61 protein-coding genes and 1 tRNA gene (1 of these 62 cut by a window edge) are annotated in these 54,250 nt (G+C 71.8%); 30 read left to right on the forward strand and 32 right to left on the reverse strand.

The genetic code is table 11. The features are described 5' to 3' along the window. Positions 1–160: 160 nt before the first annotated feature. A complete protein-coding gene (locus tag ABZ721_RS29790) occupies positions 161–469 on the forward strand; it encodes a hypothetical protein (RefSeq protein WP_358791852.1) in 309 nt (102 codons plus the stop codon). A gap of 101 nt (positions 470–570) precedes the next feature. Further along, entirely contained in the window at positions 571–846 is a 276-nt protein-coding gene (locus ABZ721_RS29795; protein WP_358791927.1) for a hypothetical protein, read from the forward strand. Between the two features lie 4 nt (positions 847–850). Here the strand turns inward: ABZ721_RS29795 and ABZ721_RS29800 are convergent, their stop codons facing one another. After that, entirely contained in the window at positions 851–1,540 is a 690-nt protein-coding gene (locus tag ABZ721_RS29800; RefSeq protein ID WP_358791853.1) for a hypothetical protein, read from the reverse strand. A 64-nt stretch (positions 1,541–1,604) separates the two neighbouring features. On the opposite strand from ABZ721_RS29800, the gene ABZ721_RS29805 reads away from it, so the two are divergent. The 9 genes from ABZ721_RS29805 (at position 1,605) to ABZ721_RS29845 (ending at position 8,974) form a co-directional block, all read left to right on the forward strand. Further along, complete coding sequence (locus ABZ721_RS29805) at positions 1,605–2,282, forward strand: hypothetical protein (protein ID WP_358791854.1); 678 nt, start codon at positions 1,605–1,607, stop codon at positions 2,280–2,282. A 1-nt stretch (position 2,283) separates the two neighbouring features. Beyond that, on the forward strand, positions 2,284–3,402 hold the full coding sequence (locus ABZ721_RS29810; RefSeq protein ID WP_358791855.1) for a hypothetical protein: 1,119 nt from the start codon (positions 2,284–2,286) through the stop codon (positions 3,400–3,402). A 4-nt stretch (positions 3,403–3,406) separates the two neighbouring features. Further along, on the forward strand, positions 3,407–4,258 hold the full coding sequence (locus ABZ721_RS29815; protein ID WP_358791856.1) for a hypothetical protein: 852 nt from the start codon (positions 3,407–3,409) through the stop codon (positions 4,256–4,258). Next, positions 4,245–6,644, forward strand: coding sequence for a hypothetical protein (locus ABZ721_RS29820; RefSeq protein ID WP_358791857.1), 2,400 nt, complete (start codon positions 4,245–4,247; stop codon positions 6,642–6,644). The genes ABZ721_RS29815 and ABZ721_RS29820 overlap by 14 nt, the downstream gene beginning before the upstream one ends. Further along, a complete protein-coding gene (locus tag ABZ721_RS29825) occupies positions 6,644–7,258 on the forward strand; it encodes a hypothetical protein (protein ID WP_358791858.1) in 615 nt (204 codons plus the stop codon). The genes ABZ721_RS29820 and ABZ721_RS29825 overlap by 1 nt, the downstream gene beginning before the upstream one ends. A 54-nt stretch (positions 7,259–7,312) precedes the next feature. Continuing rightward, positions 7,313–7,534 carry a hypothetical protein gene (locus ABZ721_RS29830; RefSeq protein WP_358791859.1) on the forward strand — a complete coding sequence of 74 codons (222 nt, stop codon included), beginning with the start codon at positions 7,313–7,315 and terminating at the stop codon, positions 7,532–7,534. Positions 7,535–7,544: 10 nt separating this feature from the next. Further along, complete coding sequence (locus tag ABZ721_RS29835) at positions 7,545–8,414, forward strand: peptidoglycan-binding protein (RefSeq protein WP_358791860.1); 870 nt, start codon at positions 7,545–7,547, stop codon at positions 8,412–8,414. Between the two features lie 90 nt (positions 8,415–8,504). Beyond that, the gene (locus ABZ721_RS29840; protein ID WP_358791861.1) at positions 8,505–8,720 is read left to right on the forward strand and encodes a hypothetical protein; all 216 of its coding nucleotides are present in this window, start codon (positions 8,505–8,507) and stop codon (positions 8,718–8,720) included. Next, on the forward strand, positions 8,717–8,974 hold the full coding sequence (locus ABZ721_RS29845) for a hypothetical protein (RefSeq protein WP_358791862.1): 258 nt from the start codon (positions 8,717–8,719) through the stop codon (positions 8,972–8,974). The genes ABZ721_RS29840 and ABZ721_RS29845 overlap by 4 nt, the downstream gene beginning before the upstream one ends. Before the next feature lie 100 nt (positions 8,975–9,074). Here ABZ721_RS29845 and ABZ721_RS29850 read toward each other — a convergent pair whose 3' ends face one another. The 4 genes from ABZ721_RS29850 to dnaK are packed head-to-tail and all read right to left on the reverse strand — an operon-like array spanning position 9,075 to position 13,274. Further along, positions 9,075–9,527 carry a helix-turn-helix transcriptional regulator gene (locus ABZ721_RS29850; RefSeq protein WP_277439280.1) on the reverse strand — a complete coding sequence of 151 codons (453 nt, stop codon included), beginning with the start codon at positions 9,525–9,527 and terminating at the stop codon, positions 9,075–9,077. A 1-nt stretch (position 9,528) separates the two neighbouring features. Beyond that, positions 9,529–10,725 carry a molecular chaperone DnaJ gene (dnaJ, locus tag ABZ721_RS29855; protein WP_358791863.1) on the reverse strand — a complete coding sequence of 399 codons (1,197 nt, stop codon included), beginning with the start codon at positions 10,723–10,725 and terminating at the stop codon, positions 9,529–9,531. Between the two features lie 30 nt (positions 10,726–10,755). Continuing rightward, positions 10,756–11,421: a nucleotide exchange factor GrpE gene (gene grpE / locus ABZ721_RS29860; RefSeq protein ID WP_358791864.1), complete on the reverse strand. Its 666-nt coding sequence runs from the start codon at positions 11,419–11,421 to the stop codon at positions 10,756–10,758. Further along, positions 11,418–13,274, reverse strand: coding sequence for a molecular chaperone DnaK (gene dnaK / locus ABZ721_RS29865; protein WP_358791865.1), 1,857 nt, complete (start codon positions 13,272–13,274; stop codon positions 11,418–11,420). The genes grpE and dnaK overlap by 4 nt, the downstream gene beginning before the upstream one ends. A 343-nt stretch (positions 13,275–13,617) precedes the next feature. Between dnaK and ABZ721_RS29870 the strand changes: the two genes are divergently transcribed. Then, positions 13,618–15,903 (forward strand): (Fe-S)-binding protein, encoded by a 2,286-nt coding sequence (locus tag ABZ721_RS29870; protein WP_358791866.1) that lies wholly within the window; start codon positions 13,618–13,620, stop codon positions 15,901–15,903. 111 nt (positions 15,904–16,014) lie between these two features. On the opposite strand, the gene ABZ721_RS29875 is transcribed toward ABZ721_RS29870, so the two are convergent. Next, the gene (locus ABZ721_RS29875) at positions 16,015–16,788 is read right to left on the reverse strand and encodes a thioredoxin domain-containing protein (protein ID WP_358791867.1); all 774 of its coding nucleotides are present in this window, start codon (positions 16,786–16,788) and stop codon (positions 16,015–16,017) included. A gap of 264 nt (positions 16,789–17,052) precedes the next feature. On the opposite strand from ABZ721_RS29875, the gene ABZ721_RS29880 reads away from it, so the two are divergent. Then, positions 17,053–17,970 (forward strand): Yip1 family protein, encoded by a 918-nt coding sequence (locus tag ABZ721_RS29880; protein ID WP_358791868.1) that lies wholly within the window; start codon positions 17,053–17,055, stop codon positions 17,968–17,970. A 54-nt stretch (positions 17,971–18,024) separates the two neighbouring features. Here the strand turns inward: ABZ721_RS29880 and ABZ721_RS29885 are convergent, their stop codons facing one another. Together ABZ721_RS29885 and dcd are read right to left on the reverse strand one after the other, a co-directional pair. Continuing rightward, positions 18,025–18,522, reverse strand: coding sequence for a phosphoribosyltransferase (locus ABZ721_RS29885; protein WP_358791869.1), 498 nt, complete (start codon positions 18,520–18,522; stop codon positions 18,025–18,027). Position 18,523: 1 nt separating this feature from the next. Continuing rightward, entirely contained in the window at positions 18,524–19,099 is a 576-nt protein-coding gene (gene dcd / locus ABZ721_RS29890; RefSeq protein WP_358791870.1) for a dCTP deaminase, read from the reverse strand. Between the two features lie 463 nt (positions 19,100–19,562). Between dcd and ABZ721_RS29895 the strand changes: the two genes are divergently transcribed. The 3 genes from ABZ721_RS29895 (at position 19,563) to ABZ721_RS29905 (ending at position 21,238) form a co-directional block, all read left to right on the forward strand. Further along, positions 19,563–19,636, forward strand: a tRNA-Gly gene (locus ABZ721_RS29895). Positions 19,637–20,669: 1,033 nt separating this feature from the next. Next, on the forward strand, positions 20,670–20,996 hold the full coding sequence (locus ABZ721_RS29900; protein ID WP_358791871.1) for a MerR family transcriptional regulator: 327 nt from the start codon (positions 20,670–20,672) through the stop codon (positions 20,994–20,996). A 74-nt stretch (positions 20,997–21,070) separates the two neighbouring features. Beyond that, positions 21,071–21,238, forward strand: a complete 168-nt coding sequence (locus ABZ721_RS29905) for a hydrophobic protein (protein ID WP_269274751.1) — start codon at positions 21,071–21,073, stop codon at positions 21,236–21,238. Positions 21,239–21,526: 288 nt separating this feature from the next. Here ABZ721_RS29905 and ABZ721_RS29910 read toward each other — a convergent pair whose 3' ends face one another. The 5 genes from ABZ721_RS29910 to ABZ721_RS29930 form a co-directional block, all read right to left on the reverse strand. Next, positions 21,527–21,904, reverse strand: coding sequence for a hypothetical protein (locus ABZ721_RS29910; protein ID WP_358791872.1), 378 nt, complete (start codon positions 21,902–21,904; stop codon positions 21,527–21,529). Positions 21,905–21,944: 40 nt separating this feature from the next. Then, positions 21,945–22,322, reverse strand: a complete 378-nt coding sequence (locus tag ABZ721_RS29915) for a hypothetical protein (protein ID WP_358791873.1) — start codon at positions 22,320–22,322, stop codon at positions 21,945–21,947. A 288-nt stretch (positions 22,323–22,610) separates the two neighbouring features. After that, a complete protein-coding gene (locus ABZ721_RS29920; RefSeq protein WP_358791874.1) occupies positions 22,611–23,543 on the reverse strand; it encodes a MurR/RpiR family transcriptional regulator in 933 nt (310 codons plus the stop codon). 169 nt (positions 23,544–23,712) lie between these two features. After that, positions 23,713–25,761, reverse strand: coding sequence for a glycosyl hydrolase family 28-related protein (locus ABZ721_RS29925; protein WP_358791875.1), 2,049 nt, complete (start codon positions 25,759–25,761; stop codon positions 23,713–23,715). A 171-nt stretch (positions 25,762–25,932) separates the two neighbouring features. Further along, complete coding sequence (locus ABZ721_RS29930) at positions 25,933–26,934, reverse strand: WYL domain-containing protein (RefSeq protein WP_358791876.1); 1,002 nt, start codon at positions 26,932–26,934, stop codon at positions 25,933–25,935. Positions 26,935–26,973: 39 nt separating this feature from the next. Between ABZ721_RS29930 and ABZ721_RS29935 the strand changes: the two genes are divergently transcribed. Continuing rightward, complete coding sequence (locus ABZ721_RS29935) at positions 26,974–27,453, forward strand: hypothetical protein (protein ID WP_358791877.1); 480 nt, start codon at positions 26,974–26,976, stop codon at positions 27,451–27,453. Then, positions 27,450–27,902 (forward strand): hypothetical protein, encoded by a 453-nt coding sequence (locus tag ABZ721_RS29940; protein WP_358791878.1) that lies wholly within the window; start codon positions 27,450–27,452, stop codon positions 27,900–27,902. The genes ABZ721_RS29935 and ABZ721_RS29940 overlap by 4 nt, the downstream gene beginning before the upstream one ends. An 89-nt stretch (positions 27,903–27,991) precedes the next feature. Here ABZ721_RS29940 and ABZ721_RS29945 read toward each other — a convergent pair whose 3' ends face one another. From ABZ721_RS29945 to ABZ721_RS29970, 6 genes are all read right to left on the reverse strand, one after another. Continuing rightward, positions 27,992–28,402, reverse strand: coding sequence for a rodlin (locus ABZ721_RS29945; protein ID WP_358791879.1), 411 nt, complete (start codon positions 28,400–28,402; stop codon positions 27,992–27,994). A 115-nt stretch (positions 28,403–28,517) separates the two neighbouring features. Beyond that, a complete protein-coding gene (locus ABZ721_RS29950; RefSeq protein WP_358791880.1) occupies positions 28,518–28,859 on the reverse strand; it encodes a hypothetical protein in 342 nt (113 codons plus the stop codon). Positions 28,860–29,158: 299 nt separating this feature from the next. Further along, complete coding sequence (locus ABZ721_RS29955) at positions 29,159–30,007, reverse strand: chaplin (RefSeq protein ID WP_358791881.1); 849 nt, start codon at positions 30,005–30,007, stop codon at positions 29,159–29,161. 131 nt (positions 30,008–30,138) lie between these two features. Next, positions 30,139–30,372: a chaplin gene (locus ABZ721_RS29960; RefSeq protein WP_358791882.1), complete on the reverse strand. Its 234-nt coding sequence runs from the start codon at positions 30,370–30,372 to the stop codon at positions 30,139–30,141. A 289-nt stretch (positions 30,373–30,661) separates the two neighbouring features. Then, positions 30,662–31,072 (reverse strand): rodlin, encoded by a 411-nt coding sequence (locus ABZ721_RS29965; protein ID WP_358791883.1) that lies wholly within the window; start codon positions 31,070–31,072, stop codon positions 30,662–30,664. 123 nt (positions 31,073–31,195) lie between these two features. Next, a complete protein-coding gene (locus ABZ721_RS29970; RefSeq protein WP_358791884.1) occupies positions 31,196–31,441 on the reverse strand; it encodes a chaplin in 246 nt (81 codons plus the stop codon). Positions 31,442–31,718: 277 nt separating this feature from the next. Between ABZ721_RS29970 and ABZ721_RS29975 the strand changes: the two genes are divergently transcribed. From ABZ721_RS29975 to ABZ721_RS30010, 8 genes are all read left to right on the forward strand, one after another. Next, positions 31,719–32,903 carry a glycosyltransferase family 4 protein gene (locus ABZ721_RS29975; RefSeq protein WP_358791885.1) on the forward strand — a complete coding sequence of 395 codons (1,185 nt, stop codon included), beginning with the start codon at positions 31,719–31,721 and terminating at the stop codon, positions 32,901–32,903. Then, a complete protein-coding gene (locus ABZ721_RS29980; RefSeq protein WP_358791886.1) occupies positions 32,900–34,372 on the forward strand; it encodes a sugar transferase in 1,473 nt (490 codons plus the stop codon). The genes ABZ721_RS29975 and ABZ721_RS29980 overlap by 4 nt, the downstream gene beginning before the upstream one ends. Before the next feature lie 92 nt (positions 34,373–34,464). Further along, the gene (locus tag ABZ721_RS29985) at positions 34,465–35,763 is read left to right on the forward strand and encodes an O-antigen ligase family protein (RefSeq protein WP_358791928.1); all 1,299 of its coding nucleotides are present in this window, start codon (positions 34,465–34,467) and stop codon (positions 35,761–35,763) included. Further along, positions 35,760–37,529 carry a lipid II flippase MurJ gene (locus tag ABZ721_RS29990; RefSeq protein ID WP_358791887.1) on the forward strand — a complete coding sequence of 590 codons (1,770 nt, stop codon included), beginning with the start codon at positions 35,760–35,762 and terminating at the stop codon, positions 37,527–37,529. Before ABZ721_RS29985 ends, ABZ721_RS29990 begins: the two co-directional genes overlap by 4 nt. 88 nt (positions 37,530–37,617) lie before the next feature. Next, positions 37,618–38,307, forward strand: a complete 690-nt coding sequence (locus tag ABZ721_RS29995) for a polysaccharide deacetylase family protein (RefSeq protein ID WP_358791929.1) — start codon at positions 37,618–37,620, stop codon at positions 38,305–38,307. Further along, a complete protein-coding gene (locus ABZ721_RS30000) occupies positions 38,304–39,419 on the forward strand; it encodes a glycosyltransferase (protein WP_358791888.1) in 1,116 nt (371 codons plus the stop codon). The genes ABZ721_RS29995 and ABZ721_RS30000 overlap by 4 nt, the downstream gene beginning before the upstream one ends. A gap of 26 nt (positions 39,420–39,445) precedes the next feature. Beyond that, positions 39,446–40,108 carry a lipopolysaccharide biosynthesis protein gene (locus ABZ721_RS30005; RefSeq protein WP_358791889.1) on the forward strand — a complete coding sequence of 221 codons (663 nt, stop codon included), beginning with the start codon at positions 39,446–39,448 and terminating at the stop codon, positions 40,106–40,108. After that, positions 40,108–41,262, forward strand: a complete 1,155-nt coding sequence (locus ABZ721_RS30010; protein WP_358791890.1) for a GNAT family N-acetyltransferase — start codon at positions 40,108–40,110, stop codon at positions 41,260–41,262. The genes ABZ721_RS30005 and ABZ721_RS30010 overlap by 1 nt, the downstream gene beginning before the upstream one ends. A gap of 93 nt (positions 41,263–41,355) precedes the next feature. Here the strand turns inward: ABZ721_RS30010 and ABZ721_RS30015 are convergent, their stop codons facing one another. The 3 genes from ABZ721_RS30015 to ABZ721_RS30025 all read right to left on the reverse strand — a co-directional run bounded on the left by ABZ721_RS30015 (position 41,356) and on the right by ABZ721_RS30025 (position 44,302). After that, complete coding sequence (locus ABZ721_RS30015; RefSeq protein ID WP_358791891.1) at positions 41,356–42,168, reverse strand: hypothetical protein; 813 nt, start codon at positions 42,166–42,168, stop codon at positions 41,356–41,358. Between the two features lie 317 nt (positions 42,169–42,485). Continuing rightward, a complete protein-coding gene (locus tag ABZ721_RS30020) occupies positions 42,486–42,896 on the reverse strand; it encodes a rodlin (protein ID WP_358791892.1) in 411 nt (136 codons plus the stop codon). Positions 42,897–43,057: 161 nt separating this feature from the next. Next, the gene (locus ABZ721_RS30025) at positions 43,058–44,302 is read right to left on the reverse strand and encodes a glycosyl hydrolase (protein ID WP_358791930.1); all 1,245 of its coding nucleotides are present in this window, start codon (positions 44,300–44,302) and stop codon (positions 43,058–43,060) included. Between the two features lie 531 nt (positions 44,303–44,833). Between ABZ721_RS30025 and ABZ721_RS30030 the strand changes: the two genes are divergently transcribed. Next, on the forward strand, positions 44,834–45,319 hold the full coding sequence (locus ABZ721_RS30030) for a tyrosinase family oxidase copper chaperone (protein ID WP_358791893.1): 486 nt from the start codon (positions 44,834–44,836) through the stop codon (positions 45,317–45,319). A gap of 19 nt (positions 45,320–45,338) precedes the next feature. Beyond that, positions 45,339–46,208, forward strand: coding sequence for a tyrosinase family protein (locus tag ABZ721_RS30035; RefSeq protein WP_358791894.1), 870 nt, complete (start codon positions 45,339–45,341; stop codon positions 46,206–46,208). Between the two features lie 103 nt (positions 46,209–46,311). On the opposite strand, the gene ABZ721_RS30040 is transcribed toward ABZ721_RS30035, so the two are convergent. Then, positions 46,312–46,569 carry a chaplin gene (locus tag ABZ721_RS30040; RefSeq protein WP_358791895.1) on the reverse strand — a complete coding sequence of 86 codons (258 nt, stop codon included), beginning with the start codon at positions 46,567–46,569 and terminating at the stop codon, positions 46,312–46,314. A gap of 373 nt (positions 46,570–46,942) precedes the next feature. On the opposite strand from ABZ721_RS30040, the gene ABZ721_RS30045 reads away from it, so the two are divergent. Next, a complete protein-coding gene (locus tag ABZ721_RS30045; RefSeq protein ID WP_358791896.1) occupies positions 46,943–47,446 on the forward strand; it encodes a DUF5949 family protein in 504 nt (167 codons plus the stop codon). A 109-nt stretch (positions 47,447–47,555) separates the two neighbouring features. Here the strand turns inward: ABZ721_RS30045 and ABZ721_RS30050 are convergent, their stop codons facing one another. Together ABZ721_RS30050 and ABZ721_RS30055 are read right to left on the reverse strand one after the other, a co-directional pair. Then, on the reverse strand, positions 47,556–48,368 hold the full coding sequence (locus ABZ721_RS30050) for a SigB/SigF/SigG family RNA polymerase sigma factor (protein ID WP_358791897.1): 813 nt from the start codon (positions 48,366–48,368) through the stop codon (positions 47,556–47,558). 310 nt (positions 48,369–48,678) lie between these two features. Further along, positions 48,679–49,065 carry a DUF6344 domain-containing protein gene (locus ABZ721_RS30055; protein WP_358791898.1) on the reverse strand — a complete coding sequence of 129 codons (387 nt, stop codon included), beginning with the start codon at positions 49,063–49,065 and terminating at the stop codon, positions 48,679–48,681. A gap of 301 nt (positions 49,066–49,366) precedes the next feature. Here ABZ721_RS30055 and ABZ721_RS30060 point away from each other — a divergent pair, with 301 nt between their 5' ends. Next, positions 49,367–50,437, forward strand: a complete 1,071-nt coding sequence (locus tag ABZ721_RS30060; RefSeq protein ID WP_358791931.1) for a magnesium and cobalt transport protein CorA — start codon at positions 49,367–49,369, stop codon at positions 50,435–50,437. 33 nt (positions 50,438–50,470) lie between these two features. Here ABZ721_RS30060 and crcB (ABZ721_RS30065) read toward each other — a convergent pair whose 3' ends face one another. The 7 genes in view from crcB (ABZ721_RS30065) to ABZ721_RS30095 are tightly spaced (at most 40 nt apart) and all read right to left on the reverse strand, a layout consistent with a single transcriptional unit that may run on beyond the window. Continuing rightward, positions 50,471–50,845, reverse strand: coding sequence for a fluoride efflux transporter CrcB (gene crcB / locus ABZ721_RS30065; RefSeq protein WP_358791899.1), 375 nt, complete (start codon positions 50,843–50,845; stop codon positions 50,471–50,473). Then, on the reverse strand, positions 50,842–51,237 hold the full coding sequence (gene crcB, locus ABZ721_RS30070; RefSeq protein WP_358791900.1) for a fluoride efflux transporter CrcB: 396 nt from the start codon (positions 51,235–51,237) through the stop codon (positions 50,842–50,844). The genes crcB (ABZ721_RS30065) and crcB (ABZ721_RS30070) overlap by 4 nt, the downstream gene beginning before the upstream one ends. Before the next feature lie 40 nt (positions 51,238–51,277). Next, complete coding sequence (locus tag ABZ721_RS30075; RefSeq protein ID WP_358791901.1) at positions 51,278–52,069, reverse strand: hypothetical protein; 792 nt, start codon at positions 52,067–52,069, stop codon at positions 51,278–51,280. A 23-nt stretch (positions 52,070–52,092) separates the two neighbouring features. After that, positions 52,093–52,644 (reverse strand): hypothetical protein, encoded by a 552-nt coding sequence (locus ABZ721_RS30080; protein ID WP_358791902.1) that lies wholly within the window; start codon positions 52,642–52,644, stop codon positions 52,093–52,095. Between the two features lie 11 nt (positions 52,645–52,655). Continuing rightward, positions 52,656–53,291: a hypothetical protein gene (locus ABZ721_RS30085; protein WP_358791903.1), complete on the reverse strand. Its 636-nt coding sequence runs from the start codon at positions 53,289–53,291 to the stop codon at positions 52,656–52,658. A gap of 23 nt (positions 53,292–53,314) precedes the next feature. Beyond that, positions 53,315–53,872 (reverse strand): hypothetical protein, encoded by a 558-nt coding sequence (locus ABZ721_RS30090; protein WP_358791904.1) that lies wholly within the window; start codon positions 53,870–53,872, stop codon positions 53,315–53,317. Further along, on the reverse strand, positions 53,869–54,250 hold the final stretch of the coding sequence (locus ABZ721_RS30095; RefSeq protein ID WP_358791905.1) for an MlaD family protein. Its footprint extends 872 nt past the window's final position; the window shows 382 of its 1,254 coding nt (coding positions 873–1,254); its start codon lies off the right edge, out of view; the stop codon is at positions 53,869–53,871. Before ABZ721_RS30095 ends, ABZ721_RS30090 begins: the two co-directional genes overlap by 4 nt.

Here is a 54,250-nt window from a genome sequence, read left to right on the forward strand (position 1 = left end):
CGGCGCTCATCGAGCCGTAACGGCGTATCTATCCTCGGATGCGGCCTCGGGCTGCCCGGGCTGCTTTGCTGTGCGAAGGATGTGGCCCGCGGGCCGCTCCGGCGGCGCCGGGCCGACCGCGCCCCCGTTCCACAGCCCGACAGCCCGACTGGAGAGACACATGGCCGGTTTCAACGTCAACGCCGCCCGCGCCCAGCGCCTCGAAGCGCTCGGCCGCGCCTGGACCTTCGAACTCGACGGGGACGCCTTCGAGCTCCCCACCGAGCTGAACCGCACCACCGCCCGCAAGCTGCGCGACCTCGACGACAACGACATCGACGGCCTGCTCCAGCTCCTGCTCGGCAGCGCCCAGTTCGACCGCTTCAACCAGCACGAGGTCACGATGCAGGACATCGGCGCCATCCTGGAGGCGTACGGCCAGGAGACCGGGCTCGGCCTGGGGGAAGGCTCAGCCTCGGCGAGTTCGTAGACGAACACGCCGAGGCCCTCGAGGCGGACCTCCTCCGCCATTACGGCCTCGACCTCCTCGACTGGCACCGCGGCCGGCTCTCCAGCCGCCGCCTCTCCGTCCTGGTCGCCCACCTCCCCCGGGACAGCGCCACCCTCCGCGAACTCCACGGCGAAGCCGCCGACTGGTCGGTGACGGACTACCTCCTGGCCGCCGCGGTCGACCATCTCGCGGAGTCCAACTGGATGTTCGCCACGGTCAACCGCGACGAGGACTCCGACCCCCTGGAGTTCCCCACCCCGACCCCCCGCCCCGGCAGCACGGACGCCCCGCAGCCCGCGGCCCAGGATTCGCCGCCGCACCCGTCGGACACGGAACTCATCCGCTTCTTCTCATGACCCTTTACCGGGGCAGCTGGACCTGGTCCGTAGGGCCTTTCGCGGCCCAGCGGCGAAAGCCCAGCGTGATCGCCCGATAACTCCAGGACTCGCCGGAGAAGCACCACAGGTTCGACAACAGACCGCCGCGCCGGGCGGACCGGTCAGACCACTCGTAGCCCACGTCATCGACCTCGGCAAAGCACTGCCAGAACGTATTTCGCGGCGAACTCTCGGCAATCTTCCGGATCAGTTCCTTCGTTCCGAGCTCTGACATTCTGAACAGCACAAGCTGCGCATCAGGACCGCCGGGGAATTCGGTGCTCACGAAAGAGGCAGCAGATTCCATGTCGCTGCCCACCCAACCGACTTCCTGCTCGAGGTAATCCTCGATCCTACTGGAGGGGAGCCGCGGTCCCAGAATGTGTCGGCTATTGGGGAGGGTCGCCCACTCAGCGATCCACTCATCCACTGTTTCGAGGTGGACCGTCGGAGTCCGCAGAACTTCGGGAGCTCTGTCGGAGTAATAGATGACGTCAAGTCCCGCGCCCGGCGAGAACGCCTCCGAAATAACCGCGGCGCGCTTGACGAAGTAGCCGGTCGAGTATTTTCCCGCGAAGAATCCTGTTGCTGGAGCAACGAATATGACGCGCGCTCCGAGCCCGTCGGGCACGGACCGTCGGACCATTCTCCGCACACGCTTCACGTGATCCATGGCCGGATGCTATCGGTTCGCTCGCGCGCCCAGGAGCAGTTGGCAGCATTGGAGCGCCTTAAAGATGACACGAAACCTCCCAGAAGTAGATAGAGATCTCAAAACCGCAGAATCAGACATCAGCAGCCTGAGAAATTCCCTGTCCACGCTCACCACACGGGTCGACGGCCTGCATACGTCGGAAAAGAAAACGGTTTCCCACCTCAAGGAGAACAGCAAGGACATCGAGAAACTGAACGAGAAGGCCAAATGGATTCGCTACATGCTCGTCGGCACCGTCCTCACCGGGCAGTTTCTCAAGGTCGACCCGTCCATCGTCAAGATCGACGAGAAGGGTCTTTCCATTCTCGGTGCGGCAAGGCCCTGGCCCGCGAAGTTCACTGGCAAGGTGAAGAAGATCGAAGAATTCATGCGCACCGCGAAGGAGAAGAGAGACGCGGAGGACAAAAAACTGGCTGCCGCAGCCGCCAAGCGCAACCTGGACAATGCGTTCGAAGCAATCGCGAAGCATGATACCGAGATCAACGAACTGAAGCGCGTCCGGCAGGAGTCCGCCGAGTCCCTCAAGCGGGCCCAGCAGAACAAGAACAACCAGCTCACAGCTGGTTCCGACACGCAGCGGAGAAACGCCAAAGGCAGGGGCGCGGATACGGAGAATCCCAGCGCACGAGGCGTCGCCGGCGACGTGAAGATGTTGCGCGGTGCCATCGAAGAACTCATCAAGACCCTGGGGGGCGTCTGACATGACATTGATAGCGTCACTGAACGGCTCGACCTCCTCCTTCCGCCGCCTGGGATCCGCCGCCGGGCAGCTCTCGGCAGCGTTGAACCGCATCAAGTCCGCCGCCGGCCAGGCCGGCACCGGGATCAACCAGACGAAGACCGCGGCGAGCCAGGGCCTTCCCGTTCTCACGCGGATGAAGTCAGGGGCGGACGGGGTGAGCACGTCCCTCGGCAAGCTGCGGACCTCCGCCACCCAGGGCGGGTCCGGGCTCAATCAGCTCAAGTCCACCCTCGGTACCACCGATGCCTCGCTCACCAAGGCCAAGGGCGGAGCCGACAAGCTCAAGGCCTCGCTCGATCGGCTGAAGACCTCCGCCGGCGGGTCGCATGCCGCGCTCAAGGACGTGAAGTCGCAGGCCGACGCCGTCGAGAAGTCCGTCGGCAAGGCCGGCAAGGGCGCTGACGGGACCGGTAAGGCGATGGGTGGGCTCGGGAAGGGGCTCAAGGGGGCGAGCCTCGCGCAGAAGGGGCTCAACCTGACCATGATGGCGAGTCCGTTCGGGCTGGTCATGACGCTGCTGGCGCCGCTGATCACGCAGTTCGTCAACATGGACAAGGTCACCGCCCTGCTCAAGAAGGGCATGGCGCTCGCCTGGAAGGGCATCAAGTCCGGCGCGTCGAGCGCCAAGGACTTCCTGGTGCCGCTGATCAAGGGCCTGGCGAACGCGTACACGTTCCTGCCGCGGTCGCTGATCAGCATGTTGAACGGCATGATCGGCGCGCTCAACGGGATCAGCTTCACCGTTCCCGACTGGGTGCCGCACTACGGCGGCCGGCACTTCGGCGTGCACATCCCGTCGATCCCCCAGATCCCGCAGCTCGCCGAGGGCGGCGTCGTCCAGCCGCGCGTCGGCGGCCGGCTGGCGCTGCTCGGCGAGGCCGGCGAGGCCGAGGCCGTCATCCCGCTCAGCAAGCTGGAGCGGGTGCTGGGGCAGGGGTCGCCGGCCGGGGCGGCCGCGATGCACCGGCTCGCGCAGGCCGTGGAACGGCTGGCCGAACGGCCGGTCGAGGTCAAGGTCGACTCCCAGACCATCGCCCGCGCCGTCCTCGTCGGACAGCGCCAGCTCGCACGGAGGTGAGCGTATGAGCAGCAATCTATGGATCGGTTCCCCCGTGAGCGGCCTGCGTGAGATCACGCAGGCCGCTCGTTCGTGGGACCGCAGCGCGGACCTCGGGGTGACGGAGTTCCGGGCACTGGACGGCACGGTGACGCTCTCGCGCACCCGCTTCACCCCGCGCCGCACCAAGCTCTCGTGGGACTGGCTGCTGCCGGAGGACGCCCGGCACCTGGACCAGCTGGCCCGCCGGGTGACCAGTTTCGGCTCCTGGAGCAGCGGAAACGTGGAGCCGGGCCCGGTGGCGCTGATCGACCCGGCGGCGGCCAACCTGCTGGGCGCGCTGCAGGCGGCTGGCCGCAGCGGGCCCGCCGCATCCGAGATGCCCTGGTACGCGGCCAAGGGCGGGGTGGCGTTCACCCCGTTCATGGGCAACGGGTGGATCGCGGTCACCAAGGCCGTGGACGACACCGTCGGGTGGCGCCACGGGACCTGGCCCGGCTGGCCGGTGGCCGCCGGCATGCGGATCTCCTGGCAGTTGCCCGCCTGGTGGAACGAGGCGAAGTGCACCGCGCAGCTGGACTGGAAGGGCCCGTCGGGCGACTACCTGTCCAGCACGAAGGCGGCCGGCCGGAGCCTCAGCGCGGACGTCCCGGCCGGGGCGTGCTTCGTCACGCCGCTCGGAGTCCCCGGCGAGGTCAGCAACCTGCTGGGCATCGACGGCGCCTGCCTGGCCGTCGACGGGCCGGCGGTCGCCGGTGCGCCGGGGGACGGCTGCCCCGCGATGTGTGTCACCGCGTACTCCGACACCCCCGCGCCGCGCCTGCCCCACCGCAACATCTCGATCGACCTGGTGGAGGTGAACAGTGCGATCCGCTGATCCGAAGCTCGCCGCGGCCCTCGCCTCGGGAGAGCGGACACCCAGCCACAGCACCCGGCTCGGGGGCACGGTCCTCGGCGGCACCCTGGCCGTCGGCCGGCTCCAGGCCTGGTCCGTGGAACGCTCCTACAACACCGATCTGCCCGCCGCCATGCGCGCCTTCTCCGGCAGCTCCGCCGCCCAGCTGGAGCTGGACATCTCCGGTACGGAGGAGGAGTCCGCCCCGCGGCTCTACTCCCCCTGGGCGCCGCGCATCCCGGGAGACGCGGTCCGGCCGGGCCAGACCGTGGTGCACGCGGCCGGGCTCGACGGCCACGACCTGCCCGTCTTCCGCGGCACGGTCCGCTCCCGCAGCGCCGCCTCCGGCGGCGACACGGTGCACATCACCGCGCTCGACGGCGCGGAACGGCTGCGCGGCCCCGCGCAGTTCAACAACCCGTACTCCGGGTTCAGCTGGAAGCGGCCGATCGCTTCCGAGGTCTGGTGCGTGGACGAGTTGCTGCGCCAGGGCGGCCTGGCCAGCTGCCAGCCGCCGCGCGCGCCGGAGGCCGACGTCCTCGACTCGAACGGGCAGGGCGGCGACACCGACCTGTTCACCGTGCTGTACGCCTCCCTGCACGGCGGGGTGAACTCCGCCTTCGGCCAGCCGGAGACCGTGCCGGACCCCGGTCAGTACACGTGGGTCCGGGACGGCGCGCCCTACACCATGGCGCTGCGGCCCAGGAACCGCCGGCTGTCGATGTCGTGGACCCCGCGCAGCCGGCTGCTCACGCCGAGCACCGACCGCTGGCTGGTCGAGACCCATGTCAACAGCGGGAGCGGTCCGGGTGACACCGTCGAGCTGCGGCTGCGCCTCGACCGGCGCGGTGCCGGCTGGGGCTACCTCTCCTTCGTGGTCGACTTCGCGGAGGGCAAGGTCTACGCCCAGTCCGGCACCGAAGGCGGTGCCTCGTGGCGCTTCTCCTGGCGCTGGGACGTGCTCTCCCGGCTCAAGGGCGCCTGGCACTTCGGCATGGTGGTCACCCCGGCCGCCGCGGCGGGCGGCACGACGCCCTCCGTGCAACCGATGCTCGTCGGCCCGGACGGCGTCCGGCTGACCGGCGGCGTCGGCACGTTCGTCGACCCGTCGGCCGCGCAGCCGGACGCCGAGCTCAGCAGCGTCGAGCTGATCACCGACATGGCCACCGAGGCCGTCCAGCTCACCACGCGCGTCCCGGAGTCGTTCGCCTCCGCGGACTTCGCGCAGCACGGCGTGATCACGAGGTCCGTCGAGCTGGACGACCCCGTACTGCCGCTCCTCACCCTGCCCCGGGTGTCCGGCTCGCAGTGGGAGGCGATCAGCGAGATCGCCCGGGTCAGCATGTCCACCGCCGAGTTCGACGAGTACGGGGTCTTCCGCTGGCGGAACTACCTGCGGCTGTCGCGGCCGCCGACAACCCCGGACCTGACCGTCACCTCGCTGCGGGAGATCGCCGGCCTGACCGTCTCCGAGGAGATGGACGCCTGCCGCAACTACTGCGAGCAGCCCTACCAGGACCTGACGGGGCTGAAGTTCGACTTCAGCGACGAATTCAGCCCTGAGGGCGTGCTGCAGATCCCGCCCGGTCACTCGGTGGACGTCCCGTACCCCGTCCCCGAGGAGGGGTTCGAGGTCGGCCCTCCGGTGCCGTACGACGACGCGGCCCCGCTCACGGGCGGCAGCCGGGTCCGTTTCGGTGACGCCTACGTGAAGGACGTGTCCGGCGGTACGGCCGTCAAGGGCGCCGTGCTCGTCTCGGTCCGCCGGGTCGCCACGAACATGGTGCTGCGCTTCACCAACCGCGGCAGCAAGACGCTCTGGACGACCACCAAGGACGGCAAGCCGTCCATCGTGGTCGCCCCGCTCAAGGTGGACGGCGCTCCCGCCCAGTACAGCCGCGCCAGCTGGAACACCGACAGCCAGAAGTACTACGGCCTGCAGCAGTACGCCGCGTCGGGCGCCGAGTGGGTCCAGGACGGGGCCACCGCGCAGAAGCTGGCGAACACGCTCCGGGACGTGGGCAGCTTCCCGGTGCCGACGCTCTCCGAGGTCGAGGTGCTGTACGACCCGCGCGTACAGCTCGGGGACGTCGTCCGCGTCGTGGACGGCACGGGCGCCGAACTCGACACCCTCGCCTACGTGATCGGCATCCGCACGTCCGCCGCTCCCGGCACGCCCGTCCAGCAGACGCTCACCCTGCGCGGCACGTCGTACAACGGCACGCCCTACGACTTCTGGCTCGCCGCCGACCCGCCCACCGACCCGGACGCGAGCCGGCTGCGCACCTACGCCGAGGTCAAGAGCGCGCACGCGGCCCTGTCGGAACTGACCGGCACCTCCTACCGCGCCCTCAAGGAGTACCTCTGATGTACCTGACCCCGCTCTGCCAGCTCCCCTATCCCGCACCGTCCGACGCCGCCGACATCCCGGCGCACCTGCAGTCCCTGGCCACCGCGCTGGACGGCCGCACGGTGCTGCGCTTCACCGACGCCGCCGAGCGGACGGCGAAGGTGACCGCGCCGCAGGCCGGCATGGTCGCCTGGCTCACCACGCCCGCCCTGCTCACCGTCCACAACGGCACCGGCTGGGTGAACGTGCACGAGCCCGCCGACAGCGGCTGGCAGACGCTCACGCCGGGCACCGGCTTCGTGGCCGGGATCACCGGCCAGACCGGCTACCCCGCGCCGCAGTACCGGAAGATCGACAACCGGGTGTACCTGCGCGGCTGGCTCTCGCCCGCGACGGCCGGCGTCATCGCCCGCGCGTCGACCCTGCTGACCCTGCCGGCCGGCGCGCGGCCCGTCGCCATCGCGACCATCGCCGCCACCTGCTCGGACGTCGTCACCGCCAACTACAACCAGGAGGGCACCACCCGGCTGGAGATCACTCCCGCCGGGGTGGTCCGCAACCTCGGCCAGAACACCGTCGCCGGTTACACCTACGTCGGCTTTCCCGACGGCGCGTTCTTCTTCCTCGACTGAGTCCGAGGCGACTGAGTCAGAGGCCCCATCCCGCCGCCCCAAGGAGGCACCGCCATGTCCGATTCCGTCACGGAGACCCCCGCCACCCCCGTCACCCTCACCGACGACCAGCTGCGCACCCTCGCCGACTCCGTGGCCGCGCGGCTCTCCCGCTACCTGCTGCTGCGCGACCCCGTGCAGATCGGGGCGGGCGCGCCGGCCGGCACCGGTGAGGACGGCGCCGCCGTCCCCGTCGTCAGCGCCGAACCGTTCGGTTTCAGCCCGCCGGCCGCGTGAGGAGGCCCCGATGACCACCCATCCCCTGTCCGCCGACAGCTTCCTGCGCGCGCTGCGCGCCGAAGGCGTCCAGGTCACCGAACACAGCGGCTGGTCCACCCACAACCGCAACCACATCGGCGCCTGGGGCCCGGTCAACGGTGTGATGCTGCATCACACCGCGGGCACCGACAGCGTCGACTTCTGCCGCACGGGCTACCCGGAACTCCCGGGGCCCCTGTGCGTCGGAGTGATTTCCAAGGACGGCCGGGTCCACCTCGTCGGCTACGGCCGCACCAACCACGCGGGCCGCGGTTCGCAGGCCGCGTACGACGCGGTCGTCGCCGAGTCCGCGCAGCCCGCGCGACCGGGTCCTGACGCCGTCGACGGCAACGTCCACTTCTACGGCTTCGAGATCGAGAACCGCGGTGACGGCCGCGACCCGTACCCGGCCGCCCAACTGGACGCCGCCGAGCGGGTGTCGGCCGCGATCTGCCGCGCGCACGGCTGGCACGGGGGGAGCGTGATCGGCCACAAGGAGTGGACGCGGCGCAAGGACGACCCGTCGTTCTCCATGCCGGCCATGCGTGACCGCGTCACCGCACGGCTCGGCGCCCGGCCGGGCCCGGCTCCGCAGCCGACCCCGCAGCCGTCGTACGAGCCGTTCCCCGGCGCCGGGTTCTTCGCGCCGGGACGGCGCAGCCCGCTGGTCACGGCGCTCGGGCGGCGGCTGGTCGCCGAGGGGTGCGGCCGGTACGCCCAGGGGCCGGGCCCGGTGTGGACCGGGGCCGACCAGGAGTCGTACGCCGCCTGGCAGCGCAAGCTCGGCTACCGCGGGGGCGACGCCGACGGCATCCCCGGGCGCGCCAGCTGGGACCGGCTGCACGTCCCGCACACCTGAGGCACGTCCGAGGTACGCCGATGGCAGGTCCGAGGTACGCCGATGGCACGTCCGATGGCACGTCGATGACACCAGGAAAGGTGACAGCACATGAAGGACTCCCTGCGCAGACCGCTGCGCACCGCCGTACAGGCCGCGTTCGCGCTGCTCGCCGCGCTGCCGCTGCTCGCCGACGACCCGGGGGTCGCCGCCGTGCCGGCCCTCGCGGCAGCCGTCGCCGGGGCCGCCGCGCTCAGCCGGCTGATGTCGGTACCGGCCGTGGAGCGGCTGCTGCCGTCCTGGCTGCGGAGGGAGGGTGGGCGGTGACACGCGAACTGGAGAGCCTGGGCGTCGCCGTGGAACTGGAACGGCTCCGCCGGTCGGTGGACGTCGGGTTCGCCACCACCCGGGGTGACCTGGCGCTCCTGCTGCAACGCGCCGACCAGGCGGACAAGGCGCTGGACGAGCACGAGCAGCGGCTCGACCGGCTGGAGCGGTCCCGCTGGCCGCTGCCGTCGGTGGCGGCGCTGACCTCCTGCGCGGCGCTCGGCGTGGCGCTCTGGCAGGCGCGCGGCCTCTGACCGCCCGCCCCCGGCACCGGCACGCGAAGCAGCCCCGGCACGCGCGGAAGCCCGCCACCCCCCGAGGGTGCCGGGCTTCCGCGTACCTACGGAGTCGCGGTCAGTCGTTCCGCTTGGGGCGCCAGACGACCAGCGCGGTCGTCTGCCGCTCCTGGTACGGGACCAGGTCCCGGCGGTAGGAGGCGTGCACGGCGGCCTCGCGCTGCTGGATGGCGGCCGACATGCCTTCGGCGGCCGCCGCGAGCTCGGCGACGCGCGCCTGCAGCGCGGCCACCTGGTTCTCCAGCTCGATGATGCGCTTGATGCCGGCGAGGTTGATGCCCTCGTCCTGCGACAGCCGCTGCACCTCGCGCAGCTGCTCGATGTCGCGGGCCGAGTAGCGGCGGCCGCGGCCGGCCGTGCGGTCGGGGGAGACCAGGCCGAGACGGTCGTACTGGCGCAACGTCTGCGGATGCAGCCCGGAGAGCTGGGCCGCCACCGAGATGACGTAGACCGGTGACTCCTCCGTCAGCTGATACGGATGACGCATCCGACCGCCACGCATGCCGTCCATGTCAGGCTCCCTTCGCGGCCTTGAAGAGTTCTGCCCGCGGGTCGAACTCCGCGGTGGCCTCCCGGTAGGACTCCAGCGCGTCGAGCGCCTTGCCCTCGGTCTTCTCCGGTACCGCGACCTCCACGGTGACCAGCAGGTCACCCCGGCTGCCGTCCTTGCGGAGCGCTCCCTTGCCGCGGGCCCGCAGAGTACGCCCGTTCGGCGTGCCCGGGGGCAGCTTCAGGGTGACCGGCGGACCGCCGAGCGTCGGTACCTTGATCTCCCCGCCGAGCGCGGCCTCCGGGTAGGAGACCGGCACCGTCACGGTGAGGTTGTCCTCCTTGCGGCCGAACACCGGGTGCTTGGCGACATGGACGACGACGTACAGGTCGCCGGCCGGGCCGCCGCGCTCGCCCGGCGCGCCCTTGCCGCGCAGCCGGATCCGCTGGTTGTCGGTGACGCCCGCGGGGATCCTGACCTGCATGGTGCGGGAGCTGCGGGCACGCCCGCTGCCCTTGCAGACGTCGCAGGGGTCCTGGGCGATGAGCCCGCGGCCCTTGCAGTCCACGCACGGGTCGGTGAGCGAGAAACCGCCACCGCCGCCGCGCGACACCTGGCCGGTGCCGACGCAGGTCGGGCAGACCCGGGGGGTGCCGTTCTTGTCCCCGGTGCCGGAGCAGACCTTGCACGGCGCCTGGCTGGACATCCGGAGCGGGACCGTGGCCCCGTCCACCGCCTCGGTGAAGCTGAGCGTCACCTCGGACTCGATGTCCTGGCCGCGGCGCGGCTGGACCCGGGTGCCGGTGCCGCCGGCGCCCCGGTTGAACAGGCCGCCGAAGACGTCGCCGAGACCGCCGCCGAAGCCGCCGGCCTGGCCGGTCTGCTGGCCGCCCTGGGCGCCTCCGAAGAGGTCGCCCAGGTCGAAGCCGAAACCGCCCTGGCCGCCGGCACCGCCGGGACCGCTGCGCAGCCCGCCGTTGCCGAACAGCGCGCGGCCCTCGTCGTACTCCTTGCGGCGCTTGGCGTCGGACAGGACGTCGTTGGCCTCGGAGATCTCCTTGAAGCGCTCCTCGGCCTTGGCGTCGCCCTTGTTGGCGTCCGGGTGGAACTCGCGGGCGAGCTTCCGGTACGCCTTCTTGATCTCCGCCTCGGTCGCGTCCTTCGGGACGCCGAGGACCTTGTAGAGGTCCTTCTCGTACAAGTCCCTGCTGATGCTCATCCTCGCCGTCCCTCCTTCCCGTGTGTCGCGTCAGCCCTCTTCCGGGCCACCGCTCTCCTCGTCAGACGCCTCGTCCTCGCCCTTGCCCGCCGCGCCCGGCTGGGGCTCGGCGACGGCGACGCGGGCCGGGCGGATGGTCCGTTCACCGATCCGGTAGCCGGGCTGCAGGATCTGCACGCAGGTGGTCTGCGTGACATCCGGCGAGTAGCTGTGCATGAGGGCCTCGTGCACCAGCGGGTCGAAGGGCTCGCCCTCCTTGCCGAACTGCTGCAGGCCCAGCTTGGCCACCACGGTCTCCAGCGACTCGCCGACGGACTTGAAGCCGCCGACCAGTTCGCCATGATCCCGCGCGCGGCCGATGTCGTCGAGTACCGGGAGCAGTTCGGTCAGCAGGTTCGCGACAGCGACCTCCTTGACCGCGATGCGGTCCCGCTCCACCCGGCGGCGGTAGTTCTGGTACTCCGCCTGGAGCCGCTGGAGGTCCCCGGTGCGCTCGGTGAGCGCGGTGCGGGACTGGTCCAGCTGGGCCTTGAGGGCAGTGATCTGGTTCGCGTCCCCGGCCGGGGCCGCCGGCTCCGCCTCAGGGGCGGAACCGGCGGCCTTCGCCGCTTCGTCGTCGGGCGTGGCGCTCTCGGACTCCGCGGCATCGGAGGGGACGTCGGGCTCCTTGTCGAAGCCCTTCGACTCCTCCGTCACGCGGCACCGTCCTTCGGCTTGTCCTCGTCCACGATCTCGGCGTCGACGACGTCGTCGTCGGCGTGGGCCTGGCCGGCACCCGCGGCGTCCTCGGGACCGGCCGCGCCGGCGCCTTCGGCCTGGGCGTTGGCGTAGAGCGCCGTGCCGAGCTTCTGGCTGGTGGCGGCGACCTTCTCGGTGGCCTCGCGGATCGCGGCGACGTCCTCGCCCTTGAGCGCTTCCTTGAGGTCCGCGACGGTCGTCTCGACCTCTTCCTTCACGTCCGCCGGGAGCTTGTCCGTGTTGTCGGCGATGAACTTCTCCGTCTGGTAGACGAGCTGTTCTGCCTGGTTACGGGTCTCGGCGGCCTCGCGGCGCTTGTGGTCCTCCTCCGCGTACTGCTCGGACTCGCGCATCATGCGGTCGATGTCGTCCTTCGGCAGCGCGGAGCCGCCGGTGACGGTCATGCGCTGCTCCTTGCCGGTGCCGAGGTCCTTGGCGCCGACGTGCATGATGCCGTTCGCGTCGATGTCGAAGGTGACCTCGATCTGCGGCATCCCGCGCGGGGCGGGCGGCAGACCGGTCAGCTCGAACATCCCGAGCTTCTTGTTGTACGCGGCGATCTCGCGCTCGCCCTGGTAGACCTGGATCTGGACGGACGGCTGGTTGTCCTCGGCCGTCGTGAAGATCTCGGAGCGCTTGGTCGGGATCGTGGTGTTGCGCTCGATGAGCTTCGTCATGATGCCGCCCTTGGTCTCGATACCCAGGGACAGCGGGGTGACGTCGAGCAGCAGGACGTCCTTGACCTCGCCCTTCAGGACACCGGCCTGCAGTGCGGCGCCGATGGCGACGACCTCGTCCGGGTTGACGCCCTTGTTGGCGTCCTGGCCGCCGGTCAGCTCCTTGACGAGCTCGGCGACGGCGGGCATACGGGTCGAGCCGCCGACCAGAACGACGTGGTCGATCTCGGACAGCTGGATGCCGGCGTCCTTGATGACGTTGTTGAACGGGTTCTTGCAGCGGTCCAGCAGGTCCGAGGTGAGCTGCTGGAACTGGGCGCGGGTGAGCTTCTCGTCCAGGTGCAGCGGGCCCTCGGCGGACGCCGTGATGTAGGGCAGGTTGATCGAGGTCTCGGTGGACGAGGACAGCTCGATCTTCGCCTTCTCAGCGGCCTCGCGGAGGCGCTGGAGGGCCATCTTGTCCTTGGACAGGTCCACGCCGTGACCGTTGGCGAACTGCTTCACCAGGTAGTCGACGACGCGCTGGTCCCAGTCGTCACCACCGAGGTGGTTGTCACCGTTGGTGGCCTTCACCTCGACGACGCCGTCGCCGATCTCGAGCAGCGAGACGTCGAAGGTGCCGCCACCGAGGTCGAAGACGAGGATGGTCTGGTCGTCCTTGTCGAGGCCGTAGGCCAGGGCGGCGGCCGTCGGCTCGTTGACGATGCGCAGGACGTTGAGGCCCGCGATCTCACCGGCCTCCTTGGTCGCCTGGCGCTCGGAGTCGTTGAAGTACGCCGGGACGGTGATGACCGCGTCCTGGACCTTCTCCCCGAGGTAGGCCTCGGCGTCGCGCTTCAGCTTCTGCAGGATGAAGGCGCTCATCTGCTGCGGGTTGAAGTCCTTGCCGTCAACGTTGATCTTCCAGTCGGTGCCCATGTGGCGCTTGACCGACCGGACGGTCCTGTCGACGTTCGTGACCGCCTGGCGCTTGGCCACCTCGCCGACGAGCACCTCGCCGTTCTTGGCGAAGGCGACGACGGACGGCGTGGTCCTGGCGCCCTCTGCGTTGGTGATGACGGTGGGCTCGCCGCCTTCGAGAACGCTGACGACGGAATTAGTCGTGCCCAGGTCGATGCCGACCGCACGTGCCATGGTGAATCCTCCAGCGACTGACTTGAGTGGAACTGGCTCAAGCGTGCATCAGAGACCGAAACCTGTCAACAGAGCTGAGTGGAGGAGACTCAACTCTTCGACTGTTCGATCGCTCACAGCGTCGATTGCGAGGCTCTGACCTGGGCCTTCGCCGGAAGCGAGGCGCCGGAATGGATCTGCGCGACCGGCCCCGGGGCGACCCGGCGGAGCCATCGGTGACACAGCGACACAGATCACCGGCTGGGCGGCTGTATGAGGCCCCACTTCCCGGGTAATCTCAGCGGGAGACTGGATAAGTTACCGCTTAGTAATCCCCGCTCTCGCAGGCCCGAGGAGCCCCGAAATGCAACTCGCCGCGATCCTTGTGTCGCTGGTACTCGCCGTGGTCGGCGCGGCACTGTTCGGCCGAGCCATCGCGCAGATCTACCGCTTCGTGAAGCTCGGCCAGAACGTACCCGCGGGCACCCGCACCGATGAGCCCGTGCAGCGCACCGTCACCGTGGCCAAGGAGTTCCTCGGGCACACCCGGATGAACCGCTGGGGGATCGTGGGCGTCGCCCACTGGTTCGTCGCCGTCGGCTTCTTCTCGCTCGTGGCGACCCTGGTCAACGCCTTCGGCCAGCTCTTCCAGGCCGACTGGGTGCTGCCGATCATCGGCCACTGGCTGCCGTACGAGGTCTTCGTCGAGTTCATCGGGCTGATGACGACGCTCGGCATCCTCACGCTGATCGTCATCCGGCAGCTCTCGCTGCCCCACCGGGCGGGCCGCAAGTCCCGGTTCGCGGGCTCCAACTTCGGCCAGGCGTACTTCGTCGAGGCCGTCATCCTCATCATCGGCCTCGCGATCATGACCCTGCGCGGCCTGGAGGGCGCCCTCGCCGGCGTCCACGGCTACGAGGCCGCGTACTTCGCCTCGTACCCGCTGGTCGCGGCCTTCAGGGGCACGGACGTCAGCACGCTGCAGAACCTGATCTACCTCACCGCGATGATCAAGATCGGCACGTCCTTCATCTGGATGATCACGGTCGCGCTGAAGACGGACATGGGTGTCGCCTGGCACCGCTTCCTCGCCTTCCCCAACATCTGGTTCAAGCGCGAGGCCGACGGCGACGTCGCGCTGGGCGCGCTGCAGCCGATGGCGTCGGGCGGCGTGCCGATCGACTTCGAGGACCCGGGCGAGGACGACCAGTTCGGCGTCTCCCAGATCGAGCACTTCTCCTGGAAGGGCCTGCTCGACTTCTCCACCTGCACCGAGTGCGGCCGCTGCCAGTCGCAGTGCCCCGCCTGGAACACCGGCAAGCCGCTCTCCCCCAAGCTCCTGATCATGTCGCTGCGCGACCACGCGCACGCCAAGGCGCCGTACCTGCTCGCGGGTGGCGGCAAGGACGCCGAGGGCAACGAGAAGGCGACGCCCGAGCAGCTGGCGAACGTGCCGGCCGCCGCCCTGGCGGAGGCCGAGCGCCCGCTCATCGGCACCGCCGAGGAGAACGGCGTCATCGACCCGGACGTCCTGTGGTCCTGCACCACGTGCGGCGCCTGCGTCGAGCAGTGCCCGGTCGACATCGAGCACATCGACCACATCGTCGACATGCGGCGCTACCAGGTGATGATCGAGTCGGCGTTCCCGAGCGAGGCCGGGACGATGCTCAAGAACCTGGAGAAGAAGGGCAACCCCTGGGGCCTGGCCAAGAAGCAGCGGCTGGCCTGGGTCAAGGAGGTCGACTTCGAGGTCCCGGTCGTGGGCCAGGACATCGAGGACCTCTCCGAGACCGAGTACCTGTACTGGGTCGGCTGCGCGGGCTCCCTGGAGGACCGCGCGAAGAAGACCACCAAGGCCTTCGCCGAACTGCTGCACATCGCCGGTGTCTCCTTCGCCATCATGGGCGGCGAGGAGAACTGCACGGGCGACTCCGCCCGCCGCCTGGGCAACGAGTTCCTCTTCCAGCAGCTCGGCCAGCAGAACGTCGAGATGCTGAACATGGCGTTCGGTGAGGATGCCGAAGAGGGCGTCGTCGTCGAGAAGGCCAAGAAGAAGATCGTCGCGACCTGCCCGCACTGCTTCAACACCATCGCCAACGAGTACCCGCAGCTCGGCGGCGAGTACGAGGTGATCCACCACACGCAGCTGCTGCAGCACCTGGTGGACGAGGGCAAGCTCGTCCCGGTCACCCCGGTCGAGGGCCTGATCACGTACCACGACCCCTGCTACCTGGGTCGGCACAACAAGGTCTACACACCGCCGCGCGACATCATCAAGGCGGTGCCCGGCCTCCGCAACGAGGAGATGCACCGGCACAAGGAGCGCGGCTTCTGCTGCGGCGCCGGCGGCGCGCGCATGTGGATGGAGGAGCGGATCGGCAAGCGCATCAACAACGAGCGCGTGGACGAGGCGCTGTCCCTCAACCCGGACATCGTCTCCACCGCCTGCCCGTTCTGCCTGGTGATGCTCTCCGACTCCGTCAACGGCAAGAAGAACGACGGCAAGGCGAAGGAGAACCTTCAGGTCGTGGACGTCTCGCAGCTGCTGCTGCAGTCGGTCAAGGCCCCGGTGACTCCGGACGGCGGCGAGGGCCCCGAAGGCCCTGAGGGCTCCGCGGAGGAGCCCGCGGGGGCGACCAGCACCTCCTGACGCCTGACGGTCGGCGTGACGACGGCCTGCCTTCCCCGAGCGGGGAGGGCAGGCCGTCGTCGTGTTCCCGGTACGGCGTCAGCCGATGCCGAGCTCCCTTGAGCGGGCCCGTCAGCCGATGCCGAGTTCCTTCAGCGCCTTGGTGAGCGCCGCCGCGTCATACACGGCCTCGCCCGGCGTGATCTTCTTGCCGTCCGCCAGGACCGTCGGTGTGCCCTGCGAGCCCGAGGCCTCGAAGGCCTTCTCGGACGTCTTCACCCACTCCTTGTGGGTCTGGCCCTTGACCGCCGCCTGGAAGGCCGTGCTATTCAGGCCCGGCACCGTGTCCGCGATCTTGAGCAGGAAGGCGTCGGTGAAGCCGTCGTCGGGCTCCTCGGGCTGGTTCTGGAAGAGCGCCGCGTGGAACTCGGCGAACTTCCCCGCGTCGACGGCCGCGCGCAGCGCGTTGGCCGCCTTCTTCGAGCTGCTGCCGCCGAAGTTCGCGTCGAGGAAGGACGCGATCGTGTACTCGACCTTGACCTTGCCGTCCTTCACCAGCGGCACGAGCGCGGTGCCGCCGCCCGCCTCGAAGCGCTTGCAGTACGGGCAGCGCGGGTCCTCGTAGACCTGCACGGTGTGCGGCGCCTTCGGGTCTCCGAGCACGATCGCCGTACCGTCCGCGGCCATCCGGGCAGGCAGTTGCGCGAGCGTGCCCGCGCCGGTGGCCGCCTTGGCACCGCCGCCGGCCTCGGCACCGCCGCCGGCCTTCGCGAACGGCTTGGGGTCGCCCCCCGCGTCGGAACCCGACCCCGACGGGCCACACCCGGTCGCCGTCATCGCGAGCACCGCGGCGGCGACGGCCGCGATTCCCGCGCTTCTGACGTGGCGAGCGGTACGTACGGCCATGGGACGGCTCCTTCGAAGGTGACGGCTGCGTGCACTGAGTCCGCTGGGTCCACTGGATCCCGGAACCCACGGAACTCACGATGTTCGGTCGCTCTCATGAGCCTAAGTTCCCATCAGTCCCACCAGTCTCGGCACAAGCCACCCGAATCACCCGTAAACAATCATGAAAGGTGCGGGCGTCACGTGTCACAGAATGGACGCAAAGCCCCCCGCAGCACCGGCCTCCCGACCCGGCGCCGGGCGGAAGCGGGTACGTTCGATGACGTGGCTGGATTCAGGAATCGACGCGGACGGGACCACGGCGGGCAGCAGGCGCCCCAGCACGGTGGGCCTCAGAACTACGGGCAACCACAGGGTTATCCGCAGGGCTACGGAGGCGGGCAGGGCAGCGGGTACGGCGGCCAGGGGAACGGATACGGCGGCGGGGGCCACCCCGGCGGCCCGTCCGGCGAACCCGAGTACTTCGGCGAGCCGGCACCGGGCAGCGCCCCGGCCCCGGCGTACAACGACAACCCGGGCCACACCCGCGCCTTCACCCTGCCCGGCTCCCCCGACCAGTACGGGCCGTACACCGGCCCCGGCCAGGACGGCGACAACATCGCCACCTACCGGGCGGGCCAGGCCGCCGCGCCGCCCTCCGGGCCGCGCCTGCACTGGAAGCAGCTGATCAGCGGCATCGTGCTGCGCCCCGGCCACACCTTCTGGCAGATGCGCGACTACGCGGTCTGGGGCCCGGCCCTGACCGTGACGTTCCTCTACGGCCTGCTGGCGGTCTTCGGCTTCGACGCGGCCCGCGAGGACGTCCTCAACGCCACGGTGTCGTCCAGCGTGCCGTGGGTGATCAGCACGGGCGTCGCCGTCACGCTCAGCGGCCTGATGCTGGGCACCGTGACGCACGCGCTGGCCCGCCAGCTCGGCGGCGACGGCTCCTGGGCCCCGACCGTCGGCCTGGCGATGCTCGTGACATCGCTCACCGACGCGCCGCGCCTGCTGTTCGCCATGTTCCTCGGCAGCGCCAACGGGCTCGTGCAGATCCTCGGTTGGGTCACCTGGCTCGCCTGCGCGGCCCTGCTCACGTCCATGGTGAGCAAGTCCCACGACCTGCCCTGGCCCAAGGCGCTCGGCGCGGCCTCGATCCAACTGGTCGCGCTGCTGGTCCTCTTCAAGCTCCCGGTGATCTGAGCAGTAAGGGGCGCCCTCCACGGGAGGGCGCCCCTTACGTTCGATCCTGCCGGCTCAGGCGTCCCGGACCTGTCCCTCGCGCCGGACCACCGGCTCGTCGACGGACCACGGGAAGTTGATCCAGTCGTCGGTGCGCTTCCACACGTACTCGCACTTCACGAGAGACTGCGTCTTCTCGTAGATCACCGCGCTGCGGACCTCGGCGACGTGCCCCACGCAGAAGTCGTGCACCAGCTTGAGCGTCTTGCCGGTGTCGGCGACGTCGTCGGCGATGAGCACGCGCTTGTTGCCGAAGTCGATGGCGTCGGGCACCGGCGCCAGCATCACGGGCATCTCCAGCGTGGTGCCCACACCCGTGTAGAACTCGACGTTCACCAGGTGGATGTTCTTGCAGTCCAGCGCGTACGCCAGCCCGCCGGCGACGAAGACGCCGCCGCGCGCGATCGACAGCACGATGTCGGGCTCGAACCCGTCGTCCGCGATCGCCTGGGCCAGCTCGCGCACGGCGTGCCCGAAGCCCTCGTACGTCAGGTTCTCCCGTACCGGTGCCATGTCAGACCTGCGTCCGGTGGAAGTTCATGAACGACCGCGAGGCCGTCGGCCCCCGCTGGCCCTGGTAGCGCGAGCCGTACCGCTCCGAGCCGTACGGGTGCTCGGCCGGCGACGTCAGGCGGAACAGGCACAGCTGGCCGATCTTCATCCCCGGCCACAGCTTGATCGGCAGCGTCGCCAGGTTCGACAGCTCCAGCGTCACGTGCCCGGAGAAGCCCGGGTCGATGAACCCGGCCGTCGAGTGGGTCACCAGGCCCAGCCGGCCCAGCGAGCTCTTGCCCTCCAGGCGCGAGGCGAGGTCGTCGGGAAGCGTGATGACCTCGTAGGTCGACGCGAGCACGAACTCACCGGGGTGCAGGATGAACGGCTCATCGCCCTCCGGCTCGACCAGCCGGGTCAGATCGCTCTGCTCCACCGCCGGGTCGATGTGCGGGTACCGGTGGTTCTCGAACACGCGGAAGAGCCGGTCCAGCCGCACGTCGATACTCGACGGCTGCACCATCGACTCGTCGAAGGGGTCGACCCGCACCCGTCCGCTGTCGATCTCGGCCCTGATGTCCTTGTCTGAGAGAAGCACGTCCCGAAGGTTACGCGGACGACGCGGCCCCGGCCCAATCCTGGCCGGAGCCGCGCGGCACCACCTGCGCTACTTCCCGTTCTCCACCGGCACCGCATGCCGCAACCGCGCACAGCGCGGACACCTCAACAACCGCCCGGGTCCCAGCCGGCCGACCCCCAGATTCTGCAGCGGGAACGTCGCGGTGCTGAATACGTGCCCCTCGGCACAACGAACGACGGTGCGCTCCATCGGTTCCTTCCCCAACTTTCGTGGACGACAAAAGCCACATTAGGGGATGAGCCGGGCCAGGTTCCACACGCCGCTCCGGCCCCCACGCTACGCCCCAACACCCGCCCCCCGCAGTCGCATCCCCACCACCCGCTCCCGCGCCACAACAGCACGAAGGCCCCGGGCAGAACGCGCCCAGGGCCGACAATGCGGTACAGTATGCGACGGTGACACGCCCCAACCGGCGTGCCGCGCGAGTGTAGTTTAATGGTAGAACATGAGCTTCCCAAGCTCAGAGCGCGGGTTCGATTCCCGTCACTCGCTCCACATGAAGCCCCGGGCCAGCGGCCCGGGGCTTCTTTGTTGTCCGGGTTTGTTGTCCGGGCCGTTCGGGGGCTGTCGTGGCCGCTGCCTGCACCCGGCGCCGGGGAGCGCGGTCCGAGTCGGGCCCGTCGGCCCTTCCTTTGCGCCGCGGCGCTGCCGCGCGCTGGGCGCGTGGGGTAGGAGCAGCATGCCTGCTGCCTGTCGTCACAGAAATCTATTCTGGACGCGGTAGACATTCGCCAGGGGATGTGGGTAGTGTTCCTGTCGTAGCCAAGAAGACAGCAGGGCGCGGCAGACACGAACTGCCGCGCAGAGTGTGTGGCACGGTGATGGAATCCGGCGGCCGTTCAGTGGACGTGGTCGCGGGGTTGGTTGCCGGGTCGGGTGGCCCGTTGAGGGGTCGCCGTGTGAGTGACAGCGGTACCAGCAGTGGATGCAGAGATCTTGGTGAAGGCGCCGGACTGCGGGCGCGCGTGCCAGGAGGTTCGGCAGTGGGGTTCTAAGCCAGCGAAGATGCGTGACGGGCGACGGGGCTGGCTGCCGGACAGGGTGGTGCTTCACAGCCACCGGTAGGACTGGGGAGTGGATGTCCCCGCGAGTACGGCACGGCAGTGGAATCCGGCGGCCGCTTTCATGCGGGAGGGTCGCGGGGATTGGCTGCCGGGCTGGGCAGCCCAGGAGGGGCTGCCGCGCAGGACCGCAGTATCTGAAGTACCAGCAGTTCGCAGCATCAGACGTTCAGGTACGAGCAGGAAGGTTCGGAGCGACACCATCAGGATCGCTCGCACGTCTCGACGTGTGCGAGCACTCGCAAGGCCCCGGATTGGAAGGTGGTCCCCGGTCAAGCATTCAAGATCCCCGCTCCCCGCGTTCCCCCCACGCGGCACTGCGGATACGGCAGGACCGGCGTACAGACGCCGGTAGATGTAGATGGTGTGATTCCGCCCCACGGGGCCCCGGAAGCCAGGTACGGCTACCGGGGCCCCTCCATGCGTTTCCCCAGGAGCCAGATGACCATCGGACACGAAGAGGCGTGATGAGTGAGCAGACCCCCGCGACCCCCGCGGACCGGTTCGACGACGAGGACTACCCCGCCTACACCATGGGCCGCGCCGCCGAGATGATCGGCACCAACGCCGCGTTCCTGCGCGCGATCGGTGAGGCGCGCCTGATCACCCCGCTGCGGTCCGAGGGCGGCCACCGCCGCTACTCCCGCTACCAACTGCGGATCGCCGCCCGGGCCCGGGAGCTCGTCGACCAGGGCACCGCCATCGAGACCGCCTGCCGCATCGTCGCGCTGGAGGACCAGCTCGAAGAGGCACTGCAGCTGAACGAGAGGCTGCGCAACGCCTCGACCGGCTGAGCTTCGATCCCTCCGAATCTGGGAGGCATGACCTGTGCACGGCAGGGCATCCGCTGGTCAGGAGGTTGATAACCATGGGTCCACTGCTTCTGGTTCTACTGCTCGCGCTGATTCTGTTCGGTGCCGGCTTCGCGCTCAAGATCCTTTGGTGGGTCGCGGTCGTGGTGCTGGTCGTCTGGCTGCTCGGCTTCGTCATGCGGGGCACGCACTCCGGCGGTCGCAACCGCTGGTACCGCTGGTAGCCACCACCGGCGCGTGAAACACGGGATCTGAGGCCCGGCGGGCAAACCGCCGGGCCTCCGCCATGCCCGGCCTCGGACCGGCACCCTCGGACCGGCACCCGCAGATCACCCCCCTCGGATCACCCCCCTCGGCCGGCGCGAGGCCGGCGAGGGGTCAGCGCGGAATCGCGTGGGTAGGGGACCGGTGTCCGGGGGCGGCGCGGGGCGCGTGACCCATGCACGCGAACCTCCAGTTCACCCGCCCCGCCCCCGGACGCCACTGCTTCCGGACACCGCCGCCCGCCGGCGTCAGCCGACCTCCGGGGTCTGCTGCTCCTGTTCCCGCAGTTGCCAGGTGCGGTGCTTCCGCCAGGCCAGGGCGCGCTGGATCTCCAGGTGGCTCAGGCCGGTGGCCTCCGCCAGCGCGTCGCGGGTCAGCGGCCCGGGGTGCAGGGCCTGGGCGCGGTCGATCTGCCCGGACCACAGCTCCTCGGCGACGAACGGGCGGACGCGGTACTCCTGGCGCAGGACGGCCAGGTGCGCGGGGGAGCAGGCGACCACCAGCCGCCTGCCGTCGCGGATCGCGGAGGAGTCCAGGACCACGCTGAGGTGGCATCCGTCGGTGAGCCGTCGGGCACAGAGGTCGCAGATGTCGGTCTCCGGAACCCGGGAGCGGTCGCTTCGCATGCCGTACTCCTGCCCCGTCCGCGCCCGCGCGCACTCGGTGTCAGCGGCGGCGCGGGGCCGGGGTGAGGGCTTCGGTGACGAGGCGGACTCCGCGGGCCAGCCGGCCGAGCTGTTCCAGCTCCACCGCGTACAGCCGGATCGTGTTCTCGATGACCGCCTCCACCACGCCCATCGTGGGCAGCTCCGCCCGGCTGGTGCACATCGCCACCTGGACCGCGCGCATCTCGTACTGGAGCTGGAGCTGGGCGTGGCGGGCGAGGAGGGCAGGGTGGCGGGTGAGGGTGGAGTAGCCGGCGTAGCGGGCCGGGAGCAGGTCGCGCAGCCAGCGGGTCGCCGTGCGCTCCCAGTCGTGGTTCCCGGGCGGCTTGACCTGGCAGGGCCAGTCCGGGCTGAGCGTGGGGAGGGTCGTCTGGGACATGCGGATCACTTCCGAGGATGCCGATCTCTGATCGAGAGGGTGTTGGCAGCCCCGGCCCAGGGGTTGACCGAGGCTGCCGTGGGTGCTCCGCAGCAAGGGAGCGCCCGGTAGTGCGAACACCCCGGGCGCGCCACGAGGAGGGAGCGCCGGCCCGGGTGTTCCGTCGGGAGGGCGGGTCTCACTCTCCAGTGGCGCCGGGTGGGCTCGGGCGCCGCTTGCAGTAAACATATATACCGTGGAGTACGCAAGGGTATGAAAAATTTCATACAGGGCGGGAAGCGGCGGTCCTCAGAGGAAGAAGCCGTGCTGATCGGCGACCTGTTCGTACGACTCCAGCCGCGCCTGCGTGCGCGCCGGATCGGCGTCGGCCATGGCCTGGAGCAGGGCCGCGGAGAGCATTCCCGGTGCGGCGTACGAGTCGAAGACCAGGCGGGAGCCGGTGCCGGCCGTCAGCACCACGTCCGCCTCGTCCACCAGCGGCCCCAGGGTGAGGTCCGTGATCAGCGCGATGCGCAGGCCCGCGCTGCGGGCGGCCCGCAGCGCGGCCAGGGTCTCCTTGGCGTGCCGGGGCATGGCGAACGCCAGCACCCAGGCGCCGCCGGCCGCCCGGGACTGCAGCAGCGCGTCGAAGGCGACGCTGCCGCCGCGGGTCACCACCCGCACGTCGGGGTGGATGCGGCGGGCCGCGTAGGCGAAGTACTCCGCCAGCGGCGCGGAGATCCGCAGGCCGAGCACGGTCAGCGGGACGGAGCGCGCCAGCTCGCGGCCGATGTCCAGCACCTGGTCGGTGTCGGCGAGCAGCCGGCGCACGTTCTCCAGGTTCTCGATCTCGGCGTCGACCGCCGCCTGCAGCTCGTTGCGCCGGACCTGCTCCCGGCTCTCCGGCGACCCCGCGACCGCGCTCAGCGCGATCGGCTGCAGGACGTCGCGCAGCGCCGGATAGCCGCTGAAGCCGAGGGACACCGCGAAGCGGGTCACGGAGGGCTGGCTGACGCCCACCCGTTCGGCCAGTTCCGTGATGGAGAGGAAGGCGGCCTCGGTGAGGTGGTCGATCAGGTACTGCGCGATGCGGCGCTGCCCGGGCGAGAGGTGGTGGCCGTTGAAGAGCGCGTGGACGCGGTCCACGGGAGCACGGTCCTGCCCGGGGGGCCGCTCCCCCGGCGGTTGCCCGCCCGGCGTGATCGCAGCCGCCTGTGCCCGTGCCTGCTGCCCCGATGGCACCGGTGCGCCTCCTCGTTCCTGCCGCTCCCGCTCAACATAGCTCACCCCCCGTCGCCGATCGGTCGCGCGAATCCGCCACGTCGGCCGCCGTCGCACAGGACGGGCCGGCCGCCCGGGAGATTCCCGGACGGCCGGCCCGTCCCTCGGTCGATGGTCCGCGGCGGTTCCGTCACCAGGCCGACGGTGCCGGCGGAGTCACCACCGGCGGACGGTCGTCGCAGGTGATGGTGTTCGGCAGCTCCCAGGGCGCGAGCCAGGGACCGGTCGTGCCGCCGCCGTCGTTGCCCCCGAGGTCGGTCAGGGAGTACTCCGATCCCGCGGGGGTGAAGTGGAACGAGCCGCAGTTGTTGACGCCGACCGCGCCGACGTTGCGGGCGTCGACGTTCTCGAACGTCGAGGAGCCCGCCGCCCGGCCGCTGACCACCGAGGTGCCCGTGCCGTCGACCCTGATGTCCTTGAAGTGGACGTTCGTGATCGAGTAGAGGTCCTTCACCGGCCAGTCGGAGACCAGCATGATCGCGTTGTAGGTGTTGTCGAGGAAGTGGTCCCCGGTCACCCGGATGTCCGCGTCGATGTTCTTCTCCAGCGCGAAGAACCAGATCGCCCCGAGCCCGATCTTCCAGTTCAGCTCGAACGTGCCGGCGCGCACCGTGGTGTTGTCGGTGATCCACAGGTGCCCGGTGAACGCCTCGGAGCCGAAGCGCGAGCCGACCTGGATCGCGCTGCCCTCGCGGATCGGGTCCGCGATGAGGTTGTTCGAGACCGTGTTGTCCGTGCCGCCGTAGATCGCGATGCCGTTGGCGAGCACCGGTGTCTGCACGGTGTTGTGGTCGAACGTGTTGTTCGCGTTCCCGGTCTTCTCCGACCACATGGCGAGGCCGTCGTCACCCGAGTTGCGGACGAAGTTGTTCGCGACGCGCGAGTGCGTGACGCCGGTGTGGAAGTTGAGGCCGTCGGCGATCTGGTCGGTGATGACGTTGTCCGTGATCCGCAGGTTCGTCATCGGTCCGTCGAACCACAGGCCCACCTTGGTGTGGTGGATGTACAGGCCGTCGACGGTCGAGTCGCTGAGCGCCCCGCCGACCCCGTTCACCTGGTCGGTGTCGACCCGCTCGCGCACGTCGCCCTCGATGGCGAAGCCCGAGAGGTGGACGTTCCTGCTGCCGCCGGCCGCCGCTTCCTTCCCGTAGAAGCCGACCCCCGTGTGGGCCGAACCCAGGTCCGCCTGGCGGCCCTTGATGATCGTGTACCAGCTGCCGGCGCCCTCGATCGTCACGTCGTCGACGATGATGTGCCGGTTCACCTGGTACGTGCCCGGCGGGATGTAGACCTTCAGGTGCGTCCGCCGCGCGAAGGCGATCGCCCGGTCGATCGCGTCGGCCGAGTCGCGCCGCCCCGACGGGTCCGCGCCGAACGCCAGCACGTTCGCGGCGACGACGGCGACGTGCGGCGCGCCCACCAGCTGGGAGTCGAGCAGGTCGATGGTGGTGGCGCTCGCCGCGGAGCCGGCGGGCGCGGTGAGCCGCACCTTGTCGCCCGCGCGGTACTTCCTGCCGAGCGGCAGGCGCTGCTCGTCGTAGAAGTGGCTCGGGCGGAACGGCGTCGCGAAGACCGGGGCGGGCGTCGTGGCGGCGGGCACGCAGCCGCACTCGGTGACCCAGTAGTCGGGGTGCAGCAGCCCGGCGTTCGGGTCGTTCGTGAACGGATACTGGTTGTAGAGCCAGGAGTACTGCGAGGTCAGGGTCGCCGTCGTCCGGTGCTTGCCGTTCACCGCGACGTCGAGCGGCGCGGTGATGCCGCCGCCGCCCGGCGCGTCCGGGATGCTGTAGCGCACGGTGATCGCGTCGGCCGCGGCCGGCAGCGTGAACTCGACGTACTGGCCCGGCGCCAGGGAGACGGCCCGCCGCCCGGAGGCCTCCGCGGGCAGCGTGTACGCGGTGCGGTCCGGGCCGATGACGGTGCCGTCGGTCACGGCGTTCTCCGCCTCCTGCTCGGCGAACCCCACGGTCGCGCCCCGGCCGGCGACGAGCGCCGGGTCGAGGGCGGCGCGCGTCACCACCGGCCCGGGACCGCTCGCGGCGGGACCCGCCGACGCCGTCCCGCCGGCCAGGAGGCTGAGCCCGACGGCCGCCGCTGTCACCGACGCGAGCGCGACCGCGGCTCTTCGGCGCGGCCGTTCCGGTCTTCCCGCCCCGGCACCTGTGCTGATCCGTGACATCGCGTGCTCGTTTCTCTCGGGAGTGAGGGCGCCTCCCTCGGAAGGGCGCGCCGGAGGCCCGCAAGGCGAAGCGATGCCATGAGGGTGAGGTGACAGTAGGACCGCGTTCCCGGCAGCACAAGGTTCCTACCGAAGAATTCCGACAACTTGCTCTCTAGATACGTCAGTCCATCAATATCTTGCGGAACCGTCTTGGTTCGTTGCAGCATCCGGGGCCGGTCCCACCGCGTAGCGCTGCGCCAGGATCCGGGACGTCTCGGCCAGCCGGGCGCGCAGCTCCGGGGGGCCGAGGACGTCGACGGCGGTGCCGAGCGCGAGGAACACGCCCTGCGCGTGGTCCAGGGACTCGATGGGCAGGACCGCGCGCGTCCAGCCGTCCGGCTCCGGGGTCCCGGTGGCGGCCAGGGCGCGGGCGGCGGCCCCGGTGAGCCGGGCCGCGGCGCCCGGGGCGAGCCGGACCAGCGCCTCGCCCCGGTGCAGACGGGCGTGGAAGTCCGCCTGGTGGCGCTGCCAGTGGGCGGCCAGGTCGAAGTCCCCCGGAGGCTCGAACTCCTCGTCGAGCACGGTTGCTTCGAGGATCTGGTCGACGCGGTAGGTGTACGGTCCCGGCCCGGCGACGACGTACCAGCGGCCCGCCTTCAGCACCAGCCCGTACGGCTCCAGCCGCCGGTCGACGTCGGTCGGCGCCTTCCAGCGGCGGTAGCGGACGTCGAGCACCCGGCTGCGCCACACCGCGTCCGCGACCGCCGGCAGGTGCGGGACCTCTTCGTCCTCCGCGTACCAGCCGGGTGCGTCCAAGTGGAACCTGGACCGCATGCGGTCGGCCTGGGCGCGCAGCTCGGGCGGGAGCGCCGCGCGCAGCTTCAGCTGGGCGCCCGCGAGGGCGGCGCCGAGCCCCAGCTCGGCGGCGGGGCCCGGGATGCCGGAGAGGAAGAGCGCCTCCGCCTCGCCCGCGCTCAGCCCGGTCAGCCGGGTGCGGTAGCCGGCGAGCAGCTGGTAGCCGCCGGCGTGCCCGGCGTCGCCGTAGAGCGGGACGCCCGCCGCGTGCAGCGCCTCCACGTCCCGGTAGACCGTCCGCACCGACACCTCCAGCTCCCGGGCGAGCTGGGCGGCGGTCATCCGGCCCCGGGTCTGGAGCAGCAGCAGGACGGAGAGCAGTCGGCTGGACTTCACTGACACAAGGTGTCAGTGAAGGGGTCCTACGGTCCAGCCATGGCTTTCCAGGAGAAACTGCTGCGGGTGCTGCCACCGGTCGAGGTGGCGGGCCGTTCCGTCAAGCGCTACCACGTCACCGCCGACCCGGCGGGGATCGAACCCGAGGTCGAGCGGGCCGCGTACGCGATCCTCCCCGAGCTGCTGCCCGAGCCGGACGGCACGCCGGGCGCCGGCTTCGTCGTCCTCCACCGGGGCGGGGACGACGGGGCGTACCTCAACGCGTACAGCTGGGCCTGGGACAACGCGCTGCACTTCGCCGGGGCCGCGGGCGGCCAGCCGGTGCTGGGCTGCCCGGACCGCGACCCCACGCACTTCGTCCGGCTGGAGCCGAAGCTGATCGGCTGCGTCTGGGAGCTGCCGCCGCTCCTGCACGAACGGGACGCCTGGGTGCGCCACATGCTCGCGCCCGACCGTCCCGACCTCGCCGCCTACCTCGCCGACTCGCACCCCGAGGGCACGACGGGAGACCGCGCGTGAACGACTTCGACTTCCTCGTCGGCAGCTGGGACGTCGCCAACCGGTGGCGGACGGACTTCCTCGACGAGAGCAGCGAGTGGGAGGAGTTCCCGGCCGTCAGCCACGCCTCGCGGCACTTCGAGGGCGGCGCGAACCTCGACGAGATCATCTTCCCGACCAAGGACTTCGCCGGGCTGACGCTGCGGCTGTACGACGCCGAGCGCGGGCAGTGGTCGCTGCACTGGGCCAGCCAGCGCACCGGGACGCTCTTCCCCCCGGTCACCGGGTCCTTCGGCGCGGACGGCGTCGGCGAGTTCTACGGCGACGACACGTACGCGGGGCGGGCGATCAGGGCGCGCTTCGTCTGGTCGGGGATCACGCGGGACTCCGCGCGCTGGGAGCAGGCGTTCTCCGTGGACGGGGAGAAGACCTGGGTGACCAACTGGATCATGGAGTTCAGCCGCCGCTGATCAGGGCGCGAACCGCGGAACGGATCCGCACGCGGGGCCGGGTCGCCGGGAACGAGGGGCCGGCGACCCGGAGTGGTGCGCGTGCGGCGTCAGCCGTTGTCGACGCCGTTGCCGGACAGGACCGGGATCTGGTCCAGGATGTGCGACAACGGCTCGTCGCCCTTGCCCTGGGTGGAGTTCTCGGTGCACTGCTGGTTCTGCGGCGAGGACAGGACGTTGATGTCCTGGACCGTGATCGGCACCAGGCCGACGAGCGAGCCGACGTTGGCCTTGGCCGGCAGGCCCACACACAGCTTGTTGAGCGTGCCCTGCACGAGGCCGATCTGCGGGCTCATCGTGCCGTCGGTGTGGGTGTCGCCGTAGTGCGACTCGGCGCCGTTGCCGTTGACGGTGCTGAAGCCCGTGTCGTCACCGATGGCCATCGCCTGCGGGGCCGAGGCGGCGCCGGCGGCCACGACGGAGGCCGCGAGGGCGGCCCCGGCCAGGAACTTCTTGATCATGATCTGTCCTTCAGGTGCGGGGATGCCCTGGGTGGGGGGCAATGGGATCAACCGCCCAGGGCGGGTTTGGTTCCGGTGCTTCATCCCATTGGCGGACGGGCCCGGACAGTGAAGTTCAGTGCCCGATGGGCAGGCCGCCGAGCAGCGCCGTTCCCTTGGCGACGCCGTTGAGCGTCGGCGTCAGGTCCTTGGTGGCGTCCGTCGCCTGGCCCAGCAGCGTGCCGGCGGTGGTGTCCGTCCTGACCTTGTCGCTGAGCTTCTTCGCCACGTCGACGACGGGGCCGACGCTGGCGTCGCCCGCCTGCGCCAGCGGCTGCGCCTGGAAGAGCTGGTCGACGCCGCCGTTGATGCTGGTCGGCATCGTCGGGGCGGCCGCGCTGTCGGCGAACGCCGGTGCGGCGGCGCCCATCGCCATCACGGAACCGGCGACGACCACGGCAACCTTGGAGTACTTCACTGTCAACCCTTTCGGTAGCGGCGCCCGGGGCGGCCGCGGGGATTGCGGCCGGGTGGGCGGCGGATGGCCCACGGCGCCGTAGCCCCCTGAACAACGACTCCGCCGCGGAACGGAAACCCCGCCGAATGAAACTTCTCAGCCGTCACCCGGAAGTGCTGCGGCGGCCCGGTGCACGCGCCAATTACCTTTCGCCGGCCCCGGAACGGAATACGGAATTCGAAGAAACGCTCTCGGGGAGCGAAATGCACGGCCTGTCCGCGGTGGGCCCCCATTCCCACCGCGTCCACAGGGCAATGCGTTCAGACCCGTGCGGTGCGCGACCGGCGGTAGAGCATCGCTCCGCTCAGCAGCAGCCCGGCGCTGACGGCTCCCGCCGTGCCCAGGTCCTCCGAGCCGGTGCGCGCGAGCTGCGCGCCCTGCGCGAGGACGGGCCGGACCGCGGCCGCGTGCTTCGGCGGTGCGGGGTGCGCGACCGGCGGTGCGGGGTGCGCGACTGGCGGGGTGACGTGCTCGACCGGCGGGGTGACGTGCGGCGACGGCGGCGGCGTGTGGCGCACCGGCGGCGGCGCGGGGTTCGACGGCGCGTCCCCGCCGCAGTCGTTGCCCATCACCGGGTTCAGCAGTCCCACCAGGTCAGCCGTGTTGCCACAGGCGTTGACCGGCGTCTCGACCTGGACCCGGCCGTTGTTGCCCGACCCCACACCGGGGGAGCCCGCCGTGGTGGCGTCGTCGTGCCGCAGGCCCGCGGGCGGCGCGGCGTGCCGCGGGGGCGAAGCGGCGTGCCGCACCGGCGCCTCGGCGTGCGCGGACGGTGGCGCGGCGTGCCGTGCGGGGGCCGGTTTGTGCCGCTGCTGCGTCGGGGCGTGCTGCTCCGCCGCCTGGGCGTGCTGCTCGTGCGACGGGGCGGACGTGTTGCCGCAGCCGTTGCCCATCGACGGGTTCAGCAGCCCGACGGGGTCCACCGAGTTGCCGCAGAGGTTCACCGGCACGGTCACCGGGACCTGGACGCTGTTGCCGGACGCGATGCCCGGCGAGTGCGACGTGTTCGTCCGGGCTTCCGCGTCCGCGTGCGCGTAGCCGCCGGTCATGGCGAGCACCCCGCCCGCCGCGGCGACGGTGATCAGACTCCTGCTCAAGGCCTGTCGCATCGACTCTCTTCCCTGCATGGGTGTGCGAAGCGCGCGAGAAGGCCTCCCGCGCGCCGGAACCGCCGCGGCCCCGGAGCACAGACGAGCGCTCCGAGGCCGCGGCGGTCGCCCTCACGGGCTGGGGACCAACGTCAGGCGTTGGTGCAGGCGTTGCCGAACGCCGGGTTGAGCAGCGCGATGACGTCGACCGTGTTGCCGCACAGGTTGACCGGGATGTGGATCGGGACCTGGATGCTGTTGCCCGACAGGACGCCCGGGGAGTTCGTCACGACGGCCTCGGCGCCGGCGTCGGCGAAGGCGGGGGCTGCGCCGCCCAGGACCATCAGGGTTCCTGCGGCGAGCGCGGCGATCTTCGAGTACTTCACGTTGGGCTCCCTTTCCGTAGGGGCATCGAGCACAGTCACGACCGTCGTGCTGCCCGGGGCAATTCCTTGCCGTCCGTGACACCGCTACCATCCGGGGTAACGACCGCCAATGCCCAAAGAAACCCCTGCTACGCATGCCCCCCGATCATCCACCCGAATGCCGTAACTACGGCTTCCGAAATTCAACCAATTTCCGCGCCGCATAAGGTTGTGGGTCTGAATTGGGGCAACGCAAAACAGCCCTGGCCGCCGGTGGGAACCGGCGGCCAGGGCCTTCGGGCAATGCGGGTCAGTTGTTGCCGGCGCCGTTGCCGGAGAGGACCGGGATCTGGTCCAGGATGTGCGACAGCGGCTCGTCGCCCTTGATCTGGGACGAGTTCTCGGTGCACTGCTGGTTCTGCGGCGAGGACAGGACGTTGATGTCCTGGACGGTGATCGGCACCAGGCCGACGAGCGAACCGACGTTCGCCTTCGCCGGGAGGGCGATGCAGGGCTTGTTCAGGGAGCCCTGGATGAGCGCGAACGACGGGCTCATGTAGCCACTGGTGTACGTGTTGCCGTAGTTCTGCACGGCCCCGTTGCCGTTGGTGGTGCTGGCACCGCCCGAGTTGCCGACGGCCATCGCGGGCGCGGCCACCGCGGCAGAGACGCCAACGACGGAGACAGCCACCGCAGCCGTGGCGAGGAACTTCTTGATCACGATGATTCCTTCTGTGCGAGATTGCCCCGGTACCGGGTCGCAGTGACCAACCGCCCCTGGTGGGTTTGGTTATGGCCCTTCACCCGAATGGTGACGACCCGGTGCCGGCCATGCGTCGTACGGTCAGCAGTCCTCGTTGACACAGGAGTTGCCGAATACCGGGTTGAGCAGTCCGATCACGGTCACGTTGTTTCCGCACAGGTTGACCGGCACGTGCACCGGAACCTGGACCTGATTTCCGGAACCGACACCGGGCGATTGCACGGCGGATCCCTCGGCACCGGCGTCCGCGAAAGCGACACCGGACGCACCGGCGACAGCGGCGCCGGCGAAAGCGGCGAGAACAGTGGCTTTGGCAAGACGGGACAAGGGAGCACCTTTTTCTGCTGGAGAACCTGCGTCGGCGTTCGCCCGGATGGGCCAACGGACGTATCAACGCATGAGTCCAGCGGAGGGTGTCTCCCCCGGAAGGTGAATCACCGGTCGTTTGTACGTCAACACGGTGACGTCAACACAGCTCCCTGATTAATCAAGGATTACCTGCCCGGCACACCCCTCGTTATAGACGGACAGACCGCTGAGGCGGCGGAGGCAGCAGGCACCACACATCCATTCTTCAGGTCGCGAAGAGAGAGAACGGCGCGCGATGCGGCAACACCAGCAGGAACCGGGCCGGCTGACGGTGCTCCACCTCGTCCAGCCGGTCGACGGCGGGGTCGCCCGCGTCGTCACCGACCTGGTGCGGGCCCAGGTACAGGACGGGATCCGGGCGGTCGTGGCCTGCCCGCCCGGCGGTGCCCTGGCCGCCGACGCGGCCGGGGCGGGCGCCGAGGTCGTGCCCTGGGCGGCCGGCCGCTCCCCCGGCCCCGGCCTGGCCGCCGAGACCGCACGCGCCCGCCGGGTGGTCCGCGAGGTGCGTCCCGACCTGCTCCACGCCCACAGCGCCAAGGCGGGGCTGGCCGGACGGCTGGCGGTGCGCGGCAGCGTCCCGACGGTGTTCCAGCCGCACGCCTGGTCCTTCGAGGCGGTCGGTGGCGCGACCGCGTACGCGGCCCTGCGCTGGGAGCGGTGGGGCGCGGGCTGGGCCACCCGGGTGCTCTGTGTCAGCGAGAGCGAGCGGCAGACGGGGGAACGTGCCGGGATCGACGCCCGCTGGGCGGTCGTCCCCAACGGCGTCGACCTCGACCGCTTCACTCCGGACGGCGGGCCGCAGGACGCGGCACACGGTCTGCGCGGCTCGCTGCCCGCCCTCTCCGACCTCGGCCCCGCCGACCGCCTGGTGGTCTGCGTGGGCCGGCTCTGCCCGCAGAAGGGCCAGGACCTGCTGCTGCGGGCCTGGCCCGAGGTCACCGCCCGGCTGCCCGGCGCCCGGCTGGTCCTGGTCGGCGAAGGCCCCGACCGCGACCGGCTGTTGCGGGGCGCCCCGGACGGGGTGCTGTTCGCCGGGGCCACCCGCGACCCCGTCCCCTGGTACCGGGCCGCCGACGTGGTGGTCCAGCCGTCCCGGTGGGAGGGGATGGCGCTCGCCCCGCTGGAGGCGATGGCGTGCGGCCGCCCCGTGGTGATGACCGACGTCGACGGCGCCCGCGAGAGCCTGCCGCCCGGCCAGGAACGGCACTGCCTGGTGCCGCCGGAGGACCCGGGCGCCCTCGCGAAGGCCCTGCTGGGCCTGCTCACCAACCCCGGCGTCTGCGCCACCACCGCCCGCCGGGCCCTCAACCACGTGCGCACGACCTACGACGTGCGGCGGACGACGGCATCGGTCGCGGACCTCTACCGCGACCTGCTCGATCCGTCGCGACCCGAGTGCAGGGAACGCATCACGAGATGACGACGGAGAGCGCAAGCGCGCCCCACCCGGCCCGGAACGTGCGGCAGACCCCGGTCGCGTCCGCCGCCGCCACCGCCCCGGTCGCGCCACCGCGGGGGCCGGTGGAAGCCGCCGTGCGGCGGCCCCACGCCCGGGTCCCCGTCCGCCACCGGGCGGTCGTCCCCCTCCTCGCCACCGACTGCCTGGCCGCCGCCGCCGTGCTGGCCGTCCGGCCGGGCTCCCCCGTCCTGCTGCTCGGCCCGCTCCTGGTGTGCCTGGCCCTGCTGCACACCTACGCCGGGCTGTACCGCACCGGCCTCGACCCGGCGGCGCTCGACGAACTGCCGGGACTGCTCGGCTGTTCGGCGCTCGCCTGGTGCGCCTCGGCCACCATCCTCGCGGCCGTCCGCCCGGCGCACTCCCCCGGCTGGCCGGTGCTGCTCACCACGATCGCCGCGACCGGCCTGCTGGCCTGCGCCGCCCGCGCGGTGGTCTACCGGTTCCAGCGCTGGTCGGCGCGCCGCCACCCGAGTTCGACGCTGCTGATCGGCGCGGGTCCGGTCGTCCGGGACGTGGCCGAGGTGCTGTACGAGCACCCCGAGTACGGCATGCGGCCGGTCGGGGTGGTGCTGCCGTACGACACGCCGGGCGCGGACTCGCCGCTGCCGGTGCTCCGTTCCGTCGGCGACATCCACCGGGCGATCATCCAGAACTCCGTGCGCTACGCCGTCTTCGCCGGGGCGCCCGCGGGCAACCCGGCGGCCGCGAACCTGGTCCGGCTGCTCGCCGCCCGCGGCTGCTGCCTGTGGCAGGTCACGTCGGGGCCCGGTTCCAGGACCGCGGGCCGGCCGTCCGCCGGCCACCTGTGGGGCTTCGCCTGCGCCCGCCTCGACCCCTACCCGCGCCCCGGCGCGGGGCTGCTGGCCAAGCGGGCCCTGGACGCCCTGCTCGCGTTCCTCGCACTGCTCCCCGCGGCCCCGATCCTGGCGCTCAGCGCGCTGGCCGTCCGGCTGTCCGACGGCCCGGGGGTGCTCTTCCGGCAGGAGCGCGTCGGGCTGGACGGCCGCCCGTTCACCCTGCTGAAGTTCCGCACCCTGCGGCCCAGCGACGAGCGGGAGTCGGCCACCCGGTGGAACGTCTCGCACGACCGGCGGATGAGCTCCGTCGGCCACTTCCTGCGCCGCACCTCGCTGGACGAGCTGCCGCAGCTGTGGAACGTCCTGCGCGGTGACATGAGCCTGGTCGGACCCCGGCCGGAACGGCCCTACTTCGTCCACCAGTTCGCGCAGACCTACCCCGGATACAAGGACCGGCACCGGATGCCCGTGGGGATCACGGGGCTCGCGCAGATCCACGGGCTGCGCGGCGACACCTCCATCGAGGACCGGGCCCGCTTCGACAACCACTACATCGAGAGCTGGTCGCTGTGGCAGGACGTCCGCATCCTGCTGCGCACCGCGACGGCCCTCTTCCGGTTCGGGGGGAGCTGAGCGTGGCCGTCCTCCCGGACACCGCCCCCCGCCCCGTACGGCACGCGACTGCCGTCCGTCCGCCGGCCGTCCGCGGCGCCCGGTGGGCCTGGCTGGCGCCGCTGCTGCCCGCGGTGGCCACCGTCCTGCTGCTCGCGGCCCCCATCGGCGCGGGCGACGTGAGCGCCTCCGGGAAGATGACCCCCGCCGACGCGGCCTCCGGGATCATGGTCGCGTTCTGCGCGCTGCGGGCGCTGCGCGCGCGGACGCGCCCGCTGACCGCGGCGGCCGCCCTGGTCCTGGGCGCGCCCGTCATCGCCATCGCGGTGGCGGCGGTCTCCGCCGCGGACCCGGCCGAGGGCGTCGCCGGATTCGTGCGCTATCTGCAGGTCTTCGTCCTCGTGCCGACCTCGCTGGTGCTCCTGCTGCGCACCCGGCGGGACTTCCTGGTGGTGGCCGGCTCCGTCGTCCTGCTCGCCCTGGTGCAGGGCGCGATCGGGGTCCACCAGTACGCGACCGGCACCGGTGCCTCGTACGTCGGCGAGAACATCCGCGCCGTCGGCACGTTCGGGCCCTCGGACGTGATGGGCATGGCGACGGTGGTCGCCTACGGGCTGGTGATCGCCGTCGGGGTGGCCCTCGCACCGGCCGCGCCCGGCTCCCCCCGCCTGCTGCGGCCCCTCGCGCTGGGCTGCGCGGCGGCGCTCTCCGTCCCGCTGGTGCTGTCCTTCAGCCGCGGCACCTGGATCGCCACCGTGCTGGCGTGCGCGGTGATGACCGTGCTGGCCGGGTGGCGGCAGGCGGTGCGGATCCTCGCGGTGACGGCCGCCGCGGGCGTGGTGCTGGTCGGCGGCGCCGGAGTGGGCTCGCAGCTGATCAGCGACCGGGTCGCCAGCATCACCCAGGTGACCGACGCGCCCGACTCGTCGGTCACCGACCGGTACGGTCTGTGGGCCGCCGCGACCGGGATGTGGCGCGAGCGGCCGGCCACCGGCGTCGGCCTCAAGGGCTTCCCCGCCCACCGCGACGGCCACGCCGCGCTCAACGTGTCCTCCGGCAGCGACACCGACGGCGCGGGCCAGAGTTTCGTGCGCGAACCCCTGCTGTCGCCGCACAACATGTACCTGCTCATCCTCAGCGAGCAGGGGCTGATCGGGATCACCCTGATCGTCGGCAGCTGGGCGGCGCTGCTCGTCGCCGGGCTGAGCCGGCTGGCCGGGGCCCGCCGTGCGGGCCGCGGCGCCGAGTGCGGGCTGATCGCGACCGGGCTGCTGCTCTGGCAGTGCGTCGACTTCCTGTACGCGGACATCGGCGGTCCCTCGACCGTGCTGACCGCCATGCTCTTCGGCCTGGCCGCCGCCTGGGCGCTGCGCCCGGCGGAGGCCGCGGGCGGGCCGGAGGCGGCCCGATGACGGACACCACCGCGCCGCCGGAGCCCCCGCCGCCGCCACTGAGGTCCGCCGCCGTCCCGGCTGCCTCCGCCGTCCCGGCGCCCTCCAGCGTCCCGGCCCCCTCCACCGCGCCGGACGGCGGCGGACCGGCGCGGGAGCCGTTGGTGAAGCCGGTGACGGAGCCGGTCGCGGAGCAGCCGCAACCGTCCGGCCTGGGGCGGGTGCTGGCGCGGGCCGCGGCCGTCACCGCCGCGCTCACCGCGCTCGGCTCGCTGCTGGGGCTGGTCCGCGACCAGACGATCGCCCACCTCTTCGGCGCGGGGCCCGCCACCGACGCCTTCCTGGTCGCCTGGACCGTCCCGGAGCTCTCCTCCACCGTCCTCATCGAGGACGCGATGGCCCTGCTGCTGATCCCGGCGTTCAGCCTGGCACTCGCCCGGCGCGGTGCCGGGCCGGACCACGGGCCCGACCCCGTCCGGGCGCTGCTGGCGGCCACGCTGCCCCGGCTGCTGCTCGCCCTGGGCGCCGCGATGGTGCTGCTCGAAGTGGGCGCGCCCGCTGTCGTCGGCGTCCTCGCGCCCGGCCTGCGGGACCCCGCCCTCGCGGTCGACTGCACCCGGCTGACCGCCGCCACCGTCCTGACGTTCGGCCTCACCGGCTACTTCAGCGCCGCGCTGCGCGCCCACCGCCGGTTCGTCCCGCCGGCGGCCGTCTACGTCGTCTACAACCTCGGCATCATCGCCACCCTGCTGCTGCTCCACGCCCGCTGGGGGGTGCGCGCCGCCGCCGCGGGGGTCGCGGTCGGCGGCCTGCTGATGGTGCTCGTCCAGCTCCCCTCGTTCCTGCGCAGGCTGCCGCCACGAGGCGGCAGGAGCGGCCGGGGCAGCCGGGGCACGGCGGCCGCCGTGCGGGGGGCGGCGGGTCCCGCGCCGCTCGGGATCGCCCTGCTGGCGCCCGTCATCGTCTTCAGCCTCTGCCGCCAGGCGCAGGTGCTGGTGGAACGCTTCCTCGCCGCGCCGCTGCCCGCGGGCGCCATCTCGCACCTGAACTACGCGCAGAAGATCGCCCAACTCCCGATGGTGCTCTCCCTGATGATCGTCACGGTCACCTTCCCGGTGGTCGCGCGGGCGCTCGCCGACGGCGAGACGGACCGGGCCCGGCAGCGGGTGGAGCGCGACCTGACACTGGCCGCCATGGTGGTGCTGCTCGGCACCGCCTTCGTCATCGGCTGCGCGCCGCAGATCGTGCAACTGCTCTTCCAGCGCGGCGCCTTCGACGCGGCGGACACCGCCGCGACCGCGTCCGTCATGCGGGTCTACGCGCTGGGCCTGCTCGGCCAGAGCATGGTCGGTGCCCTGGTCCGGCCGTTCTTCTCGGCGGCGCGGCCGATCTGGTACCCGGCCGCCGCCATGGGCGCGGGGCTGCTGATCACCGTCGTCGCGGGGGCCGTCACCGTCGGGTACTGGGGCGCCCAGGGCATCGCCGGCGCCAACGCGCTCGGCATCACGGCCACCGCCGTGCTGCTGCTGCGCGGCCTCGGCACGCGGGTGATCGCCATCAGGGCCCGCACGGTCGCGGCCGCGCTCGGCCGGCTCGCCGTAGCCGCCGCGGCCGCGTGCGCGGCCGGCTGGGTGACCGCGCGCCTGCTGCCCGGCCCGCTGCCCTCCCTCGCCGCCTGCTGTCTCGTGGTGCCGGCCGTCGCCACCGCGACCGCCGCCGCCGTCCGGGTGCCGGAAATCCCGCATCTGCTCGCCACCGTGAAACGGAAGCTGCCCCATGCCCGCTGACACCGCACCCGTCCGAGCCCCCGCGCGCCGCCCGGCCGCCCGCGACACCCTGTCCAAACGGGGCGGCAGGACGGCGCCGTGGGTGCTGATGTACCACTCCGTCGGGGAGTGCGCCGACGATCCGTACCTGGTGACGGTCAGCCCCGACCGGCTCGAACAGCAGCTGCGCTGGCTGACCCGCCGCGGCCTGACCGGGGTCGGCATCGCGGAGCTGCTGCGCGCCCGCGCGGACGGCCGCGGCAGCCGGCTGGTCGGGCTGACCTTCGACGACGGCTACGCCGACTTCGTCGAGCACGCGGTACCGCTGCTGCGGCGCCACGGGCACACCGCCACCGTCTTCGTCCTGCCCGGCCGGCTCGGCGGCAGCAACGAGTGGGACGAACTCGGGCCGCGCAAGCCGCTGCTGACCGAGGACGGCATCCGCGCCGCGGCGGCGGCCGGCATGGAGATCGGCTCCCACGGCCTCGTCCACCAGGATCTGACCGCGACCGCGGACGGTGTGCTGGCCGACGAGGTGCGCGGCAGCCGCGACCTGCTCCAGGAGATCACCGGGACGGTCCCGGAGGGCTTCTGCTACCCGTACGGCAAGGTGGACGCGCGCGTCGTCAACGCCGTGCTCGCGGCCGGCTACGCGTACGGCTGCGCCGTCGCGGCGGGCCCGCTGACCGGGACGTTCGCGCTGCCCCGCGCCTACGTCGGGGAGCAGGACACCGACGCGCGGCTGGCCGCCAAGCGCGTGCGGCACCTGGTGAGCCGCCGCCCGCTGGACGGCCGATGAAGGTCCTGCACGTCATCACCGGGCTCGACATCGGCGGAGCGGAACAGCAGTTGCGGCTGCTGCTGCGGCACCTGCCGGTGTCCTGCGAGGTCATCACCCTCACCCATCCGGGCCCGGTCGCCGACGGCATCCGCGCCGACGGCACGCCCGTCACCCATCTGGGGATGTCCGGGAACCGGGACCTGACCGCGCTGCCCCGGCTCACCCGGCTGATCCGCGCGGGACGCTACGACCTCGTCCACACCCACCTCTACCGGGCCTGCGTCTACGGCCGGATCGCCGCCCGGCTGGCGGGGGTGCGCACGGTGGTCGCCACCGAGCACTCCCTGGGGGCCACCACGATCGAGGGACGCCCGCTGACCCGCGGCACCCGCGCCCTGTACCGGGGCACCGAGAAGCTCGGCAGCGCCACCGTCGCGGTCTCGGACACCGTCGCCGAACGGCTGCGCGCCTGGGGCATCCCCGGACCGCGGATCCACACGGTGCCCAACGGCATCGACGCCGGCGCGTTCGCGTTCGACCCGGCGGTCCGGGCGGCGACGCGCAGCCGCCTCGGACTGCCGCGGGACGCCTTCGTGGTGGGCGGGGTGGGGCGGCTGGTGCCCGGCAAGCGGTTCGACCTGCTGGTGCGCGCGGTCGCCGGCCGCCCCGGCGCCCATCTGCTGCTGGCCGGCGCGGGACCGGAGCGGGAGGCCCTGCTGGACCTGGCAGCCGGGCTCGGCGCCGCCGACCGGATCCACCTGCTGGGGGAGACCGGCGGTGCGGACCGTCCCGGCGCGGCGCCGCCCCTGCCCGCGCTGCTCGCCGGCGTCGACCTCTTCGTCTCCGCCTCGCAGGAGGAGACCTTCGGGCTGGCCGTGCTGGAGGCCCTCGCGGCCGGCCTGCCCGTGCTGTACGTCACCTGCCCGGCCATCGACGACCTGCCCGCCGCGCACGCGCCCGGCGCCCGGCGGATCGGCGCCGCCGCCGACGCGCTCGCCGCGGGTCTGCGGCAGCACCAGGAGGCGGGGCCGCACCGGTTCCCGGTGCCCGACGCCGTCGGCCACTACGACATCGCCGGCACCGCGGGCCGGCTGGCCGAGCTGTACGCCCACGCCGCCGCCCGGCCCTGACCAGAGCCCTCAGAAGGAGCGATTCCATGGACGAGACCCGAAACCCCGCCCCCGGCGCGCCGCATCGGCTGCGGGACGCGGCACGGCGGCTGCCGCGCTGGTGGCCGCTGCCGCTGTGCGCCGCCGTCGGGCTGGCCGGCGGCCTGGGCTACGGCGTGGCCACCCCGCCGCAGTACTCCGCGACCAGCTACGTCATCGTCGTCCCGCAGCGTGCCGACCCGGCCACCGCGCTGGGCTTCGCGCAGGCCTACGGCCGCGTCGTCACCGGCTCCACGGTGCTGGCCGACGCGCAGGAGGACGCGGGCGTGCCCCTCGCGGAACTGCGCGCCAACGTGCAGGTGGCCACGTCGCCCGACGCGCCGATGATCTCGATCACGGGCACCGGCAGCCGGGCCCGCGACGCCTCGGACATCGCCAACGCCGTGGCGAACTCCCTGACGGCCACCGGCAACCGGAACGCCGCCAACACCGGGGTGCGGCTGCTGATGTTCTCCCCGGCCGCCGTTCCCCTCGCGCCCGCCTCGTCCTCGACGGCGCTGTCCGGGGCCGTCGGCGGCAGCGCGGGCGGCCTGCTCGGCGCGCTGGTCCTGCTGGTCCGCCCCGGCAACCGCGGCCGCCGGGCGGCCGGCCACGCCGCCGTGCCCGCGCCGGCCCACGCCGGCCACCCGCCGGTCCGGGAAATGGCGTGATGACCGGCGGCGACCTCGCGGCCGTCCGCTCGGTGACGATGTGCCGCGACCCGCGGCAGTTCACCGCCCTGCGCGAGGAGTGGGGGCGGCTGCACCGGAACTGCCGCACGGCCACCCCGTTCCAGAGCCACTCCTGGCTGGACTCCTGGTGGACGTCGTACGGGCGGGCCGGGCGGCTGCGGGTGCTGCTGGTCCGGCAGGACGGGGAGCTGATCGGCGCCGCCCCGCTGATGCTCGTCCACCGGCCGCTGCCCGTCCTGGTGCCGCTGGGCGGCGACATCACCGACTTCACCGACGTGCTGCTCGACGACCACGCCACCGACGCCGCCGTCACCGCGATGGCCGTGGGCCTGCGCCAGGCGGCCCGCGGTGCCCTGATCGACCTGCGGGAGGTACGGCCGGGCGCCGCCGCGGAGCGGCTCCACGACAGCTGGCGGGGACCGAAGCGGCGGCTGGCGGACTCCGTCTGCCTGGAGCTGCCCGGCGTCCCGCTGCCCGAACTGATCACCCGGATGTCCACCTCCCGCGGCCAGCGCACCCGTTCCTACGTGCGCAAGCTCGACGCCCTCGGCATCGAGGAGCGCGTCGTGCCCGCGCACGAGGTGCCCACGGCCGTCGAGAACCTGCTGCGGCTGCACATCCTGCAGTGGGAGGGGCGCGGGGTGAACCCGGAGCACGCGCGGCCGCGCTTCGCCGCCCACCTCAAGCGGGCCGGGCAGCACATGGTGTCCGGCGGGGACGCCGTCATCACCGAGTACCGGCTGGACGGCGAGGTGCTGGCGTCGGACCTCAAGCTGCTCTCCCCGCGGCTGGTCGGCGGCTACCTGTTCGGCGCCGACCCCCGGCTGCGCGCCACCAAGGCGGATCTGACCACCATGCTGATCAGGAACGGCGCCGGGCACGCGACCGCCGCGGGCGGCGGCGGTGCGCTGAGCCTGCTGCGGGGCAGCGAGCCGAACAAGCTCCCCTGGTGCCCCGACCTCGTCGCCAACCAGCGGCTGCTGATGGCGTCGCCGCTGCTCGCGCCCGTCCTGTGGCTGCAGGTGGCACGGGCCGCGCTCCGCGACCGGGCGGCCGGGGCGGTGCGCCGTCATCTGCCGGCGGTGCGCGCCTGGCGGGCCCGGCTGAACACCTGGCGGGCGAAGCAGGTCTGACGCGCACACCCCCCGCCGGGCCGCCCCGGACATGACCACGGCCCGCGGCGCGCGCCGATCCGCGTGCCGCAGGCCGTGGGGGTCCCGGAGGCGTCAGCCGGGCAGGCCCGGCAGCGGCGGGGTCGGCACCGGGAGCGACGGCAGCGCCGGGAGCTTCGGCAGACCGGGCAGGTCCGGGGCGGGCAGCCCGCCGCCGAGCACCGCGGCGACCAGGACGTTGACCAGGCCGGTCACGACCTTGAGCGCGCCCGCGGCGGCACCGGCCACGTCACCCGACCCGGCCGCCTTCAGCAGATCCGCGACGGCCGCCTGCAGGGCGGCCAGCGCGTCAGCCGACACGTCGGCCGCACGCGGTGCGGAGTGGCGCGGTGCGGAGACGTCCGCGGGGATGACGCCGCGCCTCGGCACGCCGGGCAGCGCCGGAAGCGCGGGAGCGGCGGGCAGCGCGCCGGGGGTGGCCGGCAGCAGGGGCGCGGCGGGCAGCGCCGGGGCCGCCGGAAGGCCCGGCGCGGCGGGGAGGGCCGGGACGGCCGGGGCGCCGGGGACGGCCGGGGCGGCCGGCGCCGCGGGGACGGCCGGGGCGGCGGGGAGCTTGGCCGCGTCGATCGCGGCCTTGATCGCGTCGGTGTGCTTGGTGATCTCCGCCGGCGACAGCTTGTTGCCGGGGGCGGCGAGCACGGCCTTGACCGCGTCCGTGACCGGCGTCAGGACGCCGCCCAGCTTGCCGAGAGCGGTGACTTGCGCGAGGAGCGCGGCGGGATCGGGTGCCGCTGGAGCGGTGCGTCCGGCGAAAGTGCCGGCGGGGGCGACGTCGGGGGACGCGAACGCCGTGCCGGCAGTGCCGAATGCGAGGGCGCCGACGAGGGCGGTGGAAACGATCACGCCGGTCGTCCGGTGGGTGCGCATGAAGATGTCTTCCCTTCGCTGAACAGAGCGGGTGTACTCCACAACCGTCGAAAGCGAAAGGCGGGCCCGCAACCTGTCAACCAGCGGCTTCCCGCGTGTCGGACTCCCCCGCCCGGCCCGGGCCGGCGGCGAACAGCCCCTGCACGCAGCGCATTAGCTGCCGCCCCCGGCGCCGGTGGATTGGGGCGGGCCATGTGAGCCAACCGGGTGCCCGGCCGGAGGCGGCAGCGGGGGCGGAGCGGAGGCTGAACGGCGGCGGACGCGACTGTGGCCGCGTACGGGGTACGCGGCCACAGTCGTGCGGTGGGGTACGGCTGTCAGCCGTTGTTCACACCGTTGCCGGAGAGGACCGGGATCTGGTCCAGGATGTGCGACAGCGGCTCGTCGCCCTTGATCTGCGACGAGTTCTCGGTGCACTGCTGGTTCTGCGGCGAGGACAGGACGTTGATGTCCTGGACCGTGATCGGCACCAGGCCGACGAGCGAACCGACGTTGGCCTTGACCGGGAGACCGACGCAGGGCTTGTTGAGCGAGCCCTGGACGAGGCCGACCTGCGGGCTCATCGTGCCGTCGGTGTAGGTGTTGCCGTAGTTCGACTCGGAGCCGTTGCCGTTGGTCGTGGAGGCACCGCCGTCGTCGCCGATGGCCAGCGCCTGCGGGGCAGCCATGGCGGAGAGACCGACGATGGAAACGGCAACTGCTGCACTGGCCATGAACTTCTTAAGCACGGTTCGCCCTTCTTGAAACGATGTTCCTGTTGTTGAAGCGAACTGATCAACTGCCGATCTATGGTTTGGTTCCGCGATTTCACCCCACTGGCCCAACCGTTTCTCCACGCGAAACGCCCGGCGGCGTGCCGCCGGGCGGTCGCTTTCCCGTCGAATTCCGGTCAGGCCTTCTTCTGGGACAGCCATTCGATGCGGAAACACAGCTTCGAGAGGCCGAATTGGCGCTTGCTCTCCTCTCCCAGGTCGAGCGGGAGGCAGACCTCCGCGGGCACCGCGGGAGAACCGAGCGTCGGGGCGGGCCGGAAGATCCCGACCGGCACCGGCACCAGGACGCTCGGGCCGGTGCTCGTGCCCGTGGCGGGACCGGGGCCCGGCACGGGGGTGAGCGTCCCGCCCGGCGCGGGCACCGGCGTCGCGCCAGGGTCGGGCACCGCCGGCACCGTCGGCACCGTCGGCACCGGGGTCGGCACCGTGGGCACGGACGGCTCCGTCGGCACCGCCGGCACGGTCGGTACCGGAGTCGGGGACGGGGTCGGAGCCGGTGCCGGGTCGACGCGGGCGAAGTTCTTCGACCGGAAGACCTTCGACGACTTGGGGTTGTCCGTGCACTGCCACACGCCGTGCGGGCAGTAGTCCGTCAGCGTCTGGTAGACCGCCCGGTGGTCGGTGATCCACTGCAGCATCATCCGCATGTAGTCCGGGTTGTCGCCGTTGCGGAAGAGCCCCCACTCCGGGTACGAGATCGCCTTGCCGTGCGCGGCGGCGAAGTCGACCTGCGCCTGGAGGCCGAACGGCTCCTCCACCTGGTCGTAGAACGAGTCGCCCGGCGGCTGGTCGTACGAGTCCATGCCGATGATGTCCACGACGGAGTCGCCCGGGTAGCACGACGTCCAGCCGATGGCGTCCTGGCCGCGGTTGGGGGTGAAGTCGAACCGGAACCGCTGGCCGGGGACGCTGCGCATCGTGGTCACGATGCGGTTCCAGTACGTCTTCCAGGACTCCGGGTCCGGGCCGCAGCGGTGCGTGTACGTGGTGCCGTTCATCTCCCAGCCCAGCACGATGACGGTGTCCGGCACGCCCAGCCCGACCAGTCGCCGCGCCAGCTCGGTGAAGTGCGCGTCGAAACGCCCCGCCGCGCCGGAGCGCAGCAGCGAGCGCACCTGGCTGTCGGAGACGTGCGCCTCGTTGCGCTCCTGCATCGGCACGTTGAGGACGAAGAGCCGCTCCGGGTCGGCGTTCTTCCACTGGGCCCACGGCTGCAGCAGCTCGGGCTCGCCCTCGATGGTGTGCCAGTTCTCACCGGGCAGGTACGTGTGGCCGACCGTGAGGTCGGTGCCGCCCAGCCACTTGCGCAGGTCGGCGATGCGCCGCACCCCGTCGGCGCCGGAGGACGTGAAGGCCCCCATCGGGGTGTGCCCGGTCGGCGTCGCGGGAGGCGCGGTCGTGGTCGGCCCCGGTGGTCCGGCCGAGGGTGACGGCGGCTCCGGGTCGGTGGTGGCCGCCGTGCTGCCAAGGTCGTCGACGACGGTGTGGGTCATGCCGAGCATGAGCAGACCGGCGGTGACCGCTCCGACACATGCGCCAGTCAGCCTGTGGCGTCGGTGGGCCATAGGTGCTCCTCCTGCGACGTTACCTGTTCGGAGCTTTGTCTCCGGACGGTAATTCAGAAAGTACGAGGAGTCCGGCGATGGGGCCTGTTCTGATAGTCCATTAGGAACCGGATCGGAGTCCGAACCGCTCGGAAATCCGTCGGATCGTCAGATCGAGTGAATACGCGGCCACCGGACGGCCTTCGCCGGTGTGCGTTATCCCGCCGGGCGCAGGATGATGGTGCATAGCTGACGGACAGTCGGCGACGCCCTTTCCAGCGAACGCGTCGCGATACCGCCGCTCCCCAGATGTCCGGCCGTACCGGTCGCTAGCGAGGAGATCCGATCATGAGAGAGGCCGAGGAAAGCGGCAGTGGAAAGGCGGCACCGTCCGCCCACACCCGCCGCCGGGTGCTCCGGGCGGCGTTCACCGCCGCCGTTGCCGTCACCGGCACGACCGCGGTGCTGTACCCGATCGTCACGGCCGGGGACCCGGACGCCGAGCGGGCCGAGGCGGGCAGGTCCGCCCGAGGGAACGATCCGGCCGGACCCGCCCCGAGCCCGGCCGCCGGAGGCTTCGACGAGATCTACCGGGGGCGTCGCATCCAGGGCGTGCCCACCGGGACGGCCGACGGGTCCGAGGCCGACCCCTCGCCCGTCGTCATCCTCATCGACGGCCGGGTGCTGCACGTCATGCGGCGCGCGGACGGGACCTACGTGAGCGTGGCCAACCACTACCAGCCGTACGCCACCCCGCTCGACACGGCCCGCGGCGCGGTCGACGTGATCGGCGCGGCCAAGCTGTCGCTCGCCGGCGGCTTCTCCCAGCACTGACCGCAGAAGGGCCGAACCGGTGTACACCCGCCAGAACCAGAAGAACCTGACCAGCTCCCAACGGGCGAAGTTCGTCCGCGCGATCCTGAAGCTGAAGAGCAAGGGCATCTACGACGACTTCGTCCGCATGCACGGTCGGTACTACGTCTCCGACGGGGACACCGGGCTGCGGGTCGGCCACATGGCGCCCACGTTCTTCCCGTGGCACCGCCGGCTGCTGCTGGAGTTCGAACGGCAACTGCAGGCCGTGGAGCCGAGCGTCACCCTGCCCTACTGGGACTGGACGCGGGACAACTCCAAGACGTCCTCGATCTGGGCGTCCGACTTCCTCGGCGGTGACGGCCGCGCCTCCGACGGCCAGGTCATGACCGGCCCCTTCGCCTACTCGGGCGGCAAGTGGCCGATCTCCGTCGGCGTCACGGAGGAGAAGTACCTGACGCGGCAGTTCGGCCGCCCGGACCGCCCGATCGGCCTGCCCACGAAGGCGGAGCTCGACAAGGCGATGCAGGACCCGGTCTACGACACCGCTCCCTGGAACTCCACGTCGAGCACGCGCGGGTTCCGCAACCGGCTGGAGGGGTGGACGGTCGGCGAGGCGCAGGGCGGCCTGCTCCACAACCGGGTCCACCAGTGGATCGGCGGCCACATGACGGGCGCCACCTCGCCCAACGACCCGGTCTTCTGGCTGCACCACGCGTTCATCGACCTCATCTGGCAGCGCTGGCAGCGCATGCACCCGAAGTCGGGGTACCTGCCGGCCCGGACGCTGGCCGCCTCCGACCCGGAGCACGGCCGCGTCATCAGCTTCGGCGAGCCCATGCCGCCGTGGAACACCAAGCCGTCCGAGGTCATGGACGTGCAGAAGATCTACCGGTACGAGGAGTACTGAGCCGAGGAGCACCGAGCCGGTCCCGGACCGGCCGGACACAGCAGAGCGGCCCCCCGCGAACGCATCGCGGGGGGCCGCATCGATCAGCTGTGAGCAGCCGGGACTACCAGGCGTCGTGGCCCGAGACGTTCTCGCAGTGGTTGCCGAACGCCGGGTTCAGGAGGCCGATCACGTTGACGGTGTTACCGCAGACGTTGACGGGCACGTGAACGGGGACCTGCGCCTGGTTGCCGGACAGGACGCCGGGGGAACCAACGGCAGCACCCTGGGCACCGGCGTCGGCGGCAGCCATGCCGGCGCCGGCGGCCAGAACGGCACCGGCCGCGGCGGTGATGGCGGCTGCCTTGGCGATACGCGACATCGAAATCTCCTTGATGATGAAACCCGGCCGCGGAATGCGGCCTTGACGCCTGCGCAACGCGTATGAATGCCGCATAGTCACGCAGGTTGAGCTGAACTGATGAACGTCACCGCCGGTGAGGGCGGCACCACACCAAAGGCCCCGGAGCTTGGCCGCTCCGGAGCCTTCGCGCGGGGGTGATGCGTTCTGTTCAACGAACCCGGCCGCCGCCGGACACGGTCGGCGGGGCGGTTGCGACCGCTTTCTTCTGACATACCGTCGTATCGCATGTGCGATCGACAAGACCTCGTTCGGTGGGTTTAGCGCCCCGGACTCGCTCGGTCAGGTGACTGCGGGGCCGGTCGGGCCCGGACCGCCGTTACAGTCCGTTGCCATGAGTCAGACCAGTACCGCTCCGGACATCACCCGCCTGAGCCAGATGGGCACCCTCGCGGTGATCCCCTGGGCCGGCGAGCACATCGAGGACGAACAGGACATCGCGTTCCTCCTGGCCTACTCCCTCGGCGACGTCGAGGGCGGCCCCGAAGTCGCGGAGAGCGCCATCACGGCCGCGCTCGAGGAGGTCGGCCTGCCGATCGGCGGGGCCATCCTGGACATCGCCCAGGTGCCCAAGGCCCCCGTGAAGCTGCTGGTCGAGGGCGGTCAGGCCGTCCTGACCATGCCGTACCTGCACGCGGCCTGCCCCGTTCCCGAGCAGTGGGTGGAGGCGGCCCGCGAGCGCGGCACGGTGTACTTCATGTTCGCCAGCCGGCCGTGGCCGGAGGCGACCCCGGGCAAGCCGGTCAGCGAAGAGGTCCTCAAGTCCTTCGTCGGCGACGAGGCGATGCTCGCCGGCGCAGCGCACTGCTTCGTGCCGGTCGGCTCCCTCCAGGGCTGACCGCACGGCCCGCACGACACGAAGGTCCCCGCCGGAGTACCGGCGGGGACCTTCGTCGTGGACCTCGTGTCCGTCGTGTCCGTCGTGGACGCCTCGGCGTCCGGGGCTGCTACGCCTGGGTGAGCAGCCCGGCGCGCAGCCGGGTCAGGGTGCGGGTCAGCAGCCGGGAGACGTGCATCTGGGAGACACCGAGCTCGGCACCGATCTCGGACTGCGTCATCTCCTGGCCGAAGCGCATCTGCAGGATGGCGCGGTCCCGCTCGCCGAGCTCGGCCATCAGCGGCTTGAGGGCGTGCAGGTTCTCGACCGCCTCCATGCCCGGGTCGTCCTCACCGAGCCGGTCGACGAACGAGCTGCCCGCGGCCTCGTCGTTGTTCTCACCCGAGGGGAGGTCCAGCGAGCCGGCGGTGTAGCCGTTGCTCGCGACCAGGCCCTCGTTGACCTCGGCCGGGGTCAGGTCCAGGTATTCGGCCAGCTCCGCGGTGGTCGGGGAGCGGTCCATCCGCTGGGCGAGCGCGTCCTTCGCCTGCGCCAGGGCGATCCGGCGCTCCTGGAGGCTCCGCGGCACGTGCACGGCCCAGCTGGTGTCCCGGAAGAATCGCTTGATCTCACCCGAGATGTACGGAATCGCGAAGGTCGTGAACTCGACCTCGCGCGACAGGTCGAAGCGGTCGATCGCCTTTATCAGGCCGATCGTGCCGACCTGGACGATGTCCTCCATGTCCTCCGACCGGTTGCGGAACCGGCCGGCGGCGAACCGGACCAGCGACAGGTTCAGCTCGATCAGGGTGTTCCGCGCGTACTGGTGGTCGCGCGTCCCTTCCTCCAGGGTCTGGAGGCGGTCGAAGAAGAGCTTGGACAGGGCCCGCGCGTCCTTCGGCGCGACCTTGCCCGCCTCTTCGATCCAGGGCAGCTCCGTCACCGACGAGGCACAGGCGCCCGTGGTCGGGCCATCAACTACGGCTGTGTCGGCAACCACAGCAGTCTCGGCCGAGTTCACTAGCGCTGTCATGTTCCTCATCCTCCCAGGAGCAACCGGCAATGGCACCCGCCTACCCCGGCCTTTCGCTCCCACACCCTCGATTTTCACGATCTCGGGCACGGGCGGAACGACGAGGTGTGGAACATGCGGGACACGGTACCGGGGGGCCTGGAGGGGCGAGGGTGAAGTCTGGGTGGCGTGGAGGTTCCCGCACTCCGCGGAGGGCGGTCTCGACACGTCGGGTGGTGGGTCAGGCCGCGCAGGGGAGGCGGTCGAGGAGTTCGTCCGCCGGGGCCGGGACCGCGGTGTCGACGGCCGGGGTGACCGTGTCGCCGAGACCGGCGCCGCGCTGGCGGGAGACGGGTGAGGCACCGTGGGCCTCGGCCCGGATGCGCTGCTTGATGGTGGGCGGCAGCGATCCTTCGCGGCGCGGCTCGGGGGCCGCGAGCGACGACAGCGGGAGGACCGGCGCGGTGCGCCCGGCCGTCTCCCGCGGGCGGCGGGCGGCACGGGCCGGGGCGGTGAGCCGCAGGGCGGTGAGGATCCCGGCGAGAACGCCGAGCAGGACGGTCCAGAGTCGCGCGACCCTGGTGGTTGCGGCAGTTGCGGCGGTTGCGGTGTTCGCTGTGGTGGCCACGGCCCCTCGCTTTCGATCGGTTGGTCTGCGTATGTCCCTCATCATGTGGACCCGGCACGACGATCGAGGGATCCGCGCCGCTTGTCGTATGAACACCACCCGGACGGCCCAGCGACCCCGGATATCCGCCGCGGGCCCCCGTAGCGTGAGGACGGCCGAGCGGATCCGCTCCGCCAGGAAGGAGCCCGCCATGTCGGACCGGCGTCCCCGGGTACTGCGCCCGCACAAGCGTGACCAGGGCCCGAAGCCCGACCGGGCCGGCCGGGCCGCCGAGGGCCCGGACACGGCCCCCGAGCGCTCGATGGAGCCCCGGCACCCGGCGGACGAGAACGCCGACTCCGGCCCCGTGGAGAACAGCGTGATCGACGCCGCGCTCTACCGCGACGGCCGCCGCATCGACACCCCGGCCACCCTCACCGAGGCCTACCGCAAGCTGCCCGACACCCCGGACGCCATGGCCTGGATCGGCCTCTACCGGCCGGCCGAGGCGCAGCTGCTGGCCGCCGCCGAGGCGTTCGGGCTGCACGAGCTGGCTGTCGAGGACGCCGTCGTGGCGCACCAGCGGCCGAAGCTGGAGCGCTACGGCGACACCCTCTTCGTCGTGCTGCGCGCCGCCCGCTACCTGGACGACTCCGAGGAGGTCGACTTCGGCGAGCTGCACCTCTTCGTCGGCCCGGAGTTCGTCCTCACCGTCCGGCACAGCCAGTCCCCCGACCTGTCGACCGTGCGCGCCCGGCTGGAGGCCGACCCCGAGCTGCTGCGGCTCGGCCCCGAGGCGGTGCTCTACGCCGTGCTCGACTCCGTGGTCGACGGGTACGCGCCGGTCATCGCCGGACTGCAGAACGACATCGACGAGATCGAGACCGAGGTCTTCGGCGGCGACCCCAAGGTCTCGCGGCGCATCTACGAGCTGTCCCGCGAGGTGGTCGAGTTCCAGCGCGCCACCCGCCCGCTGCTGAGCATCCTGTCCGCCCTGACCGCCGGCTTCGAGAAGTACGGCACCGACCAGGAGCTGCGGCGCTACCTGCGCGACGTCGACGACCACGCCACCACCGTGGTCGAGCGGGTGGACGGCTTCCGGCAGATGATCGCGGACATCCTCGCCGTCAACGCCACCCTGGTCACCCAGGTGCAGAACGAGGAGATGCGGCAGCTCGCCGAGGCCAGCAACGCGCAGAACGACGAGATCAAGAAGATCTCGTCCTGGGCCGCCATCCTCTTCGCGCCGACCCTGATCGGCACCGTCTACGGCATGAACTTCGAGTCCATGCCGGAGCTGAAGTGGGTCTTCGGCTACCCGTTCGCCATCGGGCTGATGGGCGTGGTCTGCGTCGGGCTGTACGTGGTCTTCAAGCGGCGCGACTGGCTGTGAGTGCCGGACGGGGCCCGCGAGAAGGCCGGTGGGTCAGCCCCACAGGGCCTGGGCGAGGGCCACGCCGGCGCCGACCGCGCCCAGCCCGGCGGTGACGCTCGCCGCCACGTTCGCGAGGGCGAGGAACCGGGCCCCCTGCTCGGCCAGCCGCAGCGTCTCGTAGGAGAACGTCGAGTACGTCGTCAGCGCCCCGCACAGGCCGGTGCCCAGCAGCAGCTGCGCGGAGGACGGGGCGGCACCGGCGACCACCGTGCCGGTGACGAGCCCCAGCACCAGGCTGCCGGCCACGTTGACGGTGAACGTCCCCCAGGGGAAGGCCGTACCGTGCCGGGCCTGGACGGAGCGGTCGGTGAGGTAGCGCAGCGGGGCGCCGACGGCGGCGCCGGCGATGACGAGCAGCCAGTTCACGAGGTCCCCCCGCGGACCGCCAGGCGGCGGCCGAGCGCCGTGCCCGTCCAGACGGCCGCCAGGGCCGCGAGCGCCGTCCCCGCGAGGTAGGCGAGACCGGTGGCCGGCTCGCCGTGCTCCAGCAGACCGCGGATGTCGACGGCGTAGGTGGAGAAGGTGGTGAAGCCGCCCAGCACGCCGGTCCCGAAGAACGGCCGCACCAGGGGGTGCACGGCCCACACCTCGCTGATCAGCACCATGAACACGCCCATCACCGCGCAGCCGACGGTGTTGACCAGGAGCGTCGTCCAGGGGAAGGCCCCGGCGGGCGTGGGCCACAGCAGCGCGGCGCCGTAGCGGGCGCAGGCGCCGGCGGCGCCACCGAGCGCGATCACGGCGAGGAGACGGGACATCGCACGTCACGATACCGGCCGGGCCCTTCCCGGCCGCGGGTCAGCGGTTGAAGGTGTCGATGTTGCTGATCTTCCAGACCCCGTCCTGGTGCACGGCGTCCACGGCGAACATGGCCGCCGCGTACGTCGCCTCCTCCTTCGGCGCGGTGCGGGTGTTCCGCTGGTCCGCGAAGATCAGCACCCGGGCCCGGTCGCCGTTGATCAGCTCCACGCCGCTGTCGGTGACCGTCGTGGTCAGGACGAGCTTCTGCACCGGCGCCTGCTTGCGCACCTGGGCGAGCATGTCCGCGTACTGCTGCACGGCCTTGCCGGTCAGCAGCTTCTTCGCCGCCTGGTCGGTCCGGGCGGTGTCCGCGTAGTTGTAGGAGAAGACCGAGTTCACCGCCTGCGTCACCATGCCCTTGACCTCGCTGGTACGGGCGGTGTCGGTGAGGGCGGTGTTGCGGGTGGACGCGGTGTCGTGGAGGGTGCCCGCCTCCATGGCGGCCCAGCCGCCGAACCCGCCGAGCAGCACCGTCAGCACGCCGAGGACCAGCACCAGGCGGCGCGGGCCGCCGCCGCTGTCGCTCTCGGCCTTCCCGGCGGACGCCTTGGGGGACGCTTTCGGCGCGGGCTTCGGCCTGAGTTTCGGCTTCGGCTTCGGCTTCGTCGTCGCTTTCGGGCGGTCGTCCCGCTGCTGTTCCGGTTCCTGGTCCTGCTGCTCCTGCTCCTGCCGTTCCTGCTCCTGCTGCTCCGGGTCGGGCGCGGGCGGCGCTCCCGGGCGCGTGCGGCTCGCGGGCGGCGCGGCGGCCAGGCGCCGCTGCCGGTTGATGAGGTGGCGGGTCGTCGACATGTGCGCGGGTCCTCTCGGGTCCTCTAACCGGCGGCGGAAGGCTGCGGAGTGGGGGCGGTCTCCCCGACCGGCGCCTGGCCGAGGGCGCTGAGCTTCCAGCCGTCGGACGTACGGGTCAGCTCGCCGAGCAGCCGGCTCTCCTTCGCCGACGGCTGGGACTTGGGCGCGGTCACCGTGATGCGCAGCGCCACCATCACGCTCGCCTTGCCGGCCCGGACGTCCAGCTCGGTCACCGATCCGGACAGCACCTTCGCCGTGGTCACCGTCTGCGCCTGCCGCACCTGCTTCTCGAAGCCCTCCCTGCCCTGCACCAGTTGGGTGCGCAGGTCGCCGGTGGTGGAGTTCTGCCAGGTGTCGAGCCCCTGCGTCAGGTTCTTGTGGTCAAGGGTGTTCATGTTCTGCACGCCCTGCTCACCGGCGGCCAGCACCTGGTCGCGGGTCTGCGCGTACGCGGCGGAGTCGTCGTGCGCCGCCCCGTACCAGGCCCAGCCGCCCCAGCCCGCGCCGGCCGCCGCGAGGACGGCCAGCGCCACGGCTGCCACCAGCAGCGGGTTCCACGTCTTCGTACCTTGCATGTGCCTCTCCCCTACCGGGACGTGATGTCGGTGATCTGCCAGTGCCCGTCGTGGAACCGGGCGGTCACCGACAGCTGGGCCGCCGCCGTGGTGGCCTTCTTCCCCTTGCGCTCCGCCGTCTGGTCCAGGAAGACGAGCAGCTGCGCGCTGTCGCCGTCGAGCCGGGTGACCCCGGCCCGCACCACATGGGTGGTGAGCGTCAGCTTCTGCGCGGCCACCTGCTGCTTGACCTGCCCGAACAGCGCCTCGTACTGCCCGGCCGCCGACCCGGCGAGCAGTTCCTTGGCCGCCAGCTCGGTGGCCCGGGTGTCCTCGGGCGTGTACGAGAAGACCTTGCCGAGGGTGTTGCTGACGTCCCCGATGACCCGGCTGGTCGCCGCGGTGTCGGTGAGCGCCGCGTTGGACGTGGCGGCCGGGTCCGTCAGCTGGGAGGTGCGGATCAGGAGCCCGGTGCCCGCCAGCAGCAGGACGGCCAGCAGCCCGGCGGCGATCGCGGCCGGGGTGACGCGACGGCGCCGGGCGGACCGGGTGGTCGCCGGCGCGGCCGGTGCGTCCTCGGCCTCCCGCGGGTCCTCGGCCTCCGGCGGGTCCTCGACGTCGACCGCCTCGTCGACGGGTTCGGTCCTGGTGTCTCCTGTGGTGCTCACGCTCTTCGCCCTCATCTCCCGGATCAGCCCGCGCCGACGGGTACCGCGTTGATCGCCGTGAGCCGCCAGCCCCCGGACGTACGGGCGAGCCCGGCCTCGAAACGTTTGCGGTCGGTGGTGGGCGCGCCGCCGCGCGGGGTCAGCGCCACCCGCACCGTCGCGATGAGCCTGGCCGTGCCCGACCGGGTGTCGAGTTCGGTGACCGCCGCGTCGGTGACGGTGCAGCGAGCGCTGGTCCCGGCCCGCTGCAGGGACGTGCCGCTCTGGGCGTTGGTGCGGGCCACCTCGTCGTGCAGCGGCCCGGTCGTGGCGTCGAGCCACTGCCGCAGCCCCTCCTGGACGTGCTGGGCATCGGTGCCGTCGATGCTGTTGAGGCGGGCGATGTTCCGCCGCCCGTCGGCCAGGACGGCGTCGCGGGCCTTGGCGTAGGCGAGCGACTCGTCGGTCCGCGCCTCCCGGTACGACCAGCCCGCGAACGCGCAGAACACCACGATCGCCGCCGCCACCGCCCAGACGACGGCGCTCCTGGCCGACGCGGAGAGCTGCGGCGGGCGCGGCAGGGACAGCCGCCGGCCGGTCACGGGCGCGGCTCCAGTCCGAGCAGGCCGCTCATGCCGGAGGGTTCCCTGGCGGGCAGGGACGGCAGGCCGAGGGCGGCGGGCAGGGTGCCGCCCGCGTCGGTGCCCAGCAGCAGCGCGCCCGGCCGGGTCGCCGCCGGGACGCCGCCCTTCGGGGCGTTGGCGGAGCCGCGGACGTTGGTGCCGCTGCCCGGCGAGGCGGTGCAGCGCGCCCCGGTGTTGAGCTTCGACGTGGCGCTGGTGTCGAGGCCGTTGCGGTACGTCGTCCCCCCGTATCCGGCGGTGCAGGGCAGCGGCGAGAAGAACGTCACCGACATCCCGAGGTTGGCGCCCTTGCCGTTGATGGCCGTGGCACCGGCCGCGACCACCGCGGGCAGCCGC

It is taken from the genome of Streptomyces sp. NPDC006733, assembly GCF_040636125.1.
In the GTDB taxonomy this organism is placed as follows: domain Bacteria; phylum Actinomycetota; class Actinomycetes; order Streptomycetales; family Streptomycetaceae; genus Actinacidiphila.

What these genes read in the sequence shown, in the direction of transcription:
- ABZ721_RS29800 (WP_358791853.1), bottom strand. Translation starts at nt 1,540, where the DNA reads ATGGATCACGTGAAGCGTGTGCGGAGAATGGTCCGACGGTCCGTGCCC.
- ABZ721_RS29870 (WP_358791866.1), top strand. Translation starts at nt 13,618, where the DNA reads ATGCAACTCGCCGCGATCCTTGTGTCGCTGGTACTCGCCGTGGTCGGC.
- ABZ721_RS29925 (WP_358791875.1), bottom strand. Translation starts at nt 25,761, where the DNA reads ATGTCACGGATCAGCACAGGTGCCGGGGCGGGAAGACCGGAACGGCCG.
- ABZ721_RS29980 (WP_358791886.1), top strand. Translation starts at nt 32,900, where the DNA reads ATGACGACGGAGAGCGCAAGCGCGCCCCACCCGGCCCGGAACGTGCGG.
- ABZ721_RS29935 (WP_358791877.1), top strand. Translation starts at nt 26,974, where the DNA reads ATGGCTTTCCAGGAGAAACTGCTGCGGGTGCTGCCACCGGTCGAGGTG.
- ABZ721_RS29840 (WP_358791861.1), top strand. Translation starts at nt 8,505, where the DNA reads ATGAAGGACTCCCTGCGCAGACCGCTGCGCACCGCCGTACAGGCCGCG.
- ABZ721_RS30025 (WP_358791930.1), bottom strand. Translation starts at nt 44,302, where the DNA reads ATGGGGGCCTTCACGTCCTCCGGCGCCGACGGGGTGCGGCGCATCGCC.
- ABZ721_RS30040 (WP_358791895.1), bottom strand. Translation starts at nt 46,569, where the DNA reads ATGTCGCGTATCGCCAAGGCAGCCGCCATCACCGCCGCGGCCGGTGCC.
- ABZ721_RS30030 (WP_358791893.1), top strand. Translation starts at nt 44,834, where the DNA reads ATGAGAGAGGCCGAGGAAAGCGGCAGTGGAAAGGCGGCACCGTCCGCC.
- ABZ721_RS29885 (WP_358791869.1), bottom strand. Translation starts at nt 18,522, where the DNA reads ATGGCACCGGTACGGGAGAACCTGACGTACGAGGGCTTCGGGCACGCC.
- ABZ721_RS29995 (WP_358791929.1), top strand. Translation starts at nt 37,618, where the DNA reads ATGTACCACTCCGTCGGGGAGTGCGCCGACGATCCGTACCTGGTGACG.
- ABZ721_RS30075 (WP_358791901.1), bottom strand. Translation starts at nt 52,069, where the DNA reads ATGTCGACGACCCGCCACCTCATCAACCGGCAGCGGCGCCTGGCCGCC.
- ABZ721_RS29945 (WP_358791879.1), bottom strand. Translation starts at nt 28,402, where the DNA reads ATGATCAAGAAGTTCCTGGCCGGGGCCGCCCTCGCGGCCTCCGTCGTG.
- ABZ721_RS29915 (WP_358791873.1), bottom strand. Translation starts at nt 22,322, where the DNA reads ATGTCCCAGACGACCCTCCCCACGCTCAGCCCGGACTGGCCCTGCCAG.
- ABZ721_RS29905 (WP_269274751.1), top strand. Translation starts at nt 21,071, where the DNA reads ATGGGTCCACTGCTTCTGGTTCTACTGCTCGCGCTGATTCTGTTCGGT.
- ABZ721_RS30010 (WP_358791890.1), top strand. Translation starts at nt 40,108, where the DNA reads ATGACCGGCGGCGACCTCGCGGCCGTCCGCTCGGTGACGATGTGCCGC.
- ABZ721_RS29975 (WP_358791885.1), top strand. Translation starts at nt 31,719, where the DNA reads ATGCGGCAACACCAGCAGGAACCGGGCCGGCTGACGGTGCTCCACCTC.
- ABZ721_RS29850 (WP_277439280.1), bottom strand. Translation starts at nt 9,527, where the DNA reads ATGGACGGCATGCGTGGCGGTCGGATGCGTCATCCGTATCAGCTGACG.
- crcB (WP_358791900.1), bottom strand. Translation starts at nt 51,237, where the DNA reads ATGTCCCGTCTCCTCGCCGTGATCGCGCTCGGTGGCGCCGCCGGCGCC.
- ABZ721_RS30060 (WP_358791931.1), top strand. Translation starts at nt 49,367, where the DNA reads ATGGAGCCCCGGCACCCGGCGGACGAGAACGCCGACTCCGGCCCCGTG.
- ABZ721_RS29805 (WP_358791854.1), top strand. Translation starts at nt 1,605, where the DNA reads ATGACACGAAACCTCCCAGAAGTAGATAGAGATCTCAAAACCGCAGAA.
- ABZ721_RS29825 (WP_358791858.1), top strand. Translation starts at nt 6,644, where the DNA reads ATGTACCTGACCCCGCTCTGCCAGCTCCCCTATCCCGCACCGTCCGAC.
- dnaK (WP_358791865.1), bottom strand. Translation starts at nt 13,274, where the DNA reads ATGGCACGTGCGGTCGGCATCGACCTGGGCACGACTAATTCCGTCGTC.
- ABZ721_RS30000 (WP_358791888.1), top strand. Translation starts at nt 38,304, where the DNA reads ATGAAGGTCCTGCACGTCATCACCGGGCTCGACATCGGCGGAGCGGAA.
- ABZ721_RS29790 (WP_358791852.1), top strand. Translation starts at nt 161, where the DNA reads ATGGCCGGTTTCAACGTCAACGCCGCCCGCGCCCAGCGCCTCGAAGCG.
- ABZ721_RS29815 (WP_358791856.1), top strand. Translation starts at nt 3,407, where the DNA reads ATGAGCAGCAATCTATGGATCGGTTCCCCCGTGAGCGGCCTGCGTGAG.
- ABZ721_RS29875 (WP_358791867.1), bottom strand. Translation starts at nt 16,788, where the DNA reads ATGGCCGTACGTACCGCTCGCCACGTCAGAAGCGCGGGAATCGCGGCC.
- ABZ721_RS29910 (WP_358791872.1), bottom strand. Translation starts at nt 21,904, where the DNA reads ATGCGAAGCGACCGCTCCCGGGTTCCGGAGACCGACATCTGCGACCTC.
- ABZ721_RS29835 (WP_358791860.1), top strand. Translation starts at nt 7,545, where the DNA reads ATGACCACCCATCCCCTGTCCGCCGACAGCTTCCTGCGCGCGCTGCGC.
- ABZ721_RS29900 (WP_358791871.1), top strand. Translation starts at nt 20,670, where the DNA reads ATGAGTGAGCAGACCCCCGCGACCCCCGCGGACCGGTTCGACGACGAG.
- dnaJ (WP_358791863.1), bottom strand. Translation starts at nt 10,725, where the DNA reads ATGAGCATCAGCAGGGACTTGTACGAGAAGGACCTCTACAAGGTCCTC.
- ABZ721_RS30080 (WP_358791902.1), bottom strand. Translation starts at nt 52,644, where the DNA reads ATGCAAGGTACGAAGACGTGGAACCCGCTGCTGGTGGCAGCCGTGGCG.
- ABZ721_RS30045 (WP_358791896.1), top strand. Translation starts at nt 46,943, where the DNA reads ATGAGTCAGACCAGTACCGCTCCGGACATCACCCGCCTGAGCCAGATG.
- ABZ721_RS30015 (WP_358791891.1), bottom strand. Translation starts at nt 42,168, where the DNA reads ATGCGCACCCACCGGACGACCGGCGTGATCGTTTCCACCGCCCTCGTC.
- ABZ721_RS29990 (WP_358791887.1), top strand. Translation starts at nt 35,760, where the DNA reads ATGACGGACACCACCGCGCCGCCGGAGCCCCCGCCGCCGCCACTGAGG.
- ABZ721_RS29810 (WP_358791855.1), top strand. Translation starts at nt 2,284, where the DNA reads ATGACATTGATAGCGTCACTGAACGGCTCGACCTCCTCCTTCCGCCGC.
- ABZ721_RS30005 (WP_358791889.1), top strand. Translation starts at nt 39,446, where the DNA reads ATGGACGAGACCCGAAACCCCGCCCCCGGCGCGCCGCATCGGCTGCGG.
- ABZ721_RS29955 (WP_358791881.1), bottom strand. Translation starts at nt 30,007, where the DNA reads ATGCGACAGGCCTTGAGCAGGAGTCTGATCACCGTCGCCGCGGCGGGC.
- ABZ721_RS29830 (WP_358791859.1), top strand. Translation starts at nt 7,313, where the DNA reads ATGTCCGATTCCGTCACGGAGACCCCCGCCACCCCCGTCACCCTCACC.